The sequence below is a fragment of the Acinetobacter sp. VT 511 genome (assembly GCF_001077515.1).
In the GTDB taxonomy this organism is placed as follows: domain Bacteria; phylum Pseudomonadota; class Gammaproteobacteria; order Pseudomonadales; family Moraxellaceae; genus Acinetobacter; species Acinetobacter schindleri.
This window is the reverse complement of sequence record NZ_LFRE01000047.1, coordinates 56,290-113,960: the sequence shown is the minus strand read 5'-3', so window position 1 is coordinate 113,960 and position 57,671 is coordinate 56,290. Positions and strand designations below refer to the sequence as shown.

General features: G+C 42.9%; 54 protein-coding genes (2 of these 54 only partly in view). 25 read left to right on the top strand and 29 right to left on the bottom strand.

The annotated features are described in order from the left end of the window. The 4 genes from ACS72_RS03905 to dnaX form a co-directional block, all read left to right on the top strand. A protein-coding gene (locus tag ACS72_RS03905; protein WP_048881282.1) for a MaoC/PaaZ C-terminal domain-containing protein crosses the window boundary here: on the top strand, positions 1 to 101 show its end. Its footprint begins 754 nt before the window's first position; only the last 101 of its 855 coding nucleotides appear in the window; the start codon falls outside the window, past its left edge; its stop codon occupies positions 99 to 101. 93 nt (positions 102 to 194) lie between these two features. After that, on the top strand, positions 195 to 1,445 hold the full coding sequence (locus ACS72_RS03900) for a serine hydrolase (RefSeq protein WP_048881281.1): 1,251 nt from the start codon (positions 195 to 197) through the stop codon (positions 1,443 to 1,445). A gap of 83 nt (positions 1,446 to 1,528) precedes the next feature. Then, positions 1,529 to 1,978 (top strand): copper resistance protein NlpE N-terminal domain-containing protein, encoded by a 450-nt coding sequence (locus ACS72_RS03895; RefSeq protein ID WP_048881332.1) that lies wholly within the window; start codon positions 1,529 to 1,531, stop codon positions 1,976 to 1,978. A gap of 128 nt (positions 1,979 to 2,106) precedes the next feature. Then, positions 2,107 to 4,194, top strand: coding sequence for a DNA polymerase III subunit gamma/tau (dnaX, locus tag ACS72_RS03890; RefSeq protein WP_048881280.1), 2,088 nt, complete (start codon positions 2,107 to 2,109; stop codon positions 4,192 to 4,194). Positions 4,195 to 4,197: 3 nt separating this feature from the next. Here dnaX and ACS72_RS03885 read toward each other — a convergent pair whose 3' ends face one another. Both ACS72_RS03885 and ACS72_RS03880 read right to left on the bottom strand, forming a co-directional pair. Then, complete coding sequence (locus ACS72_RS03885) at positions 4,198 to 4,647, bottom strand: thioesterase family protein (protein WP_008304068.1); 450 nt, start codon at positions 4,645 to 4,647, stop codon at positions 4,198 to 4,200. 52 nt (positions 4,648 to 4,699) lie between these two features. Then, entirely contained in the window at positions 4,700 to 5,860 is a 1,161-nt protein-coding gene (locus ACS72_RS03880; RefSeq protein ID WP_048881279.1) for an iron-containing alcohol dehydrogenase, read from the bottom strand. Positions 5,861 to 5,976: 116 nt separating this feature from the next. On the opposite strand from ACS72_RS03880, the gene ACS72_RS03875 reads away from it, so the two are divergent. From ACS72_RS03875 to ACS72_RS03860, 4 genes are read left to right on the top strand one after another with little or no spacing between them, the layout of a single operon-like run. Next, positions 5,977 to 6,489 carry a low molecular weight protein-tyrosine-phosphatase gene (locus ACS72_RS03875; protein WP_048881278.1) on the top strand — a complete coding sequence of 171 codons (513 nt, stop codon included), beginning with the start codon at positions 5,977 to 5,979 and terminating at the stop codon, positions 6,487 to 6,489. A 3-nt stretch (positions 6,490 to 6,492) separates the two neighbouring features. Beyond that, complete coding sequence (murB, locus tag ACS72_RS03870) at positions 6,493 to 7,527, top strand: UDP-N-acetylmuramate dehydrogenase (RefSeq protein ID WP_048881277.1); 1,035 nt, start codon at positions 6,493 to 6,495, stop codon at positions 7,525 to 7,527. Between the two features lie 11 nt (positions 7,528 to 7,538). Further along, positions 7,539 to 8,672, top strand: coding sequence for a YdcF family protein (locus tag ACS72_RS03865; protein WP_048881276.1), 1,134 nt, complete (start codon positions 7,539 to 7,541; stop codon positions 8,670 to 8,672). Continuing rightward, a complete protein-coding gene (locus tag ACS72_RS03860; RefSeq protein ID WP_005222451.1) occupies positions 8,672 to 9,715 on the top strand; it encodes an alpha/beta hydrolase in 1,044 nt (347 codons plus the stop codon). The genes ACS72_RS03865 and ACS72_RS03860 overlap by 1 nt, the downstream gene beginning before the upstream one ends. Before the next feature lie 62 nt (positions 9,716 to 9,777). Here ACS72_RS03860 and ACS72_RS03855 read toward each other — a convergent pair whose 3' ends face one another. Together ACS72_RS03855 and ACS72_RS03850 are read right to left on the bottom strand one after the other, a co-directional pair. Further along, positions 9,778 to 11,448, bottom strand: coding sequence for an FMN-binding glutamate synthase family protein (locus tag ACS72_RS03855; protein WP_048881275.1), 1,671 nt, complete (start codon positions 11,446 to 11,448; stop codon positions 9,778 to 9,780). 458 nt (positions 11,449 to 11,906) lie between these two features. Next, positions 11,907 to 12,908 (bottom strand): YafY family protein, encoded by a 1,002-nt coding sequence (locus ACS72_RS03850; RefSeq protein WP_048881274.1) that lies wholly within the window; start codon positions 12,906 to 12,908, stop codon positions 11,907 to 11,909. Positions 12,909 to 13,141: 233 nt separating this feature from the next. On the opposite strand from ACS72_RS03850, the gene ACS72_RS03845 reads away from it, so the two are divergent. From ACS72_RS03845 to ACS72_RS03825, 5 genes are all read left to right on the top strand, one after another. Next, a complete protein-coding gene (locus ACS72_RS03845) occupies positions 13,142 to 14,701 on the top strand; it encodes a circularly permuted type 2 ATP-grasp protein (protein WP_048881273.1) in 1,560 nt (519 codons plus the stop codon). 23 nt (positions 14,702 to 14,724) lie between these two features. Further along, on the top strand, positions 14,725 to 15,327 hold the full coding sequence (locus ACS72_RS03840) for an alpha-E domain-containing protein (protein WP_048881272.1): 603 nt from the start codon (positions 14,725 to 14,727) through the stop codon (positions 15,325 to 15,327). Further along, the gene (locus ACS72_RS03835) at positions 15,324 to 16,106 is read left to right on the top strand and encodes a transglutaminase family protein (RefSeq protein ID WP_048881271.1); all 783 of its coding nucleotides are present in this window, start codon (positions 15,324 to 15,326) and stop codon (positions 16,104 to 16,106) included. The genes ACS72_RS03840 and ACS72_RS03835 overlap by 4 nt, the downstream gene beginning before the upstream one ends. 12 nt (positions 16,107 to 16,118) lie before the next feature. Beyond that, positions 16,119 to 16,853 (top strand): proteasome-type protease, encoded by a 735-nt coding sequence (locus tag ACS72_RS03830; protein WP_048881270.1) that lies wholly within the window; start codon positions 16,119 to 16,121, stop codon positions 16,851 to 16,853. Between the two features lie 73 nt (positions 16,854 to 16,926). Continuing rightward, a complete protein-coding gene (locus ACS72_RS03825) occupies positions 16,927 to 17,355 on the top strand; it encodes a BLUF domain-containing protein (protein ID WP_004892906.1) in 429 nt (142 codons plus the stop codon). A 44-nt stretch (positions 17,356 to 17,399) separates the two neighbouring features. On the opposite strand, the gene alr is transcribed toward ACS72_RS03825, so the two are convergent. The 12 genes from alr to ppsA all read right to left on the bottom strand — a co-directional run bounded on the left by alr (position 17,400) and on the right by ppsA (position 30,672). Continuing rightward, on the bottom strand, positions 17,400 to 18,470 hold the full coding sequence (alr, locus tag ACS72_RS03820) for an alanine racemase (protein ID WP_048881269.1): 1,071 nt from the start codon (positions 18,468 to 18,470) through the stop codon (positions 17,400 to 17,402). 232 nt (positions 18,471 to 18,702) lie between these two features. Beyond that, entirely contained in the window at positions 18,703 to 20,142 is a 1,440-nt protein-coding gene (dnaB, locus tag ACS72_RS03815) for a replicative DNA helicase (protein ID WP_004815691.1), read from the bottom strand. 217 nt (positions 20,143 to 20,359) lie between these two features. Beyond that, on the bottom strand, positions 20,360 to 20,806 hold the full coding sequence (gene rplI / locus ACS72_RS03810) for a 50S ribosomal protein L9 (RefSeq protein WP_004815692.1): 447 nt from the start codon (positions 20,804 to 20,806) through the stop codon (positions 20,360 to 20,362). Positions 20,807 to 20,815: 9 nt separating this feature from the next. After that, complete coding sequence (gene rpsR, locus ACS72_RS03805) at positions 20,816 to 21,043, bottom strand: 30S ribosomal protein S18 (protein ID WP_004278792.1); 228 nt, start codon at positions 21,041 to 21,043, stop codon at positions 20,816 to 20,818. Between the two features lie 12 nt (positions 21,044 to 21,055). Beyond that, positions 21,056 to 21,442 (bottom strand): 30S ribosomal protein S6, encoded by a 387-nt coding sequence (gene rpsF, locus ACS72_RS03800; RefSeq protein ID WP_004278789.1) that lies wholly within the window; start codon positions 21,440 to 21,442, stop codon positions 21,056 to 21,058. Positions 21,443 to 21,900: 458 nt separating this feature from the next. Continuing rightward, positions 21,901 to 22,779, bottom strand: coding sequence for a heme o synthase (cyoE, locus tag ACS72_RS03795; protein WP_005222432.1), 879 nt, complete (start codon positions 22,777 to 22,779; stop codon positions 21,901 to 21,903). A gap of 10 nt (positions 22,780 to 22,789) precedes the next feature. After that, positions 22,790 to 23,116, bottom strand: a complete 327-nt coding sequence (locus tag ACS72_RS03790) for a cytochrome o ubiquinol oxidase subunit IV (RefSeq protein WP_048881268.1) — start codon at positions 23,114 to 23,116, stop codon at positions 22,790 to 22,792. Next, positions 23,116 to 23,736 carry a cytochrome o ubiquinol oxidase subunit III gene (cyoC, locus tag ACS72_RS03785; protein ID WP_004815698.1) on the bottom strand — a complete coding sequence of 207 codons (621 nt, stop codon included), beginning with the start codon at positions 23,734 to 23,736 and terminating at the stop codon, positions 23,116 to 23,118. Before cyoC ends, ACS72_RS03790 begins: the two co-directional genes overlap by 1 nt. Before the next feature lie 4 nt (positions 23,737 to 23,740). Continuing rightward, positions 23,741 to 25,729 carry a cytochrome o ubiquinol oxidase subunit I gene (gene cyoB / locus ACS72_RS03780; protein WP_004815701.1) on the bottom strand — a complete coding sequence of 663 codons (1,989 nt, stop codon included), beginning with the start codon at positions 25,727 to 25,729 and terminating at the stop codon, positions 23,741 to 23,743. A 3-nt stretch (positions 25,730 to 25,732) separates the two neighbouring features. Beyond that, complete coding sequence (gene cyoA, locus ACS72_RS03775; RefSeq protein WP_048881267.1) at positions 25,733 to 26,821, bottom strand: ubiquinol oxidase subunit II; 1,089 nt, start codon at positions 26,819 to 26,821, stop codon at positions 25,733 to 25,735. Positions 26,822 to 27,123: 302 nt separating this feature from the next. Then, positions 27,124 to 27,918 (bottom strand): RDD family protein, encoded by a 795-nt coding sequence (locus ACS72_RS03770; RefSeq protein WP_048881266.1) that lies wholly within the window; start codon positions 27,916 to 27,918, stop codon positions 27,124 to 27,126. Between the two features lie 381 nt (positions 27,919 to 28,299). After that, positions 28,300 to 30,672 (bottom strand): phosphoenolpyruvate synthase, encoded by a 2,373-nt coding sequence (gene ppsA, locus ACS72_RS03765; protein WP_004892929.1) that lies wholly within the window; start codon positions 30,670 to 30,672, stop codon positions 28,300 to 28,302. Positions 30,673 to 30,826: 154 nt separating this feature from the next. Between ppsA and ACS72_RS03760 the strand changes: the two genes are divergently transcribed. Continuing rightward, positions 30,827 to 31,663: a pyruvate, water dikinase regulatory protein gene (locus ACS72_RS03760; protein ID WP_004815709.1), complete on the top strand. Its 837-nt coding sequence runs from the start codon at positions 30,827 to 30,829 to the stop codon at positions 31,661 to 31,663. Between the two features lie 261 nt (positions 31,664 to 31,924). On the opposite strand, the gene ACS72_RS03755 is transcribed toward ACS72_RS03760, so the two are convergent. From ACS72_RS03755 to ACS72_RS03740, 4 genes are all read right to left on the bottom strand, one after another. Next, positions 31,925 to 32,479, bottom strand: a complete 555-nt coding sequence (locus tag ACS72_RS03755; protein WP_048881265.1) for a hypothetical protein — start codon at positions 32,477 to 32,479, stop codon at positions 31,925 to 31,927. 419 nt (positions 32,480 to 32,898) lie between these two features. Further along, a complete protein-coding gene (locus tag ACS72_RS03750) occupies positions 32,899 to 33,903 on the bottom strand; it encodes an LLM class flavin-dependent oxidoreductase (RefSeq protein ID WP_005222423.1) in 1,005 nt (334 codons plus the stop codon). Positions 33,904 to 34,072: 169 nt separating this feature from the next. Continuing rightward, positions 34,073 to 34,537 carry a hypothetical protein gene (locus ACS72_RS03745; protein ID WP_005222421.1) on the bottom strand — a complete coding sequence of 155 codons (465 nt, stop codon included), beginning with the start codon at positions 34,535 to 34,537 and terminating at the stop codon, positions 34,073 to 34,075. 245 nt (positions 34,538 to 34,782) lie between these two features. Beyond that, entirely contained in the window at positions 34,783 to 35,211 is a 429-nt protein-coding gene (locus tag ACS72_RS03740) for a glycine zipper domain-containing protein (protein WP_004815717.1), read from the bottom strand. A gap of 342 nt (positions 35,212 to 35,553) precedes the next feature. Between ACS72_RS03740 and prfA the strand changes: the two genes are divergently transcribed. Both prfA and prmC read left to right on the top strand, forming a co-directional pair. Then, positions 35,554 to 36,642, top strand: coding sequence for a peptide chain release factor 1 (gene prfA, locus ACS72_RS03735; RefSeq protein WP_008304123.1), 1,089 nt, complete (start codon positions 35,554 to 35,556; stop codon positions 36,640 to 36,642). Then, the gene (prmC, locus tag ACS72_RS03730; RefSeq protein ID WP_048881264.1) at positions 36,642 to 37,460 is read left to right on the top strand and encodes a peptide chain release factor N(5)-glutamine methyltransferase; all 819 of its coding nucleotides are present in this window, start codon (positions 36,642 to 36,644) and stop codon (positions 37,458 to 37,460) included. The genes prfA and prmC overlap by 1 nt, the downstream gene beginning before the upstream one ends. 56 nt (positions 37,461 to 37,516) lie before the next feature. Here prmC and ACS72_RS03725 read toward each other — a convergent pair whose 3' ends face one another. The 3 genes from ACS72_RS03725 to ACS72_RS03715 all read right to left on the bottom strand — a co-directional run bounded on the left by ACS72_RS03725 (position 37,517) and on the right by ACS72_RS03715 (position 39,970). Continuing rightward, positions 37,517 to 38,344, bottom strand: coding sequence for an ABC transporter permease (locus ACS72_RS03725; protein WP_048881263.1), 828 nt, complete (start codon positions 38,342 to 38,344; stop codon positions 37,517 to 37,519). Further along, entirely contained in the window at positions 38,344 to 39,315 is a 972-nt protein-coding gene (locus ACS72_RS03720; RefSeq protein WP_048881262.1) for an aliphatic sulfonate ABC transporter substrate-binding protein, read from the bottom strand. Before ACS72_RS03720 ends, ACS72_RS03725 begins: the two co-directional genes overlap by 1 nt. Positions 39,316 to 39,616: 301 nt before the next feature. Then, the gene (locus ACS72_RS03715) at positions 39,617 to 39,970 is read right to left on the bottom strand and encodes a hypothetical protein (RefSeq protein ID WP_004815725.1); all 354 of its coding nucleotides are present in this window, start codon (positions 39,968 to 39,970) and stop codon (positions 39,617 to 39,619) included. A 312-nt stretch (positions 39,971 to 40,282) separates the two neighbouring features. On the opposite strand from ACS72_RS03715, the gene ACS72_RS03710 reads away from it, so the two are divergent. Continuing rightward, on the top strand, positions 40,283 to 41,053 hold the full coding sequence (locus ACS72_RS03710; RefSeq protein ID WP_048881261.1) for a 3-hydroxyacyl-CoA dehydrogenase: 771 nt from the start codon (positions 40,283 to 40,285) through the stop codon (positions 41,051 to 41,053). A 182-nt stretch (positions 41,054 to 41,235) separates the two neighbouring features. Here ACS72_RS03710 and ACS72_RS03705 read toward each other — a convergent pair whose 3' ends face one another. Together ACS72_RS03705 and ACS72_RS18640 are read right to left on the bottom strand one after the other, a co-directional pair. Beyond that, positions 41,236 to 41,748, bottom strand: coding sequence for a pyridoxamine 5'-phosphate oxidase family protein (locus tag ACS72_RS03705; protein ID WP_004815728.1), 513 nt, complete (start codon positions 41,746 to 41,748; stop codon positions 41,236 to 41,238). A 715-nt stretch (positions 41,749 to 42,463) separates the two neighbouring features. Further along, positions 42,464 to 42,865, bottom strand: a complete 402-nt coding sequence (locus ACS72_RS18640; protein ID WP_228156246.1) for a hypothetical protein — start codon at positions 42,863 to 42,865, stop codon at positions 42,464 to 42,466. A gap of 147 nt (positions 42,866 to 43,012) precedes the next feature. On the opposite strand from ACS72_RS18640, the gene ACS72_RS03695 reads away from it, so the two are divergent. From ACS72_RS03695 to ACS72_RS03675, 5 genes are all read left to right on the top strand, one after another. Next, positions 43,013 to 43,741, top strand: coding sequence for a HesA/MoeB/ThiF family protein (locus ACS72_RS03695; RefSeq protein ID WP_171249840.1), 729 nt, complete (start codon positions 43,013 to 43,015; stop codon positions 43,739 to 43,741). Positions 43,742 to 43,798: 57 nt separating this feature from the next. Continuing rightward, a complete protein-coding gene (locus ACS72_RS03690) occupies positions 43,799 to 45,097 on the top strand; it encodes an AarF/ABC1/UbiB kinase family protein (RefSeq protein WP_048881259.1) in 1,299 nt (432 codons plus the stop codon). A 148-nt stretch (positions 45,098 to 45,245) separates the two neighbouring features. Next, positions 45,246 to 45,626 carry a dihydroneopterin aldolase gene (gene folB / locus ACS72_RS03685; protein WP_005222405.1) on the top strand — a complete coding sequence of 127 codons (381 nt, stop codon included), beginning with the start codon at positions 45,246 to 45,248 and terminating at the stop codon, positions 45,624 to 45,626. Then, positions 45,583 to 46,029, top strand: a complete 447-nt coding sequence (locus ACS72_RS03680) for a 2-amino-4-hydroxy-6-hydroxymethyldihydropteridine diphosphokinase (RefSeq protein ID WP_048881258.1) — start codon at positions 45,583 to 45,585, stop codon at positions 46,027 to 46,029. The genes folB and ACS72_RS03680 overlap by 44 nt, the downstream gene beginning before the upstream one ends. Positions 46,030 to 46,688: 659 nt before the next feature. Further along, positions 46,689 to 47,390, top strand: a complete 702-nt coding sequence (locus ACS72_RS03675) for a DUF1003 domain-containing protein (RefSeq protein ID WP_048881257.1) — start codon at positions 46,689 to 46,691, stop codon at positions 47,388 to 47,390. Between the two features lie 89 nt (positions 47,391 to 47,479). On the opposite strand, the gene coq7 is transcribed toward ACS72_RS03675, so the two are convergent. Next, positions 47,480 to 48,115 carry a 2-polyprenyl-3-methyl-6-methoxy-1,4-benzoquinone monooxygenase gene (coq7, locus tag ACS72_RS03670; protein ID WP_004815744.1) on the bottom strand — a complete coding sequence of 212 codons (636 nt, stop codon included), beginning with the start codon at positions 48,113 to 48,115 and terminating at the stop codon, positions 47,480 to 47,482. Between the two features lie 3 nt (positions 48,116 to 48,118). Further along, entirely contained in the window at positions 48,119 to 49,435 is a 1,317-nt protein-coding gene (locus tag ACS72_RS03665; RefSeq protein ID WP_004892970.1) for an MFS transporter, read from the bottom strand. Between the two features lie 176 nt (positions 49,436 to 49,611). On the opposite strand from ACS72_RS03665, the gene ACS72_RS03660 reads away from it, so the two are divergent. The 3 genes from ACS72_RS03660 (at position 49,612) to ACS72_RS18135 (ending at position 57,230) form a co-directional block, all read left to right on the top strand. Beyond that, positions 49,612 to 52,365 carry an autotransporter assembly complex family protein gene (locus tag ACS72_RS03660; protein ID WP_048881256.1) on the top strand — a complete coding sequence of 918 codons (2,754 nt, stop codon included), beginning with the start codon at positions 49,612 to 49,614 and terminating at the stop codon, positions 52,363 to 52,365. 38 nt (positions 52,366 to 52,403) lie between these two features. Continuing rightward, positions 52,404 to 56,921: a translocation/assembly module TamB domain-containing protein gene (locus ACS72_RS03655; protein ID WP_048881255.1), complete on the top strand. Its 4,518-nt coding sequence runs from the start codon at positions 52,404 to 52,406 to the stop codon at positions 56,919 to 56,921. 159 nt (positions 56,922 to 57,080) lie between these two features. Next, positions 57,081 to 57,230 carry a hypothetical protein gene (locus ACS72_RS18135; protein ID WP_004892982.1) on the top strand — a complete coding sequence of 50 codons (150 nt, stop codon included), beginning with the start codon at positions 57,081 to 57,083 and terminating at the stop codon, positions 57,228 to 57,230. 125 nt (positions 57,231 to 57,355) lie between these two features. On the opposite strand, the gene xseB is transcribed toward ACS72_RS18135, so the two are convergent. Both xseB and xseA read right to left on the bottom strand, forming a co-directional pair. After that, complete coding sequence (gene xseB / locus ACS72_RS03650; RefSeq protein WP_004892985.1) at positions 57,356 to 57,553, bottom strand: exodeoxyribonuclease VII small subunit; 198 nt, start codon at positions 57,551 to 57,553, stop codon at positions 57,356 to 57,358. Next, positions 57,546 to 57,671: the end of an exodeoxyribonuclease VII large subunit gene (gene xseA / locus ACS72_RS03645; RefSeq protein WP_048881254.1), read on the bottom strand. Its footprint extends 1,134 nt past the window's final position; 126 of the gene's 1,260 nt are visible here — the last part of the coding sequence; the start codon falls outside the window, past its right edge; the stop codon is at positions 57,546 to 57,548. The genes xseB and xseA overlap by 8 nt, the downstream gene beginning before the upstream one ends.

Below are 57,671 nucleotides of genomic sequence, written 5' to 3'. Positions count from 1 at the left end.
TGCAGTTCACGACTGCGAAATCAGACAATGATACTGAATTCCTGATCCGTAATGCGAAAAGCCAGAAACCGCATGTTTCAGGTAGCATCAAAGCTTTATAATGATCTAAAAAGCCTAAACTTGATTTAGGCTTTTTTTATTTCAGCCTGTACAAATATTAGATCTCATTTGAAACATGTATCAAGGAAGGACGCATGAAACCGATTAAACAATATCTATCTGCCAGTACCGAAAACTATCTAGGTTATGTTGATCCTCGCTTTCAGGATCTGGCCGTGCAGTTTAGTCGTTTTCAGGATGCACGTGCCGAACAGGGGGGTGCTGCACTGGTGGTTTATCATCAGGGTGAAAAAGTCCTGGATATTTATACCGGCAAAAAATCTGAACAGGAACTGTGGCAACCGGATACGCTGTCAGTGTGTTATTCCACTGGCAAAGGTGTCTTAGCGACCTTGGCACATATCCTGGTCAGTCATGGACTGATCAGCTATGACACACCTGTAGCAGAATACTGGCCAGAGTTTGCCCAGCAAGACAAAGACCAGATCACGCTGGCACATATGCTCAGTCATCAAAGTGGTTTGTATGATATTCGCAATATCATCGAGGATGCCCGGGAAATGGTAGATTGGCCGCATATACTGCAACGCGTTGCCGCAGCCAGACCACGTTTTGCTTTAGGAACGGATGCAGCTTATCAGCCGCTCACTTTTGGCTGGCAGGTCGGTGGAGCATTGGAAAAAGCGACTGGCAAAACACTTGCTGAGTTGATGGATCAATATCTGGTGCAACCATTACAGCTAGATGGTGCTTACTTTGGTGTGCCTGAGCATGAATTGCTACGTGTTGCTCGTCCGATTCACCGGAAAAAAGAACAGACTCGGTCACGCGCAGATCAAACTCATCAACCAAGGAAGCCTAATCTGATGGAACGCGCCTTAGAGCTGAGTGGTCAAAATCCGCAGGATTTTCAGGATGCCATGATTCCTAAAGGTATGAAGCATCTCAACTTCTTTAGTGATGAAGGACTTAAAGCCATTATTCCTGCAGCAACCGGGGTATTTACTGCTCAGAGTCTGGCAAAAGTCTATGCCATGCTGGCACAACAAGGCCAATGGCAGGGACAAGACCTTATTTCCCAACAGACTTTTACACGTTTAAGTACGGTGCAATATACTCATCGTGACCGGATTATGCCGTTTCCGATGCATTGGCGTCTGGGCTATCACCGCATCCTGACCTTAGGAAAATCAACGAAAGGTTTTGGTCATGTCGGTTTTAATGGTTCTGGAGCCTGGTGTGATCCGGAACGTAAACTGAGTTTTGCTTATACCCATAATTTTCCTACTGCTTCCATTACTGGAGATTACCGTCTGTGGGGCTTAACTCAGGAAGCCTTACGTTGCGCTGATCAGATCCAGACCGGACGTAAGGGCTGGTTTTAAGATTCCCGACAAATTAATGCAATTTACCTCACGGTATTCACTATGGTATGTTGCCGCATAATCAACATGCTGAATCTAGAATCATGAAGAAAGTTGTTTTGATTCCATTGGTGGCAACGGCGGCACTATGGGGTTGTCAGGATACCAAACAGGATAAAGCCCAAACTGCAATTGAAGCTCAGGCGATGCAAACGGCCTGGGCGGGTGAATATCAGGGCACAACACCGTGTATGGGATGTTTGTCTAGCTGTGAAGATTGTCCGGGAATGGCTGTAAAACTTCGACTGAATGAAGATGAAACCTTTGTGCTGGAACGTGAGAGTCTGAGCGGTCATAACGAGATTGAAACGATGAGCGGTAAAATCCGTTTTCAGGATGACAGTAGACAGAAGATTGAATTGCTCAACGTCGCTAAACGAAATTTACTGTTTGTTGATCTGGAAAAGGGTTTACTCGAAATTCGTGAAGATCAAACAGGCAAACGCTATCAGATGCAAAGTGATTTTATTTTAGCTGAAAGCCTCAAATCTTAATAAAAGCTTCTGTTTTATATCCCTTTTTTTATCTGAATAGAAAAGGGATTTTTATTTATTCAATTCCTGCATTTATTTCACTATTTATCAAAAAAACAGTATGCTTAGACCTGTAAAAAGGAGCATACATGTATCAGGTACTTGCACGAAAATATCGTCCTCGTAATTTCAATGAATTGGTGGGTCAAAACCATGTTTCTCGTGCCTTAACCAGTGCGCTCGAACGTGGCCGTCTGCATCATGCCTATTTGTTTACGGGCACGCGCGGTGTGGGTAAAACGACGATTGCACGTATTCTTGCAAAATGCCTGAACTGTGAAACAGGGGTGACTTCAACGCCGTGTGAGGTCTGCCCAACCTGTACTGCCGTGAATGAAGGCCGTTTTATTGACCTGATCGAGATCGATGCAGCTTCCCGTACAAAAGTTGAAGATACACGTGAACTATTAGATAACGTTCCCTATGCACCGACTCAAGGGCGCTTCAAGGTCTATCTGATCGATGAAGTGCACATGCTCTCTACCCATTCTTTCAATGCCTTGTTAAAGACACTGGAAGAACCTCCTGAACATGTGAAGTTCCTGTTTGCAACCACAGATCCGCAAAAACTCCCGATTACAGTTATTTCGCGATGTTTACAGTTTACTTTACGTCCATTAGCAGTCGATGAAATTACTGATCACCTGGGGCATATTTTACAAAAAGAAAGTATTCAGGCTGACCAGGATGCAATCTGGCAAATTGCTGAATCTGCACAAGGTTCATTGCGTGATGCACTGTCGCTGACCGATCAGGCCATTGCCTATGGCCAGGGTGCGATTCAGCATCAGGACGTGAAAGAGATGCTGGGTCTGATTGACCGTACTATTATCTATGACCTGATTTTGGCGATTCACCAGAACCAGAAAGCACGAGTTAGTGAGCTTTTATTTCAGTTCCGGCAGCAGGCACTAGATGTATCTCTAGTATTAGATCAGCTGATCTCGACCTTACATGAACTGGCACTTTTACAATATTTGCCAGATTTAAGTCTGAAATATAGTGCTGAGATTAACCAGAAAATCATGCAGCTCTCAGGACTGATTTCAGCACAAGATCTGCAGCTGTATTATCAAATTGCCTGTAAGGGTCGTGCTGATCTGCAAATGGCAGTAACGCAGGAGCAGGGTTTTGAAATGATGGTGCTGCGCTTGCTGGCTTTCCGTCCATTACAGCCAAATGAGATTCCAGCCAATACTGTACCAGTACAACAAGTGGCACCTGTAGCTGCACAGCCAAGTATTGTCCCCCAACAGGAAAGTGCTCCAGTTGCATCACCGGTGGTCGAAGATTTTCCATTAGATGATGGTTATGAGGATGAGCCAGAATATAGCCCAGCCACTGCACAGTCTGAATCATCTTCTGATGATTTTCTCGATGTGGAAGATGAACCAGATTTACATGCTGCGCCAGCACAGGCAGCAGAACCTACGACAGTTAAGCAACCAAGTACGGATCAGATTATGTTTGACCCAAGTGTGGATGATGGACTGTTTGGTTTTGATGATGTGCCGGCGGAACCAGCTACAGCAAGCACAGAAGCCAGTAGTGATGATTTCCTGTTAGAAGAATATCTTCCTGAAAATCGTACTGCTGCGCCTGTAGAACAGAATGAGCCTGAATTCAGTTTGTCTGCAGCAACACCTGAAACAAAAAATGTTGAAAATATTGAAGTTTATTCTCAAGCAGAGCCTATAGCTCCGACAGAAGTTGTACATATCCAGACAGCAAATACAGATATTTCAACAGATCGTAATCTGATGCCACAGGATATCCTGCAAATTCCGGTACAGGACATGCAGGGTGAATGGACTGTAGAAAAATGGGAATTCTGGTTCCGCAATAGCCAGCTTTCACCAGCGGTACAGGAGCTGGCACAGTACGGTATTATGACCGGGCAAATTGATGGAGAATCAGTTTTTCATATTCCAGAGCGTTACCAGCAGTTACTCGGTCAGTTGAAACATACCCTAGAAGAAGCTTTAAAACAGCAATGGACAGGTACGCAATTCAAAGTGAAGTTTGAAGATGTCAATGAACTGACACCTTATACCATGCAGCGTGAACGTAAAGTGCGTGCATTTAAACGCGCTGAGGAGTTGCTAAATGCAGAACCTGCTGTGAAAGATCTGGTACAAAACTTCGATGCAGAATTGAAAAACATTCAGCTGAAATAAGTTCTAGATTTCACAGCTACTGTGCATAAAAGGACATAAGGCATCCCGCATTTCATTTGAAATTGGGGTGCTTTTTCGTGTATGACGATCGACAAAAACATGTACAAAACTGCCTTGGGCAGCAGCCTGGTCATTGCCGTGCTTAAAAATAGCCAGGTCATAAGTCAGGGAAGAACCTCCTAGTTTGGCGATATTGACACCGACCTCAATCACTTCAGGATAAGACAGTTCCTGATTGAACTGACAGCAGGAATTCACCACCAAACCAATATTCGGAGACGTTCGTGGGTCAAAACCGGCATGCTGGATCAGCAGGGCATTGGCTGCGGTATCAAAATAGCTGTAATAGGTGACATTATTGACATGGCCGTATAGATCATTGTCCGCCCAGCGGGTCTGGATGCTGAGGAAAAAAGTATATTGCTCACGGGTTTTGACAGGTGCTTTGCTCATGAATCATTTCTTATAAAAATTGAGATTAATTTAAGCTTTTAATTGGTAAACATTAGGCATAAATCGCCTGATAGATCTGTAAAGCATCCTCTACAGTCATATCACGCGGGTTGTTTTGCAACAGTCGAGTCTGTTTCATGGCATCTTTAGCCAATATCATCAATATATGCTCAGGAATATCCAGCTGAGCAAGTTTTAAAGGTAAACCACTACGTTGCAGATGATTATTAAAATGATCAATGAACAGATCAGTTAAGCCATCATGACAGCCTTTACTGTGGGGATCGAGCCAGGTCATTAGTTCGGCATATTTCTGTTTGGCAGCAGGGGCATTAAACTTCAGTACTTCTGTCAGCACAATCGCATTGCTATGCCCATGGGACAGATGAAAATGCCCGCCAAGTGGATAAGCCAGTGCATGTACCGCACCGACAGGTGCGTTGGCAAAAGCCTGACCAGCCAGCATGGAACCGACCAGCATATTCTGGCGTGCTTCCAGGTCATCTCCATCATCTAGAACACGAGTCAGATTGTTGTTCAGGAGCTTTAATGCCTGTTTGGCCAGCATATCCGAATAGGGATTTTTCTTGATTTTCGATGTATACGCTTCTATGGCATGCACCATCGCATCAATGCCGGTCGCTGCCGTAATATGTTTAGGTAAACCACGGGTAAAGCTGGCATCTAGAATTGCAATATCAGCAAACAGCAAAGGCGAAACAATTCCGGTTTTGGTGGTTTCACCCGTGGTCACAATTGAAATGGGGGTGACTTCCGAACCGGTTCCTGCCGTAGTCGGAATCAGGATCAGCGGTAGACGTGGGCCTTCAACTTGATCAATACCATAGAGTTCATTCAGGCATTGGGTTTGCTGTGGATGACTCAAGACCGCAATAATCTTGGCCACATCCAATGAACTGCCACCACCAAAACCAATCACCACATCGATCTGTTCCTGACGGGCGAAAGAAATGGCATCCGCTATGATATGTTCTGGCGGATCTGCCTGCACATCGGCATAGATAGCATAATCCAGACCTGCTTCATTGATAATGTATAAAACTTCCTCATGTAGATTCTGCGTAATCATGCCTTGATCGGTCACCAGCAGCACACGAACATATTTGCCTTTCTGTAGAATTTGGTGCAGCTCACGAATCGTGCCAAGTCCGGCAATGATGTTGGGAACAGTCTGAAATTGAAATCTTTGCATGGCTGCTTCCTTAATTTTTATCCAAATTCATATTATTGTGGCGTTGTGATATAGGATTCACTATACAAATAACTTAACATAAGAATCCTGAAAATAAAGTAGTGCTGAGGTTGTTTATGTCATCCAGAACGCCATTTAAGGTGTTATGTGTTTGTCTGGGAAATATTTGTCGTTCTCCCACGGCAGAGGTGGTCCTCAGACATTATTGCGATGTACATAATCTCAATATCATGATTGATTCGGCGGGAACCAGTAATTATCACCCGGGTAAAGCGCCTGATTTGCGTAGTCAGGAACATGCCCTAGAGCGTGGTTATGATCTGTCTGCATTGCGTGCCCGTCAGCTGACTCTACAGGATTTCCTTGATTTTGATCTGATGCTCGCAATGGATGAAGACAATCTCAGGGATATTCTTGCACTTCAGAAACGTGCTCAACAAGAACTTGGCCAATTACGTGCTGAAGTCGCCCTGATGAGTGAATATGATTCTGACTATCCAAAACAGGCAGTACCCGATCCTTATTATGGCGGTGCTGAGGGTTTTGAACGTGTACTCAATCAGTGTGAATCCAGCAGTCTTGCATGGATCGATGTCTTTAAAATGCAACAAAAAGAGCTTAAGGTTTAAGTCATGCAAATCCAAACACAGGTTCAACTTAAACCTTTTAATACCCTCAGTCTGGATGCAGTTGCATCACATTACTGTAAAATTCAATCAATTGATGATCTGACCCAAGCTCTGGATTTTGCCAAACAGCAACAGCTGAATATTCTGATTCTGTCTGGTGGCAGCAATATGCTTTTGCCGGAACAGATTCATGCACTGGTATTGCATATGGACATTCAGGGCATTGAACTGCTGGATGCGGATGATCAGGTGCAACGCCTTCGTGTTGGAGCAGGCCAGAGTTGGCATGATTTTGTAGTATGGACCACACAACAAGGTTTTTATGGCCTGCAAAATCTGGCTTTAATTCCGGGTCTTGTGGGTGCTTCGCCAGTACAGAATATTGGTGCCTATGGAGTAGAGGTCGGGGAATTTATTGAAAGCGTTGAAGCCTATGATCGTGAAAATCACAGCTTTAGCTCAATCAAAGCAGCAGATTGTGACTTCGCCTACCGTCATAGTATCTTTAAAGATCAGCCAGGTCGTTACATCATTACCCATGTCATCTTCAGTCTGTTGAAGCAACCTGAGCTTAAACTCAATTATGGTGACCTGAAAACAGCAGTGGGTGAGGAACAGACGCCAGAAAATCTGGAGCGCCAGGTGATCCAGATTCGTCAGAGCAAATTGCCTGATCCTAAAGAATATCCAAATGTCGGTAGTTTCTTTAAAAATCCAGTAGTTGATTTACAATTCTTTGACCAAATTGCTCAACAATTCCCGAATTTACCTCATTATCCGCAGCCAAATAATCAAGTTAAAATGGCAGCCGGCTGGTTAATCGACCAAAGCGGATGGAAAGGTAAACAGCTGGGTTCAGTCGGTATGTTCCATAAGCAAGCGCTGGTGCTGGTGAATTATGCCAATGCCTCGCTCAAAGACGTGCGTGCAACCTACCAGGCCGTACAGGCGGACGTTCAGGAAAAATTTGGGGTTCTGCTTGAACCGGAGCCAGTTTTATTTGCTGAAAATGGCATGATCCGCTCACATCAGGATTAAAGGATAAATAGATGGATAAAGCACACTGGATGGTTCGAATAGTTCAAGTAGTCTCAGTACTATTTGTGCTGTGCACACTGTTCGTAGTCTTTCTTTATTCGCCGTTTTATTCACATCTGGTGGTCAAAGGACTGAACTATTTTGTTCCGGTCGAGGTCAATCAGATCGCGGCTGAAAGCCAGAAACAGGCTTCCTTAAGTGTTAATGAAACACTGGAGCCAGGTTCTGAGTTATGGATTGCACGCCAGGCCTATCTCAAGGTGATGGAAGAAGATATTTCCAAAAATCAGTCACAGAACCTGGCACTGATTCAGGCACGCTATAAAGCTTTACAGCAGTTACTTGAAGATGAACGTGAAGCTGAGGCAGAAAAATCTGAACAGCAGAAAATTCAGGTACCATTGCTGGTGACTGAAACAGAAGCAGCTGATGCAGTAGAACCAGATGATCTAACTGAACTGTTAAGCTTGAGCAGTAATGAAAATGCTGCCCAGATGGGACAGTTTATAGAATTCCTGAAAAGCTATGATGTTGAACAGCATCAGCAAAATATTGCGCAAATGACCAATGTGGAATTTGCCGAAGACCTCGCAACTTTAAATCATGACCAAACTCAGCCAGTGCAGGATGAGATGTCCAAACCTTATGCTATTGTGGTCTTGGGCGGCGGTTTGACCCTGCATGAAAATGGCAAAGATATTATTGTCAATGACTATACTCGTCTGCGCCTGGAAAAAACCCTGGAAGTCGAAAAACAGTATGATCTGCCGATTGTTTTGAGTGGTGTAGAAGCACCGTATATGCAACGCTGGTTGCAGGCCTATGATGTAGATGCCAAACTTCTTGAAGACCGTAGTATGAATACCTGTGAGAATTCCCGTTTCAGTTCATTGCTGTTACAGAAGAAGGGTGGAGCCCCTACGGTGATCCTGATCACGGACCGCTATCATATGCCACGTACACGCCGTCTGTTCGCACTTAACGGTATTCAGACCATTCCGGTGGAAGCGCCAATGCCAAATTCACTTACTGCATGGCGTCCAAGTGTTAAAAACTATGATCATAGCCGACGGGCTAACTATGAACTCTTAGCAACACTTCGGGATGTGTGGTTTGGATCAAGTGACTGTCGGGAGGTACCTTAATGTCAGATATCCCATTTTTAAACCCGACAATTCTCAAACAGCTGGAATTACCAGTCCCCAACCGGGATATTACACCACAGCTGTTGCAACCATTAAATCTGAATCGGGACATGCAGTCTACGCTGGAATTACAGGCTTACCGGAAACTGTATGGTTTTGACCTGCTCAATGCGAAACACTGGCAAGGTTATGTGCAAATGCCATTGTTTAAATTGCATGTGCAAGTCTTTGAGCCGGATCTGACCGAAAGCCGTTTTGATAAAATTCAGGGAACGGTGTTTCTGTTGCATGGCTATCTGGAACATAGCGGGATCTATCAGCCAATTGTCAAAGAGCTACTGGAAGAAGGGTTTAGTGTACTCACCTTTGATTTGCCGGGGCACGGTTTGAGTAATGGTTCATCAGCCAATATTCAGAACTTTGACCATTACCAGCAAGTATTGCATGCAGTACACCGTTATGTACGTCATGCAACGCAGTTGCCAAAACCCTGGTTAGGTATCGGACAAAGTACTGGTGGTGCAATCTGGATGCACCACTTGCTGGAGTTTGCAGAACGCCGTGAAAATCCCTTTGTAGATCGCGTACTGCTACTTTCACCACTGATTCGTCCAGCTAAAACAGCATGGTGGCATAACTCTGTAGGTCTCGGGATTATTCGCCGGATTAAGCGTGAAGTGCCACGCCATTTCAGACGTAATAATCATAACCCGGAATTCCTGCGCTTTGTGCGTTTAAAAGATCCATTACAACCCCGTATGATGGGCATGGACTGGATTCTGGCGATGTCACGCTGGATGCAGCAGATGGAAGACCGGCCAGCTTGCCGTATTCCGGTATGGCTGGCGCAGGGTGCGCAGGATCAGACGGTGGATTGGCGTTATAACATCGAATTTATTCGGCGTAAATTCCGCCTGCAGACGTTGTTGATGTTAGAGGAAGGTTCGCATCAGCTGATTAATGAGCGCGCTGATATTCGTGCGGCACTGACCGGTCTGATTCCAGCCTTTCTGCATGCGCAGGGTGGTCGAACTTATTATTAAGTTCAGATGATGAATAGTAGATAAGGCGATGCTAAAGAATTGCCTTTTTCATTTAGATATATTTAAAATTTTTCTGCAGTTGCGATATTCCACATCCGGTAATAAAAGTTTTCTTCATCACGATTTTCACAGTGAAGCAGCTCATTTTCTTTCATCCAGAAGTGTAATTGTGCATAGTTTTTAATTTCATGGCTGTTGATGCGTTGAGCCAGTTGATGAGGTTTAATACCAGATGGATGACAAACACCAGCGGAAGCAATCATTTCGGAGAGGGCTTTAAGGGTGCTTTTATGATAATTATAGACCCGTTCCGCCTTGCTTGGCACATGTAGCGCCTTTTGGCGGCTTTTATCCTGAGTAGTGACACCAACCGGACACTGGTTGGTATGACAACTTTGCGCTTGAATACAGCCAATAGCAAACATAAAACCACGTGCTGAATTGACCCAGTCTGCACCAATGGCGATCGTACTGGCGATATCGAATGCACTAATGATCTTGCCGCTTGCACCAATTTTGATCTGTTTGCGTAATCCTGCACCCACTAATGTGTTATGAACGAATAATAAGCCTTCACGCAGGGGAACGCCAATATTATCAATCATCTCAATCGGTGCTGCACCTGTACCGCCTTCTGAACCATCGACGACAATAAAGTCCGGCAGGATTTTGGTATGCAGCATCGCTTTGACGATACTCATAAATTGCCAAGGCTGCCCCAGACATAGCTTAAAACCGACCGGTTTGCCACCAGACAGCTCACGTAATTGCTGAATGAATTCCATCATTTCAATTGGGGTGCCAAACGCAGGATGACTGGCTGGCGAAACACAGTCATGTTCGCGGCTAACTCCGCGAATCTCGGCAATTTCCTCAGAAATCTTGGCTTTTGGAAGAATCCCACCATGTCCTGGTTTCGCACCTTGAGACAACTTGATTTCAATCATTTTCACTTGTGGAATTTGGGCTTTCTCCGCAAATTTGACCGGATCAAATTGGCCGTCCAGTGTACGACAACCAAAGTAAGCACTACCAATTTCCCAAACCAGGTCTCCGCCATTTTCCAGATGATAGGGGCTAATACTGCCTTCACCTGTATCATGGTAGAAATTGCCCATTTTGGCACCCAGATTAAGCGCGCGGATGGCATTGGCACTCATACTGCCAAAACTCATGGCGGAGATATTCATGATTGAAGCACTATAAGGCTGCTTACATTGTTCATTGCCAATCGTAATCCTGAAAGTCGCTGGATCTGCGGGTGGGCAAGGGATAATCGAATGCGTGACAAACTTATAGTCATGGTTATAAACATCGATAATCGAACCAAAAGGTTTGTCAGAATTTTCATTTTTGGCACGTTGATAAACCAGACTGCGCTGCATACGGGAAAAAGGCAGGGCATCCTGATCGGCTTCAATAAAGTACTGGCGAATTTCAGGGCGAAACTCTTCAAACAGGAAGCGGAAATGACCCATAATCGGATAGTTCCTGAGAATAGAATGCCGGTGTTGTAGTACATCATATAGCCCCACCACACTCAGAACAGCGCTAATAATCCACAGCGTATTGACCAGCGTTTGAGGCATGAAATAGTAAATATAGCGGGGTGAATAGCCGATATGAAAGCCGGTGAATACCAACGCAATAAAGATACAAAGGAACCAGATGGAATACCGTGAAAAAAAGGTATTTAGCAGTTTATGCCGGACAAGTTGAGCTGGATTTGCCATAAAATCTTGATTCCCTGTTGTTCTTATCAGACCTTCAGATTTTCAAGGCTTGGCGGTTTTATACAAGAACAAAATTGTTATTGGATTTTATAGGTTTAACTTGGAAAGATGGTTTAGATTAAAAATTAACCAAAATAATATGTTTAGCAGGAAAAATCCTATGAAAAAAATCTGCAAAAGGCATCGCTTCTTTTTATTTCACATGCAAGAAAAGTTGGTTTAAAGTGATTTTATCCAATAACGGAGGAGAAGGTATGACGAAGAAATCAATCCGGTTCAATACTGCAGAGCTGGCATGCTCATGTATGTAATGAGCTTAACTATGAAACTTCCTTACTGCATATATCTGGGGGAACAAGACAGGTATATGCAGGATCAGCAGTCGATCAACCAGAACAATGACAAAAACAATATAAAAAATTATGAGTCCCGGGAATGGGACTTTTTTATGTCAGTTTTTATGCTTCGTCTTGTTGATATACGGCTCGGGAAACGTGCTCAGGTTCAATTTTTTGAATTTTGTTACCAAAGCTGCGTAGCCACCATACCAGCTGTGAGGTAAAAGGCACTGTTGCCCTAATGAGAGCCATACCATGATCAAGCTTTTCAATCTGTTGATCGCGGCTGAGCTGGCTTTCTTCAAAATAGTGTGCATCTGCTTCAGGCATGTGCAGCTTCAGCATAACATTTTCAGTAGGCTGGTCAAAGTTGACCCGGAAGCCCAAAGCACCGGATTCAATATATTCATCAATATCAAAGTTCACCGGATGCAGGGCACGCGTATTTAAAACATTCGCAGACTTGAAGCGATGCAGGGCAAAGGTCTGAATATCGGATTTGTCATGCCGTGTACATACCAGATAAATGATCGAACCTTTCTGTACCAATGCCAGTGGGTTGAGAATATAGGTTTTTACTTCACTGTTTTGTCCGCGACCCTGATAGATACATTCCAGCTGCTTGTCCTGTAACAGACCTTCATAAACCGCCTGTTGTGCCTGACGGTCGACAACAGGCGGAATCAGCGGCTGAGTCGCAGGAACGATACGGACCCGGTTAATCCATTGTCGTACATTGTTCTGGGTTGACAAACTGCGACGTGCCAGATCAAACCAAGGATTCATTTCCTCAATCAGACTGGGTGGTAACAGATGTTTGAGATGCTCCTCAACCATCATAAACGTCACTGCTTGTGAACTGGTCATGTGCGGCAGACTTTGAATCGGTGCATCGGAACGCCAACGCCAGCCCTGTGGAATAGTCTTGCTGCTTTCAATGGGAAAACGCTGCGCAATCTGATTTAGGTCACGCTGAATAGTGCGCAAACTGATTTCCACACCTTCACGTTCCAGGATTTCCTGCAATTCGCGAGTACCCATCCATTTCCCGGTCGTCAGGCGCGATAAAATCTGCCATTGGCGATAAAGGCTATTCGAAGTTTCTTTTTCTTGTGCGGTCATAAGCTGAAATCAGGATCTGCAAATTGAGAAAAAATCATTAACACAATAAAAAATCTCTATTTTTTTCGCAAGTATTTTAAGTAATCGAGAATAGCAGAATAGATACACATTGGTGCAAAAATGCCATTGAGTCACTTGGAAATAAAGGGATTAATGGTAAGTACAAAAATACCGCATGGCATGGATATTGCTTTGTTAAATATACAATTTGATTACAATACGACGAGGTTTGTATGCTAAAAGAAACCCAGGATACAAATATCACAACGACTATAGAAAATTTTACAACAACGGCGATTAACACTAATTTTACAGATACGAAGGACACGGTAGCAACTCACACAGGCAAACCTCTACAAGTGTTGCAGCAAATGGCATCTAAATTCTTTAATGAAATGCGTGATGACCAGAATATGAATGGTCTGGCTGGGCAAAAAATCGAAGAGTGGCTGTCAAATCATACTTTAGATGAGCTTAACACCCTGAATAAATTGGCAAAAGAACATTTTCTTTATGAAGGAATTACCTTCACGGTTTATGGAGATGAAGAAGGCACTGAACGTACTATCCCTTTTGACATTATCCCACGCGTGATTGCACGCAAGCAATGGAATATGGTGGCACTCGGTTGTGAACAGCGTGTTAAAGCCCTGAACCTGTTTTTGCATGATATCTATCATCAGCAGGACATCCTGAAAGCAGGGATTGTGCCTGAACTGCAAGTACTGACCCATGAGGCTTATCAGCCACACATGTATCAGCATAGTCTGAAAGGCAGCATTTATAGTCAGATCAGTGGCATTGATATTATCCGTGACTCAAAGGGTGAATTCTATGTGCTTGAAGATAACCTTAGGACCCCTTCAGGTGTGTCTTATATGCTGGAAAGCCGTAAGATCAGTGAAAAGTTGATGCCAAGCCTGTTTGAACAGACACCTATTGCTGGTGTAGAGCAATACCCACATTTACTCAAAGAAATTCTGGCAGAAAACTCAGCTGTCGATAATCCGTTTATCGTGGTCCTGACTCCGGGCCGTTTCAATAGTGCTTACTATGAACATGCTTTCCTGGCAAGGGAAATGGATGTGCCATTAGTGACATCACGTGACCTTTATGTAGAGAACGCGAAAGTTTATGTAAAAACTATACGTGGTCGTCAGCAGGTAGATGTTATTTATAGACGTGTCGATGATGCCTATCTCGATCCGCTTTGTTTTAAACCTGATAGTACCCTTGGCGTACCAGGCTTGATGTCTGCCTATTTGCAGCACAATGTTGTTATTGCGAATGCACCGGGAACCGGTGTAGCAGATGACAAGTCAATCTATCCTTATGTGGATAAGATGATCAATTTCTACCTTGGCGAACAACCTATTCTGAAGAATGTTCCAACTTACCAATGCCGTGAAGCTGAAGATCTCAGTTATGTATTGGCACATCTTGATGAGCTGGTTGTGAAAGAAGCCCAAGGTTCAGGTGGCTATGGCATGCTGATCGGTCCACAGGCGTCTAGACAGCAGATTGAAACCTTTAGAGAGAAAATCATGGCTGCGCCACATTTATATATTGCCCAACCAACGCTGGATCTGTCCGTCAGCCCAACCTTAACCAATTATGGCATTGCAGAACGTCATATTGATTTGCGTCCATTTGTACTCAGCTCACCTTATCGTACTGAAATCGTGCCGGGTGGACTGACACGTGTAGCAATGCAAGCAGGTTCGCTGGTCGTAAATTCCTCCCAAGGCGGCGGCATTAAGGACACCTGGATTGTCGATAACCTCCATTCATAAAAATAGCAAAGAAGGAATTTGTCATGCTTTTACTTAATTCCAATGCGCAACATATTTTTTGGTTGGGTCGCTACTTATCAAGAACGCAGTTTTTATGTGCCCATTTTCCATTTTTAGAAGATGATGCGGCAGTTGCGTATGCGCATGCATTCTGCCTGCCAGCCTTTGATGCCAGTTCGCTAAATGAACTGGTGCTGGATCCGGCTCAACCTTATTCATTCTACCAACAGTTTAAAGTGGCTCGTGACAATATTCAGGAACTACGTGGTGTACTGTCTGCCAAAGCTTATGCAGAACTGAACCGCCTGATTCGTACTGCTGATCAGAATGCCGGTTATATCTGTGATGTCGTGACAGATTGTCAGGATATCCTGGAAGGTGAAGCTCCGGATGTGTTTCTGTTTTTTAGTCTGGGCCAATGTCTGGAAAAGCTTGATCAGGAGCTACGTCTAGGTGAAGACACCACCACTACAATTGCAAAAATTGATTATGTGATTGAATCCTTGGTGGAGATGGGCTGGTCAGATCTGAATGAATACTGGAACCAGCTACGTGACCATACAGACCTGATCAATTTTTACCAATTCAGTGATTATATTCATCATATGTTTGAGATTAATGTATGAAGTTGATGGTGAATCACCAAACGCATTATAGCTATACCGAGACTGTCACCAGTAGTATTCAGTACATTAAGATGATGCCTTCCAGTAATGTACATCAGCAGGTACATTCCTGGGATGTCAGCGTGCCGGGCAGTCGGGAGCTAAGCCGGGATGCCTTTCATAATTTGTGGATTACCAGTACTCAGCGCACACCCTATCAGTACTTAACCATTATGGCGCAAGGTATAGTCGATTTAAATCCTTTGAATAATGATCAGGGAATGAATGACCAGATCAATCCAAACCTGTTCTTGCAGCCAACTTCAACTACTCAGTGTAATGAGGAGATGAAGGACTTTGTAAAACAGTATGTGCCAGCTTCAACGCGTCTAAATCTGGTCGCATTGGCTCAGGCGGTATTGGAGCATGTACCGTATATAACAAATAGTAGCTCGGTACATGGATCCGCCATTGATGCTTTCGAGGCGAAACAGGGTGTCTGCCAAGATCATGCACATATTTTCATTGCCATGTGCAAATATCTGGGTTTACCGGCACGTTATGTTTCGGGTTATCTGTATGCTCAAAATACTTCTCATCTGGCCAGTCATGCCTGGGCAGAGGTATTTATTGACCAAGCTTGGTATTGCTTTGATGTAAGTAATCAGTTATTTGTACCTAGTGCACATATTTATGTTGCCATTGGGCGTGACTATTGGGACGTCGCGCCAGTACGTGGAGTAAGAGAAAAGGGCGGAGTGGAATCCATGCATTCCATCGTCCAGGTTCTAAGTTGTTAGTAAGGACAAAAAATGACTTATTGTTGTGCGCTTCGTTTGGAGCAGGGGATGGTGTTCATTAGTGACACTCGCACAAATGCAGGTGTGGATCATATATCGGTGTTTCGCAAATTATATACCTTTGGTATTCCGGGTGAGCGCGTCATTGTTATTCAGGCATCGGGAAATCTGGCTACGACACAAGCGGTGATCGGGCATATTAAAAATCAGCTGGAACTGAATCAGGAACCTAATATTCTCAGTTTGCATACCATGTTTGAGGTTGCGGAACTGGTCGGCCGTACCTTGAAGCATGTGATTGAAAGTGTAACTACAGATACCATGGAGCAAAGCAACTATTATTGCAGCTTGTTAGTGGGTGGTCAGATTGCCGGACAAGATATGCAGCTCTATCATATTTATCCGCAAGGCAACTTTATCTGTGCAACCAGTGATACGCCGTATTTCCAGATCGGGGAAAGTAAATATGGCAAGCCGATTCTGGATCGGGCACTCAGCTATGATATGCCGCTAGATGAAGCACTGCGATGTTCACTGATTTCCTTCGCTTCGACTTTACGTTCCAATGTTTCCGTAGGTATGCCGTTGGATGTGCTGGTTTATCATAAGGACACATTTGAAATTCCGACAGGTAAACGCATTCAGGAAGATGATGAATATTTCACCAAAATCAGTAAGCAGTGGTCGGACACTTTGAAGAAAGGTTTACAGGAATTACCTAAGCCAACTTTAGATTATTTTCAATAAAACTATCTATCTGTTTGATATCAGGTTACAGTGGCATGCTAAATTTAAGTAAATTTAAATTACAGAGGTTAGCATGCATCATTTTTGTTATGCCAGTCAGAGTACCTCTGATAAGTCGAATTTGCTCGATGACTTAACGGATATTCTGGCCGAGGCACGAGATTTTAATTATCGTCACGATATTACTGGGGCATTATATTTTGCAGATGGCTATTTTTTTCAATGTCTTGAAGGCAAATTGGAACATCTGAATGTATTATTTGAAAAGCTGAGCAAAGATCCACGGCATGAGAATATCAAACGTTTTGAAATGCGTCCGCTTGAGCAGATTAATTTTGCCGGCTGGTCGATGAAGTATATTTCACGACGCGATGAAATCCGGGACTTTTGTACGAATATGGGTTTTAATGACTTTACACCACATAGTTTTGAACAAGCTCATGTAGATGCGCTATTAACCCAGCTACAAACTCAAGACCAAGAAGAAACTACAGAAAATTAAATTAAAAAGCCCAATTAATATTGGGCTTTTTAATGCACGGTATTTTAAACCAGTTTTCGGACTGGACGTGCAGACATACGACACAGCAATTCATAGCCGATAGTGCCATTTGCTTCAGCGACATCATCGACCAGGCGAGTTTTACCCCACAGCTCTACTTCAGTGCCAAGCTGCAGATTGAGATCAGTTGCATCTATCGCAATCATATCCATTGCGACACGACCAATAACGCGAGTCTGTTGTCCATTAATTGCAACATAATTCTGTTTCGGGAAGGCACGTGGATAACCATCACCATAGCCAATTGAAACAATGGCCAATGTCATGTCCTGATCTGCGGTGAAAGTCGAACCATAACCGACGTGTTCACCCGCTTTAATATGATTTAGCGCAATGACTTCAGCTGTGAAAGTCATCACTGGTTTTAAATCCAGATCATGAATCGTTTTATCTGCAAATGGGGTCGCGCCGTAGAGCATGATACCTGGACGGACAAAGTCAAAATGCAGTTCAGGATATTTATAAATCGCAGCCGAGTTACAGCATGACCCCATGAGTGGGGCACAGTCATTTTTTACTTCAAGGAACTGCTGGATTTGCTGTTCATTCAATGGGTGATCAGCATCTGCATTGGCAAAATGCATCGCAAGTACACAAGTAAAACCTTCAGCTTTGAGTTGATTGATCACCTGTTTAATCACATCAATTTTAAAGCCCAGACGGTTCATGCCGCTGTTCAGTTTCACCCAGACTTTAAGGCCTTTAGTGATATAAGCATCTTTATGAGCCATTAGCCAGTCAAGCTGCACCTGATGATGCACCACAACTTCGATATTCTGATTGATCACGATTTGCATTTCATCAGCAGAGAAAATACCTTCAATCAGCGTAATCGGTTGCTGATAGCCGAGTTCACGAATTTCCAGTGCTTCCTGAAGGCATGCAACACCGAAGGCATCGCTATCTTTTAAGGCTGCTAAGCAGTCTTTAACTCCATGTCCGTAAGCATTGGCTTTAACCATGCTGACGATTTTAGCGGTTGGGGCAAGTTGTTTGACACGGTTTAAATTATATTGCAGTGCTGTACTGTCAATATAAACTATTGCTTGGCGCACCCTAGATACTCCTTCGGGATGACAAAATGATGTTGTGTGAAATACACAAAAGAGGGAGAGAAATAACTGTATTGATAAAACAAAATCAGTCATTTCAAAATTGTAAATATTGTAGTCCTATCTGCCACAAATGGACATGCTCATTTATATAATTTCCTCCAAGGTATGCTTAAGCAATAAAAAAAGAGACCATTTGAGTCTCTTTTTTTTTAATCAGGTTTAAGCAGAATATTTATTCTTCATCATCATACTGCGCATAGAACTCAGGAGAGAGGTTACTAAAGCGCGTGTACTGACCTTCGAAGGCTAGACGCACAGTACCAATTGGACCATTACGCTGTTTACCGATAATAATTTCGGCAGTCCCGGCTTCTTTAGATTCCTTGTTATAGACTTCATCACGGTAAATAAACATGATCAAATCGGCATCCTGCTCGATCGCACCAGATTCACGCAAGTCAGACATGACTGGACGTTTGTTTGGACGGTTTTCCAGAGAGCGGTTCAACTGCGATAAGGCAATGACAGGACACTGCATTTCTTTAGCGAGCGCTTTTAAGCTACGGGAAATTTCCGAAATCTCGCCGACACGGTTATCACCCATGCCAGGCACTTTCATGAGCTGCAAGTAATCGACCATGATACAGCCGAGCTTACCGCCATGCATTTTGGCAATGCGACGCGCACGTGCACGAACTTCCGTTGGTGGCAGAGCAGAGGAGTCATCGATATACAGGTTCTTTTCCTGCAAATGCACAATGGTGCTGGTGACTTTAGACCATTCATCACTGTCCATTTTACCAGCACGTAAATGACCCTGATGCACACGACCAAAGGATGAAATCAAACGCATCGCGATCGAGTCGGCTGGCATCTCCATCGAGTAAACCAGGGCAGGCAGATTGTTGTTAAACAGCACACTTTCTACCAGATTCATGGCAAACGTGGTTTTACCCATCGATGGACGGGCTGCAACAATAATCAGGTCACCGGATTGCATGCCGGAGGTTTTATTGTCGAGTTCGACGAAGCCGGTGGTGAGACCAGTAATCGAACCTTCCATTTGTGAAAGTTCATTCAACTTATCAAAGACATCTGCAACGACGGTATTGATTGCCTTCGGCCCTTGTGCCTTGGCATTATTATTATGTTGCTCGGCAATCGAAAAAATATTGGTTTCTGCCAGATCCAGAATTTCACTGACGCTACGACCTTTGGTGTCATAGGCATTTTGCAGGATTTCAGAACTGACTTTAATCATGCTACGTAAGGTCGAGAATTCCTTGATCTTGTTGGCGTAAGTTTCCAGGTTGTAGAAACTTGATGGCGAGTCAGCCATGAGCTGCATCAGGTATTCTTCACCACCAATGGCATCCAGCAGATTCTGTTTAATTAGCCAGTCATGCACCAGTACGGCATCGTAAGGAGAGTTGTCCTTGGACAGCTGATCAATCGCACGGAAGATATATTTATGACGGGTTGCATAAAAATCGTTCTCAGTAAGCACATCACCGACTTGTTCAAAAGATTCGGCAACCGTCATTAAGGCAGCAAGTACAGCTTGTTCAATCGCTAAATTGTGTGGAGGCGTGCGAAACTCCTTGAGCTGAGTATCAGCAACAATTTCTGGTTTAGCGCTGTTGTGCTTAGTGCTGGCATTCGCCTGTGACATATAAAGCCCTGAATTTTAATACAATGGTTTAAATATTCTCGGAGATGGATAGCAACTATCAACTACGAAGTGAAATAATACGCGTTCCGTTAAAAAATGCGAAGTGTATTTTTAAAATTACGCGAATAATAAAATGAAAGTGAGATATGCCATATCTTCGAATTATTTTAGATAAAAAAAGAGCATGCCAAAGCATGCTCTTTTTCTTGGTGAGAAATTACTCAGCTACGATAGTAACTAGAACTTCTGCAACAACATCATGGTGCAATTGGATTGCGATGTTGAATTCACCAGTGTTACGAAGTGCGCCATTTGGAAGACGTACTTCTGCACGGTCAACTGTAAGACCAGCATTTGTCAACGCGTCAGCGATGTCACGAGTACCGATAGAACCGAACAGTTTACCTTCATCACCAGCTTTCGCAGTGATTACGATATTTACTTCGTTCAATTGGTCAGCACGTGCTTGAGCAGCAGCTAAAATATCAGCTTCAGCTTTCTCAAGTTCAGCACGACGAGCTTCAAAAGCCGCAGTGTTTGACTCAGTAGCAGCAACTGCCATACCTTGTGGGATCAAGAAGTTACGGCCGTAACCAGCTTTAACTGAAACTTTATCACCAAGTTTACCAAGGTTTTTAATGCGTTGTAATAAGATAATATCCACAGCTCAACCTCACTTATGATTGTCAGTGTAAGGGATCAAAGACAAGTAGCGAGCTTGTTTGATAGCAAGCGCTAATTGACGTTGGTAACGAGCTTTAGTACCTGTAATACGGCTAGGAACAATCTTGCCGTTTTCAGTGATGTACTGTTTTAAAGTGTCGATATCTTTGTAGTCGATGTACGTAACGTTCTCAGCTGTAAAGCGGCAGAACTTGCGACGACGGTAAAAACGTGCCATGTTAGGTTCTCCTTATGCTTCAGCAGAGTCTTGAGCGTGTTGTGCTTCTTCACGTTGAGCTTTACGCGCACGTTTTTCTTCAGCACTCTTAGCCAATAGTGACTCTTCAGTGATAGCGTTTTCACGACGGATGATAAGGCTACGAATGATTGCGTCGTTATAACGGAATAATTCTTCAAGCTCATCAAGAGTAGTTTGACCACACTCAACATTCATAAGAATGTAGTGAGCTTTGTGGATCTTGTTGATTGGGTAAGCCAATTGACGACGGCCCCAGTCTTCAAGACGGTGGATTTGACCTTCAGCTTCTTTGATGTGAGTTAGGTAACGTTCTACCATACCCACAACTTGATCGCTTTGGTCTGGATGTACCAATAGTACGATTTCGTAGTGACGCATTGTCAGCTCCTTACGGTTTAAACAGCCCCAATTTTTAAGTCAATTGAAGCAAGGAGTCACAACCAAGGTTGTGTCGCAATATTTGCGAAGCGTGAAGTTTAGTGGGTTTTGGGGAAAAATACAACCAGATTGGCAAGAATTGCATAATTAAACAGCGGTTTTATACGGGCTAGAATGAGTAGCACAGAAAAGAGAAGGAAAAGTTGACTGAGATTAATTAATTGGTGATTTAATGATGGTTGGTAATGAGATAATTCTAATCTCGCCATAATGAGTATCTTTTTATTCAAGTAGAATTCTTATTTTATGCGTTAAATGCACTTTAGAAAGATTGAAGTGTATTTTTGCAGTTGGTTTCAGAAAGACAGGGTTTATAAAGATAAGAGTAGAAGTATTTAAAAGAGAGTCGGGGAAATAACAGGCTCAAATAAAAAAAGATAGAGTAAAACTCTATCTTTTTAAAAAATGATGTATGGCATTTGAGGGGCAGTCGATGTAAAGCAGAACAGAATACTGATCACAGTAATCAGCTTCACAGAATACATAAAATACTGCTTGGCCCACGCCTCATCATCTTTAGCCTTAAAGCCCTGAATACTTAAATAAATCCAGTACAGGGTTAAGATGTTCAACACCGCCATATAGAGCCAGTTGGCATAGCCAAAGAAAAACAGGCCATTCATGACAACACCGAACAGAATCACATAAATCAGCGATTCGACCTTGGTGCGGTGAATTGAACGTGCCACAGGTAGAATAGGAATACCTGCATTTTTGTAATCTTGAAAACGGTAAACTGCAATTCCCCACGAGTGAGGCATTTGCCAGAAGGCATACCCAACGAAGATCAGCAGGGCACCTAAGTCAAACTGATTTGCAACTGCGGTATAACCAATCACAGGCGGTGCTGCGCCAGAAATACTGCCTACCAGTGTCTGGTGAATAGTTGTTCGTTTTGTCCATAAGCTGTAAAAACCAACGTATACGACAAAACCAATAACTGCGAATAAGAAAGCGTATGCATTTACCCAAAACCAGAGAACACTAAAACCGACCAGGCCTAATACAAAAGCAAAGGCAAGTGCGACAGGTTCAGAAATGGTTTTTTTAACAAGAGCACGATTTTGTGTGCGCTGCATTTTCTGGTCGATGTCCTGGTCAATTACATTATTGACCACACATCCTGATGCTACAACAAATGTAGTACCAAAAAGAGTAAGGAGCAGGAGAAGGAAATCTACAGAACCTTGAGCGGCTACAAAGTAGCCGCCCAAAGTGGTAACAAAGTTACCAAAGAGAATTCCTGGCTTAGTCAGGAATAAATACTTTTTCAGCATGACAACCAGTTTAGATCATCATGTTGTAGTGAAGGTAGTTCATGATCCATACAGAACCTACTAAAAGAATAGCAATGGTTAAGATGGTATACACAAATGCAATTACGTTCCAGCGTTGCTCTGAAGAAGAGTTCATGTGCAGGAAGTAAATCAGCTGTACAAGAATCTGAGCAACCGCAGTGATCGCGATGACAGTAATCAAGATACCACGGCCAAAACCGCCCGCCATAACCATACCGAATGGAACTACAGTAAGGATAACAGACAGGATGAAGCCGATAGTGTATTGCTTCACGTTACCGTGTGATTCGCCAGCAGCGTTATGATCATGACTCATTACAGAACTCCCATCAAGTAAACTACGCTGAATACACAGATCCATACGATGTCAAGGAAGTGCCAGAACAAGCTTAGGCAAGCTAGACGACGCGTGTTTGCAAGAGTCAAACCATATTTCTTGATTTGAATCATAAGCACGATCATCCAGACCAGACCAGAAGTTACGTGAATACCGTGCGTACCTACCAAAGTAAAGAACGCAGATAAGAACGCACTTGTGCTTGGACCGTGACCCGCATGAACTAAGTGATTGAACTCATATAGTTCCATGCCGATGAAGATAGCACCGAATACCCAAGTAATCGCTAACCAAGTCAGTACTTTTGCAACGTCTTTTTTGTATGCAGCAAGAACTGCAAAACCAAAGGTTACAGAAGAGATCAGAAGGGCGAAGGTTTCAGTAAGAACGAAACCTAAAGAATCGCCAAACAGATCTTTCGCACTTGGAGTGCCCACAGGAATGTGGCTACTCAAAACAGCGAATGCAATGAAGAGTGTACCGAAAAGGACAAGGTCACTCATCAAGTAAGTCCAGAAACCAAAGACAGTGATGTCAGTATCATCGTGATGATGATGCTCATCGTGTCCGTGGTTATCGTGATGAAGTACTTCAGCCATGGTCTTAGTCCTTCTTCAAGTGTTTTTCAAGGATCGCATAGCGTTCACTTTCGATACGCTCAACTTCAGCAGCTGGAACATAGTAATCCACTTTCTTGGTGAAAGAAGAAACGATGAAGCTGATGATAGATGCAACGAAAGTAACAACTACTAACCACCAGATGTGCCAGATTAACGCGAAGCCCATAACAGTGATGAACATGGCGATAACGAAACCAGCAGCACGGTTAGTCGGCATATGGATGTCTTCGTACTTGGTTGGTTTTGCGTATGCAACGCCATTCTCTTTGTCAGTCCAGAAAGTATCAATACCATTGATCTTTGGAAGATAAGCAAAGTTATAGAATGGAGATGGAGACGAAGTAGCCCACTCAAGTGTACGACCATCCCAGATATCGCCTGTATAGTCCATATTTTGTTCGCGTTGCAAGAAACCAACAACGATCTGCATAATGAAGCAGGCAATACCTAGTGCAATAAGAATCGCACCGAACATCGCGATATTTACATATGGGTCCCATTCTGGGTTGTCAAATGTATTCAGACGACGAGTCATACCCATGAAACCAAGGATATAAAGTGGCATGAATGCAAAGTAGAAACCGAAGAACCAGAACCAGAATGCTGCTTTACCCCAAGTTTCATTTAGCTTCCAACCAAACATTTTTGGCCAGTAGTAAATGATACCTGCGAACATTGCGAATACTACACCGCCAATAATTACGTTATGGAAGTGAGCGATCAGGAATAAAGAGTTATGTACCAGGAAGTCCGCTGGTGGAACTGCCATCAATACACCTGTTAAACCACCGATACCGAAAGTCACAAGGAAGCCAAGTGTCCATAGCATTGGAGTGGTGTAAGTGATGCGGCCCTTGTACATGGTGAACAACCAAGAGAAGATTTTTACACCAGTCGGGATCGCAATAATCATGGTCATGATACCGAAGAACGCGTTAACGTTGGCACCAGCACCCATTGTAAAGAAGTGGTGAACCCAAACAACCAGTGAAAGAACACCAATTGCTACAGTTGCGTACACCATAGATTTGTAGCCGAACAATGCTTTGCGTGAGAACACTGAAGTCACTTCTGAGTAAATACCAAAAGCTGGTAATACCAAGATATAAACTTCTGGGTGACCCCAAGTCCAAATCAAGTTCACGTACAACATTGGGCTACCACCCATGTCATTTGTGAAGAAGTGGAAGCCGAAGTAACGGTCAAGAGACAGCATTGCAAGTGTTGCAGTTAACACTGGGAAGGTTGCAACGATTAATACAACTGTTACAAGCGAAGTCCAAGTGAAAATCGGCATATCCATCATCTTCATGCCAGGCGCACGCATTTTGATGATGGTAACAAAGAAGTTAACACCAGTAAGAAGCGTACCTAGACCTGAAACCTGAAGTGCCCAGATATAGTAGTCAACACCAACACCTGGAGAATATTCAATGCCTGATAGTGGAGGGTATGCCATCCAACCAGTTGCAGCGAACTCACCAAGAGCCAGAGACACCATCATCAGACCCGCAGCACCAGCAAAAAGCCAGAAGCTCAGAGAGTTTAATAATGGGAAGGCAACGTCACGCGCACCGATTTGAAGCGGTACAGCTACGTTCATTAAGCCAACTACAAGACCCATTGCTACGAAGAAGATCATGATCACGCCGTGCGCGGTAAAGATCTGGTCATAGTGTTCTGGGTGCAAGTAACCTTCACCACCACCTTTTGCAAGGAACTGCTGAAGACGCATCATGATCGCATCGGCGAAACCACGCACAAGCATGATAATCGACACGAAGATATACATGATACCGATTTTTTTATGGTCTACAGATGTGAACCATTCGTTCCACAGGTAGCCCCATTTTTTGAAGTAGGTGATACCAGCAACAACTGCGATACCGCCTAAGATCATCATTGCAACAGTAACCAATACGATTGGATCGTAAGGAATTGCATCTGGACCTAACTTACCTAATAAGTTCATGTCTTATTCCCCTTGAGAAGCAGTCGCATGTGCATCAGCTACATGTGCTTCAGAAGCAGCAGCTTCTTCGTGCGCAACACCGTGCTCTGCAGCAGAAGCTGAGTGGTCAGCACCATGGTAGTTGCTCATGTAGTGATTAATCACAGATTCAAACAAACCTTGCTCTACAGAAGAGTAATAAGTCACTGGATGTGGCTTAGTTGGGTAAGGCTTCATAGCTTCAGCAGCAGCCTTCTCTTCAGGAGTATTTGCTTTTGCGATCAGCGCTTCAATCTGGTGTTTACCACGGTTGCCGTCACGCAGAGATGCGAATTCAGCCTGGTCTAGAACAGTTTTTTGAACTGCTTCTGGATTTACTGAAGTACCATTACCTGCTTGAACAGCAGAAACCCATTCAGCAAACTGAGCATCAGTCACAGAGTGAGCGCGAAAGCGCATTTGTGAGAAGCCATAACCAGAATAGTTAGAAGAGAAACCGCGGTAGCCTTCAGCTGGGCTAGTTTCATCTGCCAACAGGTTCAGGTGAGTTTGCATACCCGCCATTGCATAGATCTGACCACCTAACGCAGGGATGAAGAATGAGTTCATCGTGAAGTTAGAAGTGATACGAAGGCTAACCGGAGTTTTCTCAGGGAAGCGGATTTCGTTAACAGTCGCAATGCCTTGCTCTGGGTAGATGAAGACCCATTTGAACTGTTCAGCAATAACTTGAACGGTCAATGGTGCCTTGTCAGCCTCAAGCGGACGGTACGGGTCGTACTTGTGGGAACCCCACCAAGTTAACCAGGCAAGAATAGCAATAATAATAACTGGGATACCCCAAACTACAATTTCAATTGCAGTAGAGTGTGCCCAAGTAGGTTTATAGTCTGCGTCTTTATTCGATGCGCGATATTTCCAACCGAACCATAATGCCATGATTGCTGATGGAATAACCACCAGAAGCATTAAGTAAATCGCAGTCATCATCAGGCTACTTTGGCCTGCTGCAACTGGACCTTTAGAGTTCAGAAGTACTAAATCACCACCACACCCTGTTAAAAGTGCGGACATCGCAGATAAAGACAATACAGCTAAAATCGTTTGTCTCATTTTACAACCTCGGTGAAGAGTCCCATTCCCTAAATTAATATGGGATAGCGATTAAAGTGTCGCATGATTAAAAAGATTCATTTGTTAACAAAAAATCTTCCTAATCATGAGACACCGCTACGTTGTAGGGCATTATGCCTGATTACAACAAACTAAGCTATATATAAAGAGGCTTTAAATGACTGTAATAAAAACCGATTTTACTGCTCGGGATTGTCGAATATTTATAGTAATTTTATTTTAATTTCAAAGTTATGAGCGAAAAAAGGGATGCAGAGCATCCCTTTAAAGAGAACTTAATTTTATTGCTTGATCACCTTGGTTTTCGCCAGTTTATCGTGCAAAGTCTGACGGTTTTTGCCCAAACCGAAAATCCAGTCCACAAGCGAAAACAATGGAATAAAATAAATTGTAGGCAAAATGAACACGATACTGCGCAAAGTAAAGGCACGCATGAGTGAGGTTTGAGTACCAGTTTCAGCATCTACAATCTTAATTTTAGTCAGTTTTTTACCAATGCTTTGACCAGATTTTGCAATCAGGTAACCTTGGATAACCAGCATGATCAGCAGATATAAACCTGCTGCTGTCCAAGCCTGAGTAGAGAACATATCCAGCATTTGAGACTGCAATTCCAGCACGCGGTTCTGATCTGCACTGCCACCCATAGCCTGCGTCATGATCTGCTCATTTAGCTGGGTAAAACGCAGTTTTTCTTCAGCTGTGAAGAAGGCAGTCAAAATGAAAGTTGCTGGAATCCAGAGCAGCAGGTCGACGAACTTGGCAAAAATACGTGCAGGAATACTCGCCAGTTCAGATGTATTCGCTTTTGGTGCAGGACGTGCATAAGTATTGGTTTGTGCTGCAGGCTGCTCAAATGGTGCTGCTGGCTCGGCAACTGGTGCAGGTGGAATATAACCTTCAGGTTCATAAACGAATTTACCCTGCGTGAGCTCACCCAAAGCTTTCCATTCGGTCATGCCTTGGTGCCAGGCCAAATCAGTCAATAATACTTGCTGGCTTGCAAGCATCTGATTTAGCTGTTCAAGCGTATATGGTCCAGCTTGTTGATTATTTCGTGCCAGGTAAATCTGCATAAAGACTGAATCTCAAAATGTACGTTGAAAAGGTTTAGCTTCGATTTTATTGAATTATAGCCATAACACAAACAAAATCTTAAGCTAAACATGCGCATATGTCGGACATTTTTAGGTGAAGTACAACCAAAACAACACAAAAGAAAACGAATTTGATTTAGGAAACTAAAAAAATCCAAATTTTTAGCCATCTACAAAAAATAAAGTATCCAAAATTGATGGTTTAAAAACTGTAATTTTAATGTAATGACGAAAAATTTTCTGCTGATAAATATCAAAGGGATGATTAGTTAAATCTAATATCTTAAATTCATGTAAAATTTATTACTGAAATAAAAAAGACCCTCATTTGAGGGTCTTTTTTATTTACTGAATTTCAGCTTATTTAGCTTCTTGATCAGCAAGGAAGAACCAGGTATCCAATACTGAGTCCGGGTTTAGAGATACAGATTCAATACCTTGTTCCATTAACCATTTTGCAAGATCTGGGTGATCTGAAGGACCTTGACCACAGATACCTACATATTTACCTGCTTTACGGCAAGCCTGGATCGCCATAGAAAGAAGGACTTTCACAGCGGCATCACGTTCGTCGAACAGGTGAGATACGATACCAGAGTCACGATCTAGACCTAGTGTTAACTGAGTCAAGTCGTTAGAACCGATAGAGAAGCCATCGAAGTGTTCAAGGAACTGATCAGCTAACAGCGCGTTAGTTGGCAATTCACACATCATGATAACTTTTAGACCATTTTCACCACGTTTTAGGCCATTTAATGCCAGTAGCTCAATGACACGTTTCGCTTCGTTTACAGTACGTACGAAAGGAATCATAATTTGTACGTTGGTCAAACCCATTTCGTCACGAACTTTTTTCAGTGCACGGCATTCAAGTTCGAAGCAGTCACGGAAGTTGTCAGAAACGTAGCGGCTTGCACCACGGAAGCCCAGCATCGGGTTTTCTTCTTCTGGTTCATACAACTTGCCACCAATCAGGTTCGCATATTCGTTTGACTTGAAGTCAGACATACGTACGATCACTGGCTTGTCAGCGAATGCAGCAGCAAGGGTAGAAATACCTTCAACCAGTTTTTCCACATAGAATTCGATTGGAGATGCATAACCCGCAGTACGCGCCATCACAGCAGCACGCGTTTCACGAGGCAGACTGTCAATGTTCAGCAATGCTTTAGGATGTACACCGATCATGCGGTTAATGATGAACTCAAGACGAGCAAGACCAATACCTTCGTTCGGAATTTGTGCGAAGTCAAATGCACGATCCGGGTTACCTACGTTCATCATGACTTTGAATGGAAGTTCAGGCATAGATTCGATCGAGTTCGTTTGAACTTCAAAATCAAGCGCGCCTTCGTAGATAAAACCAGTATCACCTTCAGCACAAGATACAGTCACTTCCTGACCGTCTACCAGTACTTCAGTTGCATTACCACAACCAACGATTGCTGGAACACCCAGTTCACGTGCAATGATTGCAGCGTGACAAGTACGACCACCACGATTGGTCACAATTGCAGCAGCACGTTTCATCACCGGTTCCCAGTCCGGGTCAGTCATATCAGATACAAGTACGTCACCGTCTTGTACTTTATCCATTTCTTTGATCGACGTTACGATGCGGACTTTACCAGAACCGATACGTTGACCGATTGAACGGCCTTCACATACTACCGTACCTTTCTGTTTCAACAGGTAACGTTCCATCGTACCAACGTTTTCACGGCTTTTTACAGTTTCAGGGCGCGCCTGAACGATGTACAGTTTGCCGTCATCACCGTCTTTTGCCCACTCGATGTCCATTGGCGCACCGTAGTGTTTTTCAATGATCAGTGCTTGTTTAGCTAGTTCTTGAAGTTCCTGGTCATTTAAAGCGAACTGTTGACGTTCAGCTTTTTCAACATCTACCACAACTACTGATTTACCAGCAGCGCCTTCTTCACCATAAATCATTTTCTGGTGTTTAGAACCAAGATTGCGACGCAGGATCGCGTGCTTACCAGCATTTAGAAGTGGTTTAGAGATATAGAATTCGTCTGGGTTAACTGCGCCCTGTACAACCATTTCACCCAGACCGTAAGAAGCGGTGATGAATACTGCATCACGGAAGCCTGATTCAGTATCCAGTGTGAACATTACACCAGCTGCGCCAGTTTCAGAGCGAACCATACGTTGTACGCCAGCAGAAAGGGCAACCACGTCATGGGCAAAGTTTTGGTGTACACGGTAAGAGATTGCGCGGTCATTGTATAAAGATGCGAAAACTTCTTTGATCGCGATCAATACATTGTCGATGCCACGGATGTTCAAGAAAGTTTCTTGCTGACCAGCAAAAGACGCGTCTGGTAAATCTTCTGCAGTTGCAGATGAACGAACGGCAACCGCGATGTCAGGGTTGCCGTTAGAAAGTGCGTCAAATGCTGCACGAACTTCTTGTTCTAATGCTGCAGTAAGCGGAGTCTCTACAATCCATTGGCGAATTTTAGCGCCAGTTTCAGCAAGAGCGTTTACATCATCAACGTTTAGGCTAGCAAGCTCTGCATTGATTTTAGCGTTTAGGCCGCTTTGCTCGAGAAATTCACGATATGCACCAGCAGTTGTTGCAAAACCGCCTGGTACAGATACGCCAGCGTTTGCTAGGTGGCTGATCATTTCGCCCAAAGATGAGTTTTTCCCACCAACAAGCTCAACATCGTGTTTCCCTAATTTTTCCAGACCAATTACGCGCGCTTCCAAAGTTGTTACTCCACTTTTGCAGTATTAATCATTATCTTGGCATGAGAGTATAGCAAATCACCTAGGTGGATGATTTTACTAAGCGACAGTCATGTAAGATCGGTTTACTATAAAGATTATATAGTACGAAGACAAATGTTTGAGGAGAATTTTAATGTCGGAAGGTAAACAGATAAAGCGTAGTGTTTTCTTCATTTCTGATGGTACTGCGATCACCGCAGAGACGCTGGGACACTCACTTTTGGCACAGTTCCCTCATGTCGATTTTGATATACATATCATTCCCTATATAAGCTCCGAAGAAGCTGCGACCAATGTCGTTGCCGAGATCAATGCACGTGCCCACGAGGAAGGACAGAAACCACTGGTTTTTGATACTTTGGTGGACCCATATGTGCGTGATATTATTAATACGGCTAATGCAGTAAATCTTGATGTATTTGAAGGGCTTATTAGTAAACTATCCGAAGAGCTAGGTACAGATCCAACGACGCTGGTAGGACAAACTCATGCGGTAACCGACTCTGCTTCCTATAAAGCGCGTATTGATGCTGTACATTTTGCTCTGGATAATGATGATGGCGCGCGTACTCGTCATTATGACAAGGCCGATCTGATCCTGATTGGGGTATCACGTTCTGGTAAAACACCGACTTCGATTTATCTTTCTCTACAGTTTGGAATTCGTGTTGCAAACTACCCACTGACTGAAGAAGATCTGGATGATAACCGTCTGCCAGCCGTGCTGCGCCCGCATAAAAACAAGCTTTTCGGCCTTATGATTGATGCTGATCGCCTTGTGGCAATCCGTACTGAACGTAAGGCAAATAGCCGTTATGCCAGCTTTAGTCAGTGCCAGATGGAACTGCGTGCGATTGAAGGAATTTACATTTCAGAGGGTATTAAATATCTGAATGTTTCCGAGATGTCGATTGAAGAAATCTCGACGCGTGTACTGCAAATGACCGGTTTAAAACGTCGTATTGGATAAAGTCCTAGTTCATGGAGTCAAAGCTGGTTTTTGACTCCATTGGTTATCAAAATTTATATATTAAAATAATTAATGATAGGAATTAACGATGATAAGATAGTTGATATCAATCGGTACTATTTCGCTACGAAATACCTCATAGAAAAAATATAGACGTATTTTGATGCTAAAATTGTATAAAAATCGATCAATAAAATTTAGGGCTTTATTCTTTTTTAGTATTTTTTATGGAATATATATCAGAAAAAAATAAATAGATTTTTATTTAAAGGTTTGAATAATGACCTCAACCGGATAATTTTCACCATGTATGCAATGAATTGCATGATCAGAAATTTTCAAAATTGGCCAAGTAATAAGCTGGCAGTTTTCACGTTGCAGGGCGATATAGAAGCTATCTGACTTAAAGTAATGACGATTAGAGGCTGCCAGATTAGGCATGAGCTGGCGTCTTAACCAGGGATTTTTGACCTGCTGTTCTAAAAAGCGTAAAGACAATAACCCTTTAATCCGGTTACTAATGAGATTTTTATTTTTGCTGATTAGCGGATGATTCAATACGCGTTGAAGCGTGCGGCTGGTACTCGGCATCACAAATTGCGGTTCAATCTGAAAGACTTTAACAGATGCCGCTTGCTGGCAAATGCGGTCAAGATGACTCACACTAAACTGGTCAAGCCCAATTACTGCCACATTTAAATCCTGAAAATCCATATCTTTAAGGGCGGCAGAATCGACTTTAGTCCCATTAAAGCTTTTAAAGTGCTCAGGGTTGTTTTGAAAAATACCGGCACCTGTATCCTGCTTAACGCCCATATTGATATCCTGTAATTATTTAATTTTTATTCTGTTGTGATAGATATAGACAATATCGGCAGGGGCGTAAAGTCACTTTCATGGAATCTCGAGTCATCAATAATTCGACATTTTAACATCCACTTCAGTTATGGATTTTCGGAATTATATTGATGTAATTTTTCTTGAGCTTTTTAAAGGTTGTGTTCATACAGTTTAATATCGTAAGTAATAGCGCCAATAATTAAAGTGTCCAACCTGCTGCAACAAAGGTTGCAGTCGGTTTGTTAATATAATGATTGATGTTTTTATCCTGAACGTATAATTGTTAGTTTTTTTATTTGAATGCAGATTGCATTTAATAAAGCAATGGATTACCTCCTAAAAAGAAACCGCTGACTGGCAGCGGTTTATTGAAAGATATTTATAAAAGGGAAATTTTATAAGCCCTGCTTAGCCTGCATTAACAAATCGAAGTTATATAGACGTTTTTCAGTGTCATAGATATCACAAGTAAAAATAAATTCATCTACATCATATTTGGCTAAAAGTGCTTCCAGTCCTGCCTTGACTGTTTCCTTGGAACCGACCTGTGCCATGGCAAAGAAATTATCAACGGACATTTTTTCAGGTGGTGACCAGAGTCCTTCCATTGAATCAATAGGTGCTTTCAGTTTCAGGCTTTGACCACGAATCAGGGAAAGTACACGCTGGTAGGCGCTGGTTGCCAGATATTGAGCTTCTTCATCCGTATCTGCGACACAGGTCGGTACGCCCATAGAAACATAAGGACGATCCAGGTATTCAGACGGTTCAAAGTTTTCACGATATAACTGAATAGCCTGGCCCAGCATACGTGGGGCAAAATGCGAAGCAAAGGAATACGGCAGGCCAAGTTTCGCTGCCAACTGAGCACTAAACAGGCTAGAACCAAGCAGCCAAACCGGAACATGAGTACTTTGACCCGGAGTAGCTACAATGCGTTGGCCCGGAATCGGATCTTTAAAGTACTGCAAAATTTCTAGTACATCTTGAGGGAACTGATCTTCAGTTTCCTGACGACCGCGACGCAAAGCACGCATGGTCATCTGATCGGTGCCGGGTGCACGTCCCAGACCAAGTTCAACACGCTCAGGATATAAAGTCGCTAAAGTACCAAACTGCTCAGCTACGACTAAAGGTGCATGATTCGGCAACATAATGCCACCTGAGCCTAAAGTTAAGGTTTTAGTATTTGCCAGTAAATAGCCAAGCAGGACAGCGGTTGCTGAACTGGCAATACCATCCATATTATGATGCTCAGCTAACCACATGCGGCGGTAACCCAGCTTTTCTGCGGTTTGTGCCAGTTCCAGAGCATGTTGCAGGGAGAATTGAATGGTTTTATCGTCACGAACAGGAACCAGTTCAAGAATGGAGAACTGAGTATCGTTAAGCGTACGCATAATATTACTCTTTATTTGACATGACTAAGAGCATACGATGTTCAACCGGATTTGTATATCGAAAAAAAACGATATAAGTGTAAACGAAATGTATAGGCAAAAAAATAAGCATCCGAAGATGCTCAAAAGAGGGAAGGTTGTAAAAGAGATTAAGCTTTGTATTGAACGCTTAACGACGGCCACGGTTGTTATAGCGATAGTCGTTATAACGGTAATTACGTGAGGAATTATAACGGCGGTCATAACGGTCATCATAACGACGGTCTTCACTTACTTTCTTGCCAAGTGCAGAACCACCCGCAGAACCCAATGCTGCACCAATCAGGCCACCATTGTTACCACCCATATTTTTACCTACGGCATAACCTGCACCGCCACCCAGTGCGCCACCAATAATGGCACCGTTACGGTCACGTTTATTCGCTGAAATGGCTGCACCTGCACCACCACCGATTGCAGAACCGATTGTTGCGCCAGTTGTACCACCAACTCTATTACCTACTGCAGCACCAACTACGCCACCAAGTGCAGAAGCAAGAGCAGTATTCGTTGTATTACCCGCATTCGCTGTTGTCATACCCATGCCCATAGCTGAGGTAGCAACAACCGCGATCATTAGAGATTTGTAGTTCATGAGTACACCTTTTATATATATGGCTGTATTTGTCTATGAGTTAAATTTAATCTAGCAAGAGCGAAACAGCATGGAGAGTCTGTAGATGAAATGTGTTTTTTATCTCCTTAATTTATTCATAATTAATAAACAATATTTTTCACGTATTACAAGCAGTTAGATTCATTTATGAGCAATTAAAAAAGCACCCGAAGGTGCTTTTTATATCAAATGTAAGATGCAATTGAGAGCCTATAAAGGCTGAATTAACGGTAGCGCTTTTTCCAGTGTTTCGCACGTTTTTCAGCTCGACGGTCTGCTGTTTTGTCTTTGGCAATTTTATTGCCTAAAGCTGCACCACCTGCTGCCCCTAACGCAGAACCGATGTAACCACCGTTAGAGCCACCCATGCTTTTACCTACGCTATAACCTGCACCGCCACCTAAAGCGCCACCAATGGCAGACTCAGTACGGTTCTTCTTGTTACTTGCTACAGCTGCACCACCAGCACCGCCAAGTGCTGCACCAATTGTTGCACCTGTGTTGCCCCCCATGTTTTTACCCAAAGCTGTACCAGCCACACTACCTAATGCACTTGCAGCAGCAACACGAGCAGTGCTGTCGGCATGAGCATTAACGGTCATCATTGACCCTGCGGCTAAAGCGGTACTTAATAAAACTGCGCTCAGTTTCATGCTGGAACTCCATATCCGTGATCGGATTATATTGTGTTTCGATGGCAGAAAATGTAACAAAAAATCGTCATTACATTGTGAAGAAAGATCTCCATATTTAGATGCTTTATTTGCGAGTTTGTAAAATAAGTAAAGAATGCGGATTAAATTGATTAAAAAAGAGGCATTAGCCTTAATTTGGATCTTAAGAGAGATGCTTATCTGGATGCTTTAGCCGCAGAAAGCTTGTACTGAATAAAGATGTTCTTTATGCCTGAGAATCGTTAAACTAGGCGCAATTTTTGATTTCGCTGTGCTAAGACCTTTATTTAGCTATAGCCTTTGTTTGAGATACTTTAAAAAATGAAAGAATCGTTACGTTTACGATTAGACCAGCTCTCCGACCGTCACGAAGAACTCACTGCCTTATTGGCAGATGCGGAAGTCATTTCAGATAATAAACGCTTTCGCCAGCTTTCCCGCGAGCACAATGATCTGACCGAAATTACTGAAGTATGGACCAAGTATAAACAGGCTGAAGAAGATATTGAGACTGCTCAAGCCATGCTGAGCGATCCTGACTTTAAAGAAATGGCACAGGAAGAAATTAAAGAGAATAAAGCTTTAATTGAATCGCTTGAAGCTGACCTGAACATCCTGATGATTCCAAAAGATCCGAATGATGCCAACTCTGCTTATTTGGAAATCCGTGCCGGAACCGGTGGTGATGAAGCTGCGATCTTCTCGGGTGATTTGTTCCGTATGTATAGCAAATATGCGGAATCTCAAGGCTGGCGTATCGAAATTCTGTCTGAAAATGAAGGTGAACACGGCGGTTATAAAGAAGTGATCTGCCTGGTCAATGGTGAAGGCGTCTATGGTCGCCTGAAATTTGAAAGTGGTGCACACCGTGTACAACGTGTGCCTGCAACAGAATCGCAAGGTCGTGTACATACCTCAGCATGTACTGTGGCAATTCTTCCAGAAGTGGATGTAGATACATCAGTCGACATTAACCCGGCTGATCTGCGTATTGATACTTACCGTGCATCAGGTGCCGGTGGTCAGCACATTAACAAAACTGACTCTGCGGTGCGTATTACGCACATTCCAACCGGTACTGTGGTGGAATGTCAGGATGAACGTTCACAGCATAAAAACAAAGCCAAAGCGATGGCTTTATTGGTTTCACGTCTGGAAAATGCCAAACGTGCCGCAGCAGATGCAGCGACTTCTGAAATGCGCCGTGACCTGGTCGGTTCGGGTGACCGTTCAGAACGTATCCGGACTTATAACTATCCACAAGGCCGTATGACCGATCACCGTATTAACCTGACTTTATATAAGCTGGATGCTGTAATGGAAGGTGATTTGACTGAATTATTAGATAGTCTGCATCGTGAATATCAAGCCGATCAGTTGGCCATGCTTGCACAGCAGAATGGTGGCTAATGAACATTCAAGAAGCATTGGCTTTACGTGGTGAACCTGAAAGTTATGAACGTCAGGAAAATGCCTGGCTGTTGGAACACATTACCAAGATTGATTCTTTTGATCTGGTGATGAAAAAGGATCAGGAACTGACGCCTGAACAGGAACAGGCTTATGTTGATGGCCTGGCGAGGATTGCTGCGGGTGAGCCATTGGCTTATGTGACTGGTTCACAACCGTTCTGGACACTGGATCTGAAAGTCACCAAAGACACATTGGTGCCACGTCCCGATACAGAAGTATTGGTTGAAACTGTACTTAAGCTGGACTTGCCTGAAGATGCCCGTGTGGTAGATCTGGGGACAGGTACTGGTGCGATTGCCTTATCCTTGGCTTCGGAACGTCCAGCATGGTCAGTTACTGCAACTGATATTTATGAACCGACTCTAGAGGTGGCCAAGTTCAATGCTGAACAGCATGACTTGTTGCGGGTACAGTTCGTATTGGGTTCATGGTTCAAACCATTGGGGCGTCAGTTCTTTGATGTGATTGTTTCCAATCCACCGTATATTGATGCAGCCGATGAGCATATGCATGATCTGGTGACTGAGCCAGAACGTGCTTTAGTAGCAGACAATAAAGGTTTGGCTGATTTAGAACAGATCATCGCTCAAGGTAAAAAACATCTGACCGTAAATGGCTGGGTTGTGCTTGAGCACGGCTATGATCAGGGGGATGCGGTTCGTCATCTGTTTACTCAAGCTGGTTATAAACAGGTCCGTACAGTGAAAGATTATGGCGGTAATGACCGAGTGACCTTGGCTCAGTGGCCACATTGATTTTCCAAATTTTGTTTTTAATAAAAAAAGCGACCTTCAAGGTCGCTTTTTTAGTTTCAGGATTTTTTGATGACATCGCGCCAGCGCAGCAGACGATGTTCAAATAACTTCATAATACTGTCAGTAATCTTACCCAACACTGCCAGTAGAATAATGGCAATAATTACAATATCCGGTCGAGAGGTCTCCCGGCCATCACTGAGTAAATAGCCAATCCCTTGAGTCGCTGCAATCAGTTCTGCTGCAATCATAAGCATCCAGGACAAGCTTAAGCTGTTTCTTAAACCTGTGAGAATTCCCGGTGATGCCGCAGGTAACACAATCTGATGAATCTGTTGCCAATATTTCAGCCGGTAGACTCTGGCCACTTCAATCAGCTTGCGATCCACGCCCTGAATTGCAGCAACGGTATTGGTATAAGTAGGGAAGAAGGCACCAATTGCAATCAAGGTAATCTTGGAACCTTCATCAATGCCTAACCATAGTAACAAAAGTGGAATCCAGGCCAAACTCGGAATAGATTTGATTGCAGAAAATGTTGGTTCCAGGAAGTCTTCGGCATGACGATTTAACCCGACTAAGATCGCAAAAACTAAGCCCAAGCCACTACCAATACCAAAGCCTAAAAAGACACGCCAGCTACTTGCCCAGAGATGCTGCCATAGATCACCTTCAGCCAGTTCGGTCAGAGACTGCCATAAACTGCTGGGTGCAGGCAGTAAATAAGGCTCAATTACACCATTGCGAACTATAATTTCACATGACAAGATCAGGATCACCGGAATGGTGATCCCTTTCAACAGACGAATACCACGGGGAAGGGCAACAGATTTAGGTTGATCTTCCTTCACAAGTTGTTCGGAGATAGTGTTTGGTGCAGACATTACTTCTTAACAACCTTTTGCGCATATTTGCTATCAAAGAGTTGAGTTACGACCTGATTGACATTGGTGCCTTTACGTACCAAATCTTCTTCAGTCAGAATAGAACCTGCTTTTTGTAATGCAGCAATATGTTTTGCTGTTGGAATGTTTTGATCCAGATTAGTACGGCTTAGCTGTAATTTCGCCACTTCAATTGGCAGTTTGGCTTCACGAGCTAACAGTTCAGCCAGCTTATCCGGATTGGCTTTGGCCCATTTACGCGCCTGTTCATAGACTTTAATGACTGCATCAACGGCTTCAGGACTTTGCTTGGCGAAGTTTTCTTTAATACTGAGTACACTATATGAGTTAAAGCCGACATTGCGATACAGCAATTTCGCACCCGACTGCACCTGCGCAGAAGCCATCAACGGATCAAGACCCGCCCAAGCATCAACCTGTTTACGCTCTAAAGCTATTTTTCCATCTGGGTGTTGCAGGTGTACCAGCTCAACATCACGTTTACCCAAGCCGACGGTATCTAAAGCCTGTAGCGTAAACAGAAATGGATCGGTGCCTTTGGTGGCAGCAATTTTCTTGCCTTTTAAATCCTTGAGAGATTTGATATTGGAATCTTTGTTAACGACCAACGCAGTCCATTCAGGCTGGCTTTGAACATAAACCGTTTTGATTGGGCTACCATTGGCACGGCTAAGTACTGCCGCCAAACCTGCGGTTGAAGCAAAATCTGTACTACCACTGTTTAGATATTCAAGCGAGCGATTACTGCCTTGGCTAAATACCCATTTAATTTTGGTTTTAGGCAGTGCTTTTTCCAGTAGTTTTTGCTCCTTAACCACCAAGCTGGTAGGTGCATAATAAGCGTAATCCAGTTTTAATTCGCTTGGAATTGCTGCTGCTGTCAACCCGCTCACTAGAGAGATAGAAATAGTAATTAAGCCTAATTTTGTTGTTGCTAAAGTTTTTTTCATGAGGAGCTCAAATTTATTTAGGAAATTTTCGACATAAATAGCGGTAAATGAATAAACAGACAAAAAAGAAAAACAGATAATCAAATCAACAAATAAAATATAAAGGTGTAAATTTTAATAAGTTATTGTTTATAATTAATCTAATTGTAATGAAGGTGATTTTTTTAGACTTAGCTGAAATTTCTACAAGATTATGGCTGGATTTGATAAGCAAATATCTTTAAATCTCATTGCATTGATTCTGTAGAGGATAAACCTCTATAAAAAAGCGACCCTCAAGGTCGCTTTTTTATTTATATTTTTACATTGGATAATCTTGTAGACAGTCAGAAACTTCAACCTGATCCAGTGTATTGGTTTCCATTGCCAGACATAGGGTTACCACTTTTAATGTATCTGCAATGAACTGTTCATCTTTCAATGCAATCCCTTGCTTCAGGCTTTCAATACGTTCAGCAGAGATTTCAAGTGCCGCCGCCGCGTCAAGAACATCGATACGATTGAGGAAAGTCACCACTGCATCTTTCAAAGCTGAATCAGATGCGTTCAAAATCCCTTGATTGAGCTGTTCAGAAAGAAGGTCCGCAGAATGAAATAAAGCATTAGAGAAGTTTTGAACCAGGTTTTGGCCAAGAACATCAGTCATGTTTAACATAAGAGTACCTTAAGTAGGGAGAGGAATGAGCAACTAAATAGATGCATCAAATTGTGTGAAAAATAATCTAAATTAACGATAAATACAAAGAAATTGGGATGACCGTAGAGTCTCATTTTATTTGGTGATAAAGCTTGAAAACCAGATGTTCTGTAAAATTAAAAACTTAAATATAAAAAGCTGATATTAATCGTTTTTAAGTCTAATAAAATATTTTTAATTGATAATTAAACTGCTGCGGTCATAGTTTGATTTGCTTCCTATTTGGGCAAAGATTAGTCTAAGAAAAATTCAAAATGACATGGATGAGCTATGGATATTCAAAATAAAGTCTTTGTAGTGACGGGTGGAGCTTCAGGACTCGGTGCCGAAACGTCACGCTATCTGGTTGAGCAGGGCGCTCAAGTCGTACTGGTCGATATGAATCTTGAACTTGGGCAGAGTCTTGCACAAGAACTTGGGGAACAGGTGCAATTCCAGCAATTAGATGTGACTGATGAAACAGCTGCCAGTGAATTTTTTAAGATATTAGAACAGACGCATGGGCAACTCAATGGATTGGTAAACTGTGCAGGTATTGCGCCGTCTGCTAAAGTACTTGGTCGTGATGGATTGCATGACTTGGCAATGTTCCAGCGTGTGCTGAATATCAATGTCACGGGCACATTTAATATGCTGCGCTATGCTGCTGAGCTAATTTCAAAATATGAATTAAAACAGGGCGAAGAGGAACGTGGTGTGATCATCAATACCGCCTCTGTAGCTGCATTCGATGGACAGATTGGACAGGCTGCTTATTCCGCATCTAAAGGGGCAGTAGTTGCCATGACTTTACCACTGGCACGTGAACTCGCTAAAAATGCGATTCGTGTCATGACGATTGCTCCGGGAATTATGGAAACACCGATGCTAAAAGGTTTGCCGCAGAATGTACAGGATTCTCTTGGGCAGATGGTGCCGTTTCCTCCACGTTTAGCTAAGCCATCTGAGTATGCAAAATTAGTTGGGCATATTCTTGAAAATACCTATCTGAATGGTGAAGTCATTCGTTTAGATGGAGCAATTAGGATGGCAGCAAAATAGCCTAAGCTATATTAATTCCTTAAGTTACCGGTTAATGCTGATCCTAAAATAAGTGTAATGGATTAAAAAGAATTCAACTTTTTTCGAAATGAGCTTCTACTAAACTAAAAATATACTTTCAACATGCAAAAATTTAGCCTCTTAGATAAGAGGCTAAATGATAAATAAATTCGCTTTAATTTTTATAATTGTACTTTTGCATGATCAGTATCTGGCTCTTCAGGCTTGCCAGTAATATTGCCTTTTAAGACTTTTAGTAGATGAGTAACTTTATTGTCCTTCACATTCCAGTACTCTGCGCTGACTGCTTTGGCAATAAGCACACGTACACTCGGATCATCCTTGCCTTCAAACCAGTTTTCTGCCCAAGGGTTCCATAATTCTTCAATCAGGATACGGTCGGTACTGATTTCGCCATGAGCACTGATAGAGACATAGATATCATCTGATGGTTTGGCAAAGGACAAACCAAGATGCTGACGACCTGCATTAATTGCTTGGACAATATCATTAGTGTCTTTCATGATGAAATACAGATTCTGACTTTCATGCATTTTTTCTGAATTAAGCATGGTCATTGGCTGGGAGTGAATTTCTTGAGTTTCAGCCTGATGGCTGATCATAGTGAAACGCACATCTTTAATGAGTTCCCATAATTTTTCACGGTCATTGTGTTCTGAATATTGTTCTGTCATATGCTGCTCCATATTCTTGTAAAAGGTTAAATTTGGATAACGTTAAGCAGCTTAATCATATTTATAGCAGGATGCTGTAACTCTCACTGAACTCGTACATTTACATACTTAAATTGAGAAGAGCACTACACGAATTACCATTAAACAGGTTTTAGTTACAGCACAGTAAAAATTATCCGATAAATTTTTTAGATAGAAGCTAATAGGAGATTCGGAGTAAGCAAAGCATAAAAATAATGATAAGTTCTGCAACATTATTGTAAGTTAAATTAATTAGTTAATTTTGAGATTTCATTGTAATTACAAATTGTAGACGTTTTTGAGTGTTTCAAAACAAATACCTGATTTTATATTTTTTAAAAAGAGACTTTTAGCCAGTTTAAGTACTTATTCTTTAAGAAAGCATCAACCGAATTTTTGAAGCAAATAAACAGAAAAGGAGATCCGGGTTAAGGATTCAGTCGACTTTATGGAAGATTTAATTTAAGAAAAACGTGATATCTTTCGGGTCAATATAGTGCAGGGATTTTTTGTTTTCCATTGACCATAAGAACGGCACAAAGATTTTGACCACAGAGAATTTTATAGGCTTCTTGGTTAGGCTTTTGTTTAATTTCTACCTGTTTAAAGTTGTGGGAATTAAGCAAAGCTTTATTAGCTGCTTCTTTGGCATAATTTTGTATATGCACAATATAGTAAACAGTACCTACGATTGCTATAAAACATGCATACCAAATAAATAAACGGTAATCCAAATTTCGTTCGATCTTTTTTCAATAGAAGAATTATGAATCTGAGGAGTGTAAGCCTTGTTGGTTTTTATTTCGCATCTTATTTTACGAATTATTTTAAGCAACCAATGACTACCGCCCAATTGTCTGAAAACATAGGGAATAACAATAAAGAAAATAATAAATCCTGCAAGCAGATTAATAATGTCCTGAATGCTTTTACTGAATCCCCAATAAAGCTTATCCTGAACAGACAAATTCAGCACTGCCAGGTCTGCACCAAACATCCCAAGAAAGCTGGATAAATATGCCTGTCCAATCATAAACAATAATACTGAGATTATTGTTACAATGATGGCTGCATCCAGAGAAAAATCTAATTTCATTATTCTCAAAATTATTGTTATTCATGAAATTATTAAAATGAATTCTCTCGATGAAATCAATGAAAATCTGATCTTTTCTTCCTATCTGATACGGACGGTATAGTGGTAGACGCTTTAAACACTGAATTCGAACTCACCGATGCGGAAATGCATTTGTATGCACGTCAAATCCTGTTAGAAGGCTGGGACATCGAAGCACAGGAAAAACTAAAATTTTCCGATATTTGTATTATTGGTTGTGGGGGAATTGGCTGCGCACTCGCGGAGTTACTTGCCCGTGCAGGTGTGGGAAAAATTACCCTGATTGATCCAGACACGATTGAGATCAGTAATCTGCAGCGTCAACTCGCATTTACCCCACAAGATATCGGCTTTTATAAAGCAGAAACGCTAGCGAAACGTTTACAACAGATTAATCCGCATGTGCAAATTGATTATTATAATCAGGCAATATCTATCGATAATGCACAAGACCTGATTCAGCATCAGGATTTGGTTTTGGATGGATGTGATCAATTTGAAACCCGTTATCTGGTGAATCAAATCTGTCGACAGTTTGATGTAGCATTGATCAGCGCATCTGCGATTGGTCTACAAGGCCAACTGTTTATGGTGGAAGGTGATTCTGCCTGCTATAACTGCCTTTTCCCGCAAGAAGATCAAACTGATACAGCCATGCGCTGTGCGGATTCTGGTGTGCTGGCGACAACACCGAATGTCATGGCAAGTCTGCAAGCACATCATGCTTTGCTTTATCTGGGACTTGGAAAAATGCCATTGCGACAAAAGCTGCTGTTATGGGATGGTCAGAGCATGCAGCAACGTATTCTCAAATTTGAGAAAGAGGCGAATTGTCCAATTTGTCAGGCAAGATAGAACAGATCAGCCTGAATATTTGTTACACTCGAGAAAATTTGAAATTATGCTGACATTATGAAAAATAATATCTTCCTGGATAGTTTGCGTTCTGTGGCACGTGTCGGTGAAACTGCCGTCATTGCTGCACGTGCAGGCATCAAGTATGCGACTGAAAAACCAAGTAATGCTAAACTGATGCGTGAAACCTTTGAATCCTTAGGTTCAACATATATCAAATTAGGGCAGTTTATTGCCTCTACACCCTCTTTATTTCCTCGTGAGTTTGTCGAGGAATTTCAGGGTTGTCTAGATCAAACCCCAAGCCTGCCATTTAGCTATGTACAGCAGGTGCTGGCATCTGAGTTTGAAGGCCGTAATCTGGATGAAATCTTTGCCTCGATCGAGGGAACGCCATTGGCTTCAGCATCTATTGCACAAGTACATGCTGCCAAACTGGTTTCTGGCGAAGATGTGGTGATTAAGGTACAAAAGCCAGGTGTAGAAACCATTCTTTATACGGATCTGAACGTACTACATTGGGCAACCAAACTGCTTGAGAAAGCTGTGCCGAAAGTAAAATTTGCCTCTTTGGCAGATATCGTTGAAGAAATCAAAACACGTATGGTACGTGAAGTTGACTTTATTGAAGAAGCAAAAAATCTGGATGACTTCGTTAATTATCTGAATGTCACCAATAATCGTGCAGCGACAGCACCAAAAGTCTATCATCAGTATTCTACGCGTCGTGTACTGACCATGCAGCGTTTGTATGGCGTGTCATTGACTGATTTTGATGTAGTGAAGAAAGTGGCTAAAGATCCTTCTCAGGTGCTGATTACTGCAATGAATACCTGGTTTGGCAGCCTGATGATGTGTGAAAGTTTCCATGCAGACTTGCATGCCGGTAATCTGATGCTACTCGAAGATGGCCGTGTTGGTTTTATCGATTTTGGTATTGTCGGTCAGCTGAATCCGGAAGTCTGGACAGCATGTATGGCCTTTATGGATGCACTGCAAAATACCAATTATGATCTGATGGCAGAAAACATGCTGAAAATGGGCATGACTGCTGTTGCCATTGACACGAAAGTATTAGCCGCAGATCTCGAGCGTTTATTTAGTGGGGTAATTATGGCGGATCCACAAGAATTGCTGAGTTCCAATCCAAGTGACCTTAATGACGTCATGATGGATATGGTCGCCGTTGGTGAGCGTCATGGTATTCGCTTCCCACGTGACTTTGCCTTGCTGTTCAAGCAAATGCTGTATTTCGACCGTTTCATGCGTATCCTTGCGCCATATACCGATATCTATGCGGATCAGCGCTTACAGATGATTCAGACAATTGACCCGAATTTATTGTTGAAGCATTAATTCTAAAAGATGGATTCCTCCCAACCTCCCTTTGAAAAAGGGAGGAGCTACACGCTCATAAAAATACTTCGAGATGTAGAAGTCCCTTTTTCATAAAGAGAGACTTAGGGAGATTATTGAAGTGATTTTAAAACTCCTGAGCAGAAATATGGACGCAATTATCATTGAAGGTTTGAAGGTTGAAACAGTAATTGGCTGTTTTGACTGGGAACGTCAGATTATTCAGCCTTTAATGCTGGACTTGGTTATTCAGACAGATTTGGAACAGGCATCCAATTCTGATGCCTTGGCAGATACACTAAATTATGCCGAGATCTGTGAAATTTCCGCACAGGTAATTCAGCAGGCACAGCCAGAATTGATTGAACATGCAGCAAAGTTAGTGCTAAACGCACTTTTTACTACCTTTACAGCAATTGAATCGATTAAGATTACTATTCGTAAGCCTGCCATTATCGCGCAAGCCAATTCTGTAGGGATACGTCTTGAACGCCACCGAAACGATATTCGCCTTAGCACTGGCGAGTAATTGTCATCCTCAGCAACATTTTCAAGCTGCACAACAACGCATTTCTACTTGGGGAGAAGTTCAATTCTCTCCCATCTATATTATTCCGTGTCGTGACGGGATTGGTGAGAATTACTGGAATTCAGCATGTCTATTACAGGTTGAAATGACAGTTGAAGAAATGCTTCAGCAGCTTAAACAGATGGAAGCGGATTCAGGACGAGTGCGTCCCTCACATCAGATCAGTCTGGATATCGATCTGATTGCCTGGGGCAGTGATTTAAGTCAGATGCAGTTTAATCCCAAAAAGTTACCGTTGGCTTTAGATGTCAAAATTCCAATGCATGAGATCTGGTCACATCCGGCATTTGAATATGACCATCAACTCCAGTACCCACAGGTTAAACTTAACGCAGTGCTATAAATCCTGATGTTAAACCTTGTGCAAAATAGGGTTTAAAAAGAGGAGTGGAAGCATATGCTGGTATATTAAACGAAGTTTTTTCTAGGGTTAAACCTTTAGCAGTTGTGCTGATGTGTAGCACATGTTTTGTCGGTCTAAAACGGAGTTGCAATCAGATTAGTCCCTTATAAAAGCAAAAGATAACTGGTTTCATAAATTAGAAAATTGTCAGATATATATGCTAGTTTAACGACTGTCTAAAGAAAAGCACGCCGATTATTTTTTCTTGTTGTAAAAAATAATCAGTAGTACGGTAATAACCGCTAATATGACAAGAATTATAACTGTTTCCATAACATGACCTTAATGAATATTTTTATTTTAAGCTTTTAAATTAGCCATAAAAGAATGGGAATGACCAGCAACCTTATCTATTTTATTAGCACTCCCGGAAAAAACAGGATATTTGAAGATAGTAAAATTATAACATCTATTATCAACCCTCTTCTTTAAGAAAATGTGACGGTCTATGAAGAGGTGGGCTAGAAACTCGCTTATCTATATGACCTATAAACGAATAACAGAGCTTAACTTTTATATTTGTTACTAAAATTACCAATACAAATAATAATTTAGAGCAAATTTATTGTTGAGCTGGCGTCACGATAAAGAGAATAATCATGAAAGAAAAAAATGCAACTTATCCATGCTTGGTATGTGGAAAATATTATTCCTTAAAAAATCTTACCCCGATGGGAACGGTGAGAAAAGTCATTACCGAAGAGATTGCTAAAGATATTCCAGACTGGTCACCTGATCATTATATTTGCCAGGCAGATTTGATCAAATATCGCGTACAGTATGTTCATGCATTGTTAAAGTCTGAAAAGGGTGAAGTCACTAATCTTGAATATGAAGTGATCAAGAGCATGCGCCATCATGAGCTGATTACTAAAGATGTAGAAGCCTCGTTGGAACAAAAGTGGACTTTTGGTGAAAGATTGGCTGATAAAATTGCTTCTTTTGGTGGAAGCTGGTCATTTCTGATCTGTTTTACTGTTTTTATTACTTTCTGGATCGGAATGAATACGATGGTTATCGTAACCAAACCGGTTGATCCTTATCCCTTTATTCTTTTAAATCTGATACTTTCCTGTATTGCAGCGATTCAGGCACCGGTCATTATAATGAGCCAAAATCGGCAAGAAGCCAAAGACAGATTACGTTCCCAAAATGATTATCAAATCAACCTCAAAGCTGAACTTGAAATCCAGCATTTACATGAAAAACTCGATCATCTTCTTCAGCATCAGTGGGAAAGACTGGCTCAGATACAGGAAATACAACTCGATCTGCTTTCCGAGATGAGTAAGAAGTATTGAGTATAGGAGCTTAAAAACTTTGTAGTATTTACTTGATTGAATATGCATAAAAAAAGCCCACATCAGTGTGGGCTTTTCTAGCTTAGTTGTTAAATATAATAACTGGTCTTGGTCATTAATTTAGAAATGCCGGTCATGGCAATTTTGACCGGTAAAGGCAGATCTACACCACCCGCTGCTAATGCTGTATCACGATGATGCAATTCATCTTCATTCATCTGTTCCAGAATACGGCGTGAACGCTCATCATGCGGTGGTAACTGGCTGATATGGTGTTGCAAATGCAGGCTGACCTGACGTTCTGTTTCAGCAACAAAGCCAAGGCTGTATTTGTCGCCAGCAATTCCGGCAATGGCACCCATACCAAAAGAAAGACCGTACCAAACCGGATTCAGCAAGCTGGTATGACTCTCTAATTCTTTTAAACGATCTTCACACCAGGCCAGATGATCCTGTTCCTCAATTGCTGCCTGTTCCATTTCACGACGGACATTTGGCAGTTTGGCGGTCATCGCCTGACCATGATAAAGCGCCTGTGCACAGACTTCACCACTGTGATTCACCCGCATCAGACCAGCAACATGACGAGCATCAGAAACCGCCAGTTGGCTATCAGTATTTTCAGCAGGATTAGTGCGCTGTGCAGAAGTCGTACCTGGGACAAGACTACGTAATGCCTGGTCAAAAGAATGAATGAGCTTATCGACACCTGTAAATTGACGCATGCATTAATCCTCCAATGATGCTTGTGCAGAGTTGATCATCGGTTTAAGGCGCAGTAATAACCATAAGGTAAATATGCCGCTTAAGACCGCTGTAATACAGAAAAGTATTTTAAGATCAAACTTTAAGACACTTAAAATAATAATCGAGAATATAGCAGAAGATACCATGAAAACTGCATTCAGAATGTTATTTGCTGCAACCACCCGTGCACGATGTGAGCGGGGAGAGTGTGCCTGCATCATGGCATACAGCGGAACAATATAAAAACCACCACTGATACCCAATAAGGTCACGGCAAACATCACATGGTAATAGCTCCAGCCCTGACGGAATACATCTGCCAGACCCAGCAATTCGCCAGTACGCTCAGGTATAAAGGCCATGCTGACAGCCAGATAAATAGCAAAGACGGTCAGTCCAACTGCACCAATTGGCACCATACGAATATTAACTTCAGTCCCACCTAATCTACGGCACAGATAAGATCCCAAGCCAATCCCGATCGAGAAGAAAGTTAGCAGTAAACTTGCAACATTTTCAGAAGCATGCAGGTTCTGCAGGGTCAGTTGTGGAATCTGGGTTAAATAGGTCGCGCCATAAAACCAGTACCAGGAGTTACCAAGCAGAATCAGAAAGATCAAAGGCAGGCTTTTGGCATATTTCAGGGTTTGAAAACTGGTACGGAAAAAGTTCCAGTCAATTTGAATATCAGGTGCAGGAATGCTTTGCTTTAAAATAAAGCGGCTTGATAAATAACCGAGGATGGCAATAACCACTACGGTTAAGCTGATCCAGAGTAAATTGCCAGCCGATGCTGCAATCACCGCACCCCCCAGAATCATACCGAATAGGATCGCCAGGGAAGTTCCAGACTGAAAGAGTGCATTACCTGACATCAATTCCTCTTTCTTCAGCACTTCTGGCAAAATTGCATATTTAATCGGACCAAAGAAAGTCGATTGCGTTCCCATTAAGAACAGCGCAAACAGTAGAATCCATAGATTACCCATCAGGAAACCGATAGTACCGAGAATCATCACCACGATTTCCAGGATCTTTAAATAACGAATCAATTGGGAACGTTCATATTTATCGGCAATTTGTCCGGCAGTCGCAGAAAAAATAAAATAAGGCAAAATAAAGAGTAATGCAGCAAGATTATTTAAGGTGCTAATGCCCGCACTTTGCTGAATCCATCCATAGGTAATGACCAGTAATAATGCCTGTTTAAATACATTATCATTTAACGCCCCGAAGAATTGCGTCAAAAACATGGGTAAAAAGCGACGAGAGCCTAACAAATGTTCGTTATTGTTCATATTGGACGTGCTACATTAAGATTTATTAAGAAATGTCAGTGATGCGTGAACATCTTGAAAAATCATGTAAGATACCTTTGACCACGGAAATGGCAAAATCCTATAGATTCAAGTTTCTTAGCTTATATTTTTCGGTCAAATAATCAATTAAAGAATGTATTTGTTTAGAGTTTGCTATGCCTGCAAAAATAAAATTTAAAGAAACGGTACTGAGTCAGAGCATGAGTCCACTCATATCTGCACCTACAGGCAGTCGCTTGTGCATGAGTATTTTCTTGATGATGTTGGCCCAACATGGCATGGCACAAACTCCAGAAACGGAAACGCCCGTGGCAGTTTCGCAGGCAGAAATGATTGATGAACTGTCTAAGCAGGCGGTGCAACAGGGGGTAGCTAATTCCGAAGAAGAAGCTGCCGAGAAAATTGAACAGGCTTTGCAGCCAGAAAATGAAATAGACAGCCTGGAAATGCTGCAACAGCAGGAACAGCAAGGCGCACAGCTGGATGTATTTAAGCCGATCGAGTTTGAAAACCTAGAAGAATTACCGGTTCAACCGATCGATCAGGCAATGGCGGATGAAATTTACCGCGTGGCTGAGCAAGCCAAGCAGGAAGCACAAAGCTATCGCCAGACCCAGCAGACAGAAACCGTAGTTGCCGATATCAGCCAGCAGGAACTGGTAGAAATCAATCAGGCACCAGTCAATGTTGATCAGCTGATGCAAAGTATCCAATCTGACAGCCAGATCATTGTGCAGGCGAATGAAACAGGCAGTACCTTGCCGGAAATTCCTCCGCAACAACTTACGCCGGCAGATGACAAGAAACCGAATATTTTTAAACGACTCTTTTATAAAATTCGTCCGCCACGCCAGATCATGACAGCTAGTGTGCCGCGGATTGATGCAGACGTGGTTATACATAATGATGAAAGCAGTACTCAAACGAGCAATGGATTAAGTTCGGCTGCACGTATACAGGCCTATGAAAACCTGGCAGAGAATATTGAAAATAAACTATCGAGTTTCACTCAGGAATCCTTTAGCGATTTCCCATCCGCATTGCCACAATTGCGTAGTCTGTCTAACCAGGCTGCTCAGGCAGTTGGCTTCTATAATACCGAATTCCGTTTTGAAAAACTTTCTGAATCACGTGTTAGGGTGCATGTGACTCCGAATGAGCCAGTCATTATTCAAAGCCAGAATCTAGAATTTACCGGTGCTGGCGCTGAGCAACCACAGTTCCAGGTGATTAGTGTATTGCCAGATCAGGAAGTGGGTGATGTGTTTAATCATGGTGAATATGAAAAAACCAAGGAGCGTATAGTCGAAGCGGCGAGTAATAACGGCTACTTCGATGCGCACTGGCGGCTGCATGATGTCAAGGTCGCACAGCCACAGAATACGGCAGAAGTAAATCTGCGTTATGAAACTGGCGATCCTTATAAACTCGGACCGGTGACCTTCCGGATGAGTGATCCGGATGAGGAATTCCCGCTAGATCCAGATATCTTGCAAAGTCTGGTGCCTTGGGAAGATGGTGCCGATTACCGTTTCTGGCGGGTAAACACACTAGCCAATAACCTGACCAACTCACGATATTTTAACTATACCCTGGTTGATGCGGTGAAACCGGACCCAGTCGAAGCGGAACTTGAACTGGCGCCTGATCTGCAATTGCTGGTCGATCAGCAAAAAATCTCTGAAGGGGTTTTGGCCCAGGAGAAAAAAGCCGAGGCTTCTTCCAGGGAAGTTACCCAGAACGTGGTTGATGAAAGCCAGTTTGCTGGTAGCCGTGAGGAAGAAAACCCAGATGTACGCGCCATGCGTACTGCGCAGGAAACCAAGGCCAATGAGCAGGAACGTTTAAAAGCCCAAGCACGTGAAGAGAAAGAGATTCCGGTGATTGTGACTTTGAATGCTGACAAGAAAAACAGCGCTGAAGTCGGTCTAGGTTATGGAACCGATACCGGGACACGTCTACGAGGTCAGTACCGCCGTGCCATCGTTAACAAGCGTGGACATTCTTTTGATGCCAACCTGGAGCTTTCAGGAATCCGTCAGTCTATTGATGGTCGCTATAATATTCCATATAAACACCCGCTCAATGATTACATCAGTATTGTCGGTGGTTATGAGCGTGAAGAACGTGATGATGTTGCACAAGGTGATGGACTATTGATCGAATCTGCCGTAATTGGTGCTGATCGTTATATTAAAAATCCACGAGGAAGCTGGCAGCATACTTATGGCGTACGTTACCGTTTGGATCAATTGACTCAGGATGGTACTGTGAATGCGGATGATATTCCGGATGCATTCCTGGTCAGTACTGCAGAAACTCAAGAGTCTTTATTATTCGGTTATGAAGTTGCTCGTACTACCAGTGACCGTCGGGTAAACCCAACCAAAGGCTTTAGACAGACCTATAAGATTGAACTGGGGAGTGAGGCGCTGTTGTCCGATGCTGATATGGCGATTGCCAATGCTGGCTGGCGCTTTATCTATTCACTGGGTGAAAATGCTGATCATCAGTTTGTCGGTCGTGCCGATGCAGGCTATATTTTTACTGAAGATTTTACCAAAGTACCGTATAACTTAAGATATTTCACCGGCGGTGACCAAAGTATTCGTGGTTTTGACTATAAGAGTCTGTCACCAGAAATCGATGGCTTTAAAGTAGGTGGACAGGCCCTGGCCATTGGTTCCTTGGAATATAATTATCAATTCAGGGAAGGCTGGCGTGCGGCAGTATTTGCAGATGCCGGAAATGCCTATGACAAGGACTTTAGTAATCCGACTGAATATGGGGTAGGTCTCGGCGTGCGTTGGGCATCGCCAATTGGTCCGATTCGTATTGATGTGGCCTCAGGCATTTCGGATGATAACCATCCAATCCGCGTGCACTTCTTTATTGGCTCACAGCTATAAAACAAACTGATTAAAAATTTTAGATATTTGGGAAGAACATGGTCGAGAACCAGCAACCACAAGAAGCAGAGCCGGAAAATACGCCTTTACCTAAAAAGCGCCGTATTTTAAGAAGCATCTTACTGTCGGTGCTGTTTTCTATTCTGTTTTTACTCGCGGCACTGGCGATCATGTTCTCGACGGATCGTGGCAGCAAGTTTTTACTGGATCAGGTACTGCAACGTCAGCAGATTATTCATTATGAATATGAAGGCGGTAATCTGTGGCGTGGCATTATTGTGCGCAATGTGCTGGTGACGCTCAAATCGGTTGATGTCAAAATTGACCGTGCCGATGTCATTTTAGGCTGGCGGGCAATTCTTAAACGGGAAATTCATTTAAATAATGCAGATATGCGCAATATGCAGGTCATTAGCAAGAATCCGCCAAGTGATAAGCCGTTTTCTTATAATGATATTCGTTTGCCATTTGTATTGCGGGTCGATCATCTGGATCTGGATCACCTGCTGATTAAAACACATAGCTCTTCAGTTGATTTTTATGATGTGGTGATTAATGAGGGACTCTGGTCGGGAACCAAGCTGACCTTCGAAAATTCGCGCATGAATATGGGCTATCTGTATGTTTATGATGCCACAGGTGATATGGACTTCCATGGTAAATATCCACTGAATGCGACTGGCGTACTGAATATTCCATCATTAAATAATAGCCTGAATATTCGTGATATTCGTATAGCAGCCCGAGGCACCTTAGAAACTATTGAAGCCGGTGTTGCCACCTATACGCCAGACTTGCTGACTGGCTGGGCCGTGATTCATCCGATGAATTCACATGTGCCGATGTTTGGTAAACTTAAATTTGAGCAGTATCACTGGCCAATATTGGAAGATCAGAAACTATTCTCCAAAGATGGTATGGCGGAATTTAATGGCGATATCAAAAAACTGAATATTAATCTCAATACAGACCTGAGCGGCAAGGATATTCCGGAAGGCCAGTATAATGCCATGATGCATACCGATCTGGTCAATCAGCTGAATATTACTGACTTTAATGGACAATTAATGAAAGGTGCAGTCAGTCTGGCAGGTATGGTCGGCTGGCATGATCAGGTGACCTGGGATGTGTCTGGCCGTGTGAATCGTCTTAACCCTAAAGATAAAGTGATTCCACAGGTCGTGCAGGACTTTCTGCCACCAAGTCTGGATGGAAATATCGCTTCTAAAGGGACATTGGAAAAAGGTTTACACCTGACAGCGCTGGTTGATTTCGATCGTTATGAAACCTGGAACATCAAGCTGGATCAGAACGAAGCGAAAAATAAAAAAGCCCAGCCGATGCTGATGAATGTGGCATGGAAGAATATCGACCGTGCAGTGCCTTATGTAGGCTGGTTAAAGAGCGAATCCGGAGATGTAAATCTGGCGCTAACTGAAGGTCAGCAGGACATCTTTGTGGCAACGCAGGTGGCTGCCCATGAGCAGGGTATACTGCCAAGGGGTATGTATCAGGCGAAACTGAATCTGAAGAATAACATTCTCAAAGTGCCAAGCTTTAGTTATGCTGCGCAAAGTGGTGGCCTCACCGGTAACGCCGTAGTAGAACTGCCGGATAAAAAACGCCAGTTAAAATGGAGTGCTGTGCTAAATGCCAAAGATCTGAATACGCAGGCACTGGCAGCAGCATCACCAGTCGATCGCCTCAATGGTCGCGTTACAGCGAGTGGTTATGCCAAGCCAAATCAGCAGATTATCAACTTAAAAGCGATCGATCTGACAGGACGCCTTACTGGTCAAAATGAAACAGTGCGACTGACCGGTAGCAGTACGGCAGCATTGTTATTCCATGATGAAAAACGGGGCGGTGGCTTCAAGGGCTATGCAGTAAATTATGATGGCAATTTAAATGCCAGCCAGTTCGCTGCAAGTAAAGGTCTACTCAAATTCAAGGTATCCGGTACACCTGAATTATTGAAAATCAATGAATTCAGGCATGATGGTATTGCGGGCAAGATCAATGCCAGTGGTCTGGTGAATCTGGCGAATGGTTTTGGCTGGGATATCAATGCTTCACTGGTTCGCTTTAAGCCACAATATTTTGCGTCCAGTGTCAAAGGTGAGCTATCGGGAAATGTGAAAACCCGTGGCGTATGGTCAGATGCGTTGAAACGTATTCAGATTGAACGTCTTAATCTTGCCGGAATGCTGAATAACAAGCCGGTACGTGGTAGAGGTAATCTGTCGATGATTATTGATAACAAACAGAGCGGATTTGTACCACAGCAGTTTGAAGCCAATAATCTGTTCCTGTCTTATGCCAGTAACCAGATTCAGGCAACCGGTAATGCACAGAATCTTCAACTCAAGGTGAATGCGCCAGCGCTCTATGAGTTATATCCAGGACTGCGTGGTCGTGCATATGGTTATATCAATATGCAGGCGCAGCCACGTTTGCGTGCTTCAACCAACCTTGCAGTCGATGATTTTGCCTTTAATAATCTGTTTAGCGTGCAGAAAATCCGGGTACAAGGCCAGTTGCCGACTTCACAAAGCACACCAACCCTGCTCACCGCAACCATGGATAACCTGCGTAGTGGTAATCGTCAGATTACCCGCGGTGAAATATCTCTAGCTGGGACACGTGCAGCGCATATCTTAAAAGTTCAGGCAGAAAACAAACTGACCAAGTTTTATGTACAGTTGGCCGGTGGTTTTAATGCACAAAACAATTGGCTGGGGCAGATCCAAAATGGTGATTTCGATTCTCTGCGTACGCGTCTGGTACAGCGTCAGAATGCTTCTGTAATCTATAACACAGCACAGTCAGATCTGTTTGTCGGTGCGCATTGCTGGATGAGCCAGCAAAGTCAGTTGTGCTTTGACCGGCCAATACGTGTCAACAAGACACGTGGTAGCGTTTCATTCCAGACCCAGAACCTAGATCTGAATGATTTCAGTGCGTTCATGCCTGAAGGGCTGGCAATTACCGGTAAGGTCAATGGCTACGCGCGTGCAACATGGGCGCAAGGTGCGAAACCGAAGATTGATGCCCGACTTGTCACCCGAAATGGTGTGGTGGGGCTAGCCGCTGAAGATCCGCAATATCTGGGTCAGACCCTGAAATATGATGAAGTTGGATTGGTCGCGAAAAGTGTTGCAGATGGCTTGCAAATTCGTCTGGATGTGAAGACACCGGATATTGGAACGGGATATGCCAATGTCATTATTGATCCATATCGTGACAGTAAACCGATGCGTGGCGAAGTCGCTTTTAACGAAGTACAGCTGAAAGTATTCAAGCCATTTATTCAGGATGTGCGTACACTGGAAGGCACCTTGTCTTATGCTGGCAAGATTGGCGGTACATTAACCCAGCCATTATTAAACGGTGAGATTCGCGTAAAAGATGGGGCGATCAGTATGATTTCTCTGCCAGTGAATCTGACCAATGTGCAACTGTATTCATCTGTACGTCAGGATTCTGCGACAATTAATGGTGCATTTAACAGTGGTCGCGGTGTAGGCCGCTTGACTGGTTCGGTGGACTGGAAAAACGATCCACGTGTTCAGTTACGTCTCAAAGGTGAAAATCTGCTGATACGCCAGGCACCACTGATTACAGCTGTCGTTACCCCAGATTTGGCTTTGGACTTTTATCCATTTAACAAGAAACTCAGCCTGAATGGTTCAATAGAAGTTCCACGTGCTTTGATTTCCATGCCGGAAGCGTCTAAACCGGTCGTTAATATTTCTTCAGATGTCCGTGTCGTACAGGAAGGTCAGGATCAGCTGGCAATTCTAAGATCAGCACGTCCATGGGATATTCGTGCTGATGTTGCAGTGTCACTGGGTAATCAGGTGATCTTCCAGGGCTTTGATAGCCGTATTCCATTGATTGGACGTGTTAACCTGTCTCAACGTGGTTTGGAAACAGCGATGCGTGCCAATGGTGCGATTGGTGTGTCCCAGCGGGTAAAAATCGAGGCGTATGGTCAAAGTCTGGATCTGAACCGTGCCATTGCCCGTTTTAACGGTCCATTGTCTAATCCGACCCTGGATATTGATGCCAATAAATCTGTACAAGGTAGTGTCGTAGGTGTACGTGTTACCGGTACAGCCTCAAGTCCTGCTATTCAGGTGTATAACGATGCCGGCTTATCAGAACAGGAAGCATTAAATGCCTTGATTACCGGCCGGATCAATGAAGGTAGTTCAGCATTAAGCCAGTCTGAGAGTTTCAGGTCTGATGTTAATAACACGATTGCCGCTGCGGGGATCAGTTTGGGTCTAGGTGGTACACGGGCATTGACCAATCAGATTGGTCGTACTTTCGGTTTGAGCGGTCTGGCATTGGATGCACAGGGCACAGGCGATGATACCCAGGTATCAGTCACTGGTTATATTACGCCAGATCTGTATATTCGCTATGGTGTAGGCGTCTTTACCCCAGTGAATAAACTGACCTTGCGTTATCAGATGAATCAGCGTCTATATCTGGAAGCGAGTCAGTCTCTCGAACGAGCCATCGACTTGTTCTATAACTGGCGTTTCTAAAAGAAAAAAAGCCCTTCAAGTGAGGGCTTTTTTTTAATTGTGGAGTTGAAGCAACTCTTGTCTTTTTAAAATGATAAAGATGTATAACATTTCTAGCCTTGATGTTGGGTTCCAATCTGTCATATCTATGGGTTAAGCATATTGAGTAAAGGAACACATATGACCAATCTATCAGAGCAATCAGATAAAGATGTTACGCCACATAAAGAATCCAACGATGATAAAGGCAATCAGGCTTCTTACAAGAATGTTAAGCCTGAGAAAAAACCCAATGCAGAGCCTGAAAATCCCTTGAGAGAACAAAAATAGAATCTTCTCATCTAAAAAAGCCTTCTTCATGAAGGCTTTTTATATTAGAAAAATAGCCTAAGTTCTATTTTAAACTTTATTACTTGCTCTAAGACATAAAAATAACAGGAGATTAAACTTAAAGTTTATTCCTTAAAAGTGTCATCTAATGCTTGCTGTACTGCATCGACACGTGTTTTACAGGCTTTATAGGCTGCCATGGATTCCTCAACAATCTTCATTAGATTATCAATATCCGGTTCCTGCTGGGCATCCAATAATTCCGCATTCCGTTTCAGAATTTCATAGCCTTCTTTAAAGCTTAAAGTATTGTCATTATTCATGTAGATTTACCTGTGTGATATTGGCTACAAAAGTTCCATCTTGCATTTCGACCTGAACCTCACTTTCAAGTTCATGGACGGAACGCACAGCATGACCTTGTTGACGGACGATGGCATA

What these genes read in the sequence shown, in the direction of transcription:
- folB (WP_005222405.1), top strand. Translation starts at nt 45,246, where the DNA reads ATGGACGCAATTATCATTGAAGGTTTGAAGGTTGAAACAGTAATTGGC.
- ACS72_RS03710 (WP_048881261.1), top strand. Translation starts at nt 40,283, where the DNA reads ATGGATATTCAAAATAAAGTCTTTGTAGTGACGGGTGGAGCTTCAGGA.
- ACS72_RS03825 (WP_004892906.1), top strand. Translation starts at nt 16,927, where the DNA reads ATGCATCATTTTTGTTATGCCAGTCAGAGTACCTCTGATAAGTCGAAT.
- ACS72_RS03845 (WP_048881273.1), top strand. Translation starts at nt 13,142, where the DNA reads ATGCTAAAAGAAACCCAGGATACAAATATCACAACGACTATAGAAAAT.
- ACS72_RS03900 (WP_048881281.1), top strand. Translation starts at nt 195, where the DNA reads ATGAAACCGATTAAACAATATCTATCTGCCAGTACCGAAAACTATCTA.
- ACS72_RS03885 (WP_008304068.1), bottom strand. Translation starts at nt 4,647, where the DNA reads ATGAGCAAAGCACCTGTCAAAACCCGTGAGCAATATACTTTTTTCCTC.
- dnaX (WP_048881280.1), top strand. Translation starts at nt 2,107, where the DNA reads ATGTATCAGGTACTTGCACGAAAATATCGTCCTCGTAATTTCAATGAA.
- ACS72_RS18640 (WP_228156246.1), bottom strand. Translation starts at nt 42,865, where the DNA reads ATGAAATTAGATTTTTCTCTGGATGCAGCCATCATTGTAACAATAATC.
- ACS72_RS03720 (WP_048881262.1), bottom strand. Translation starts at nt 39,315, where the DNA reads ATGAAAAAAACTTTAGCAACAACAAAATTAGGCTTAATTACTATTTCT.
- ACS72_RS03675 (WP_048881257.1), top strand. Translation starts at nt 46,689, where the DNA reads ATGAAAGAAAAAAATGCAACTTATCCATGCTTGGTATGTGGAAAATAT.
- ACS72_RS03760 (WP_004815709.1), top strand. Translation starts at nt 30,827, where the DNA reads ATGTCGGAAGGTAAACAGATAAAGCGTAGTGTTTTCTTCATTTCTGAT.
- dnaB (WP_004815691.1), bottom strand. Translation starts at nt 20,142, where the DNA reads ATGTCACAGGCGAATGCCAGCACTAAGCACAACAGCGCTAAACCAGAA.
- ACS72_RS03690 (WP_048881259.1), top strand. Translation starts at nt 43,799, where the DNA reads ATGAAAAATAATATCTTCCTGGATAGTTTGCGTTCTGTGGCACGTGTC.
- prmC (WP_048881264.1), top strand. Translation starts at nt 36,642, where the DNA reads ATGAACATTCAAGAAGCATTGGCTTTACGTGGTGAACCTGAAAGTTAT.
- ACS72_RS03790 (WP_048881268.1), bottom strand. Translation starts at nt 23,116, where the DNA reads ATGAGTCATGATCATAACGCTGCTGGCGAATCACACGGTAACGTGAAG.
- ACS72_RS03880 (WP_048881279.1), bottom strand. Translation starts at nt 5,860, where the DNA reads ATGCAAAGATTTCAATTTCAGACTGTTCCCAACATCATTGCCGGACTT.
- ACS72_RS03855 (WP_048881275.1), bottom strand. Translation starts at nt 11,448, where the DNA reads ATGGCAAATCCAGCTCAACTTGTCCGGCATAAACTGCTAAATACCTTT.
- ACS72_RS03725 (WP_048881263.1), bottom strand. Translation starts at nt 38,344, where the DNA reads ATGTCTGCACCAAACACTATCTCCGAACAACTTGTGAAGGAAGATCAA.
- ACS72_RS03830 (WP_048881270.1), top strand. Translation starts at nt 16,119, where the DNA reads ATGACTTATTGTTGTGCGCTTCGTTTGGAGCAGGGGATGGTGTTCATT.
- murB (WP_048881277.1), top strand. Translation starts at nt 6,493, where the DNA reads ATGCAAATCCAAACACAGGTTCAACTTAAACCTTTTAATACCCTCAGT.
- ACS72_RS03865 (WP_048881276.1), top strand. Translation starts at nt 7,539, where the DNA reads ATGGATAAAGCACACTGGATGGTTCGAATAGTTCAAGTAGTCTCAGTA.
- ACS72_RS18135 (WP_004892982.1), top strand. Translation starts at nt 57,081, where the DNA reads ATGACCAATCTATCAGAGCAATCAGATAAAGATGTTACGCCACATAAA.
- cyoE (WP_005222432.1), bottom strand. Translation starts at nt 22,779, where the DNA reads ATGCTGAAAAAGTATTTATTCCTGACTAAGCCAGGAATTCTCTTTGGT.
- ACS72_RS03860 (WP_005222451.1), top strand. Translation starts at nt 8,672, where the DNA reads ATGTCAGATATCCCATTTTTAAACCCGACAATTCTCAAACAGCTGGAA.
- ACS72_RS03665 (WP_004892970.1), bottom strand. Translation starts at nt 49,435, where the DNA reads ATGAACAATAACGAACATTTGTTAGGCTCTCGTCGCTTTTTACCCATG.
- ACS72_RS03695 (WP_171249840.1), top strand. Translation starts at nt 43,013, where the DNA reads ATGCATTTGTATGCACGTCAAATCCTGTTAGAAGGCTGGGACATCGAA.
- cyoC (WP_004815698.1), bottom strand. Translation starts at nt 23,736, where the DNA reads ATGGCTGAAGTACTTCATCACGATAACCACGGACACGATGAGCATCAT.
- cyoB (WP_004815701.1), bottom strand. Translation starts at nt 25,729, where the DNA reads ATGAACTTATTAGGTAAGTTAGGTCCAGATGCAATTCCTTACGATCCA.
- ACS72_RS03660 (WP_048881256.1), top strand. Translation starts at nt 49,612, where the DNA reads ATGCCTGCAAAAATAAAATTTAAAGAAACGGTACTGAGTCAGAGCATG.
- cyoA (WP_048881267.1), bottom strand. Translation starts at nt 26,821, where the DNA reads ATGAGACAAACGATTTTAGCTGTATTGTCTTTATCTGCGATGTCCGCA.
- ACS72_RS03740 (WP_004815717.1), bottom strand. Translation starts at nt 35,211, where the DNA reads ATGAAACTGAGCGCAGTTTTATTAAGTACCGCTTTAGCCGCAGGGTCA.
- ACS72_RS03770 (WP_048881266.1), bottom strand. Translation starts at nt 27,918, where the DNA reads ATGCAGATTTACCTGGCACGAAATAATCAACAAGCTGGACCATATACG.
- rpsR (WP_004278792.1), bottom strand. Translation starts at nt 21,043, where the DNA reads ATGGCACGTTTTTACCGTCGTCGCAAGTTCTGCCGCTTTACAGCTGAG.
- ACS72_RS03840 (WP_048881272.1), top strand. Translation starts at nt 14,725, where the DNA reads ATGCTTTTACTTAATTCCAATGCGCAACATATTTTTTGGTTGGGTCGC.
- ACS72_RS03655 (WP_048881255.1), top strand. Translation starts at nt 52,404, where the DNA reads ATGGTCGAGAACCAGCAACCACAAGAAGCAGAGCCGGAAAATACGCCT.
- ACS72_RS03895 (WP_048881332.1), top strand. Translation starts at nt 1,529, where the DNA reads ATGAAGAAAGTTGTTTTGATTCCATTGGTGGCAACGGCGGCACTATGG.
- ACS72_RS03715 (WP_004815725.1), bottom strand. Translation starts at nt 39,970, where the DNA reads ATGTTAAACATGACTGATGTTCTTGGCCAAAACCTGGTTCAAAACTTC.
- xseB (WP_004892985.1), bottom strand. Translation starts at nt 57,553, where the DNA reads ATGAATAATGACAATACTTTAAGCTTTAAAGAAGGCTATGAAATTCTG.
- ACS72_RS03745 (WP_005222421.1), bottom strand. Translation starts at nt 34,537, where the DNA reads ATGAACTACAAATCTCTAATGATCGCGGTTGTTGCTACCTCAGCTATG.
- ACS72_RS03835 (WP_048881271.1), top strand. Translation starts at nt 15,324, where the DNA reads ATGAAGTTGATGGTGAATCACCAAACGCATTATAGCTATACCGAGACT.
- rpsF (WP_004278789.1), bottom strand. Translation starts at nt 21,442, where the DNA reads ATGCGTCACTACGAAATCGTACTATTGGTACATCCAGACCAAAGCGAT.
- ACS72_RS03750 (WP_005222423.1), bottom strand. Translation starts at nt 33,903, where the DNA reads ATGCGTACGCTTAACGATACTCAGTTCTCCATTCTTGAACTGGTTCCT.
- ACS72_RS03705 (WP_004815728.1), bottom strand. Translation starts at nt 41,748, where the DNA reads ATGACAGAACAATATTCAGAACACAATGACCGTGAAAAATTATGGGAA.
- prfA (WP_008304123.1), top strand. Translation starts at nt 35,554, where the DNA reads ATGAAAGAATCGTTACGTTTACGATTAGACCAGCTCTCCGACCGTCAC.
- ACS72_RS03850 (WP_048881274.1), bottom strand. Translation starts at nt 12,908, where the DNA reads ATGACCGCACAAGAAAAAGAAACTTCGAATAGCCTTTATCGCCAATGG.
- coq7 (WP_004815744.1), bottom strand. Translation starts at nt 48,115, where the DNA reads ATGCGTCAATTTACAGGTGTCGATAAGCTCATTCATTCTTTTGACCAG.
- ACS72_RS03755 (WP_048881265.1), bottom strand. Translation starts at nt 32,479, where the DNA reads ATGGGCGTTAAGCAGGATACAGGTGCCGGTATTTTTCAAAACAACCCT.
- ACS72_RS03875 (WP_048881278.1), top strand. Translation starts at nt 5,977, where the DNA reads ATGTCATCCAGAACGCCATTTAAGGTGTTATGTGTTTGTCTGGGAAAT.